This is a genomic window from Lichenibacterium ramalinae (assembly GCF_004137085.1).
GTDB lineage: Bacteria > Pseudomonadota > Alphaproteobacteria > Rhizobiales > Beijerinckiaceae > Lichenihabitans > Lichenihabitans ramalinae.
On record NZ_QYBC01000010.1, the window covers coordinates 1 to 57,671 of the forward strand.

Consider the following 57,671-nt stretch of genomic DNA (forward strand, 5'->3'; position numbering starts at 1 on the left):
CGGATCGCGTCCGCCACGTTCGACCCTTGTGACACCAGCACGTCGACCTGACGCAGCTTGGTGATGATCTCCTCGGGCTTATGTCGCTTCGCCATTTCGTCCGTCCTCCAGGGCTCGAAACCCATACCTCAGAGCGGACCACTTCAAAGGGGGAGGATCACTCCTCCTCAGTGAACCCAACATCGACTTCCCTTACGTGTTGACCGACTATCACATCGTCGTCCAGCCCGAGGGGATGCCCCCCGACTCCGGCATTGGGACCGGTGCCTACGCCCTCTCGGAGTCGGTTCTCGGCACGAGATACCTGACCAGGAAGTTCAAGGACTACTGGCGTCCCGACGTCGGCATCGTGGAATCGGTCGAGACCCTGGTGATCAACGACGGGACCGTGCGGGTCTCGGCATTGCTCACCGGCAAGGTCCACCTGATCAACAGGATCGAGCCGAAGGTGGCTGCGTTTCTGAAGGGCTCCGCGTCGGCTGCCATCGTCCCGACGCCGGGGCGCGGACACTTCAGCCTGGCGATGCGTTCCGATGCCACTCCGTTTGACAACGCCGATCTGCGGATGGCTCTGAAGCTGGCGATCGACCGGGAGGACCTGGTGAAGCGGAACATGCATGACTATGGATCGGTCGCGAACGATATGCCGATCAACGAAACGTACCCGCTCGCCACGGTCCTCGAGCAGAGGAAGTATGATCCCGCAGAGGTAGGCCGTCTCTACAAGAATTAGGGAGTTGTAGGGCCGATCGAGCTTTTCGTATCGGACGTGACATTTCTGGGTGCTGTGCATGCCGCGATTCTAGACCAGCAGCACGCGGCTATTTCAGGCATCAACACCAACGTGATACGTTCGCAAGGCGAGGTTATTGGAGTGACGTCTGGAACAAGAAGCCCTTCTGCGCCACCTACTGGGACGGCTGGCCTACCCAGGACTTGGCTATGGCGTTGGCCTACAAATCAGACGCACCATGGAACGACACCGCGTGGAAGCGTCCCGCCTTCGATCAGCTTCTCGCCGAAGCTCGCGAGATCGACGACGAGCCCACGCGCATCGCCAAGTACAAGCAGGCGAGCGAAATGATCCGAGGTGACGGCGTCCATCACCTCGAGCGGTTTCATCCCTCGAACGCCGAATGAGAGCACAGGACCAGATCCGATGTAGGATGCGGAGGCGCGTGGGGCGATTCGGCCCCCAGGCGTCATCCTCGTTCCCGGGAGCGCGCGAACCGCCGCTCGACACGGAGATGCACGCGTGAGCAAGCCGACCTTCATCTTCGCCCGCCCCCGTGACGAGGGAGCACCGGGAGAACCGATCGAACTGTCCGACCACGTCGACTTCCAAGCCGACCTCGGCGTGCCGTCCGGTCTGGACGATCCGAGGGAGGGGCCGGCGGATCGGATGACGCCGGACGGGTTCCTGTTCTGGCTTTGCGCACGCCATACGAACCTCGAACGCAACATCCTGGTCGAGACGGCCGTGCACGGCCTGCGCAATGCCGTGAACGGCAAGGTCAGCCTCTTCTTCAAGGGCACCGAACGACGGCCCTTGCGTCTGGACGTGAGGTTGGGTCGGATCGCGGCGAGGAAGTGCATGCTGCTGGAGCGCCACGCGAGGACGCGGAGGCTGGACGTCCAGTTGGTCGAACACTCGCAGCACGGCATTCGAGGAGCGGCGTGCTACACCGGTTCCGAGATGATGGGCGTCTTCGCGGCGTACGACGACCTCATCCTGGAACTCTGACGCAGTTCGTCTCGACCGAGCTACCGACCGAGGGCGTGACGATCACCGCCACGGGACTGTCGCCGCTCTGGCCTGAGCGAGTTCCCACATCACCCCTCCAGCCTTCTGCACGATCGTCGGTGGCCTCGCCTGAGGCTCGCGCGCTGCCCATGCGCGCCTCCGGTCGTGAGCATGGCCCCGTCGTGGCGGATGACGAAGGCCCCAGGCAGAGCCACCGCTTCTCAGAAGAAAGAAGTTCCAACGCCGACGCGGCGCGAGGGAGCCCCAACCACGCCCGTCTCCCCGGATCCAGCCCGGACCTCAGGCGGTCGTGGCACGCTGGCGAGGCGGCGAGAGGCAGCGTCGGGCCGACCATGCGCGTGGCGACGGCGCCGGATAGGTCGGAAGCCACGCCGAAGGCGGCTGGCCTCATCGCTCCACCCAGGGAACGGCTCGCAGCCGAGTACGATGCCCGAGCGGTCCCCGAATCGCGTGGGTCGAGTCGAGTCACGGTCCTGCCAGCCGAGGCGGGTCACGGATCTCAAGCGCGGACCCGCTCCGTCGCGCGACGCTGCTCAATCAGCGTGGCCCCCTCGGCGAGCGGCCCTTGCCGCATGCGGTCGGACCCTAGCGCGGCGGACCGCATCGCGACGAGGTTGTCGTGGTCTGGCGCGGCCTTCGAGAGCATGCGGCCAGCCACAGTTGGTCCGGTCCCGTGGTCTCGCCGCGAAGATCTCCAGCGGGAGGACGCGCTCCCACCGCCTCAGGCCGCCAGCGCTTCGGGATCCACCAGCGGCGGCGTCACGGCCGCGATGAACTGCAGACGGAACGCCTCCCGGGTATCCGTGGTCGCCCGAGCGCGCGGGCGATCGTGACCCGCGGACAATCCGTGAGCAGCTGGTTCGCCACCTGCGCCGTCGCCCGAGACCCCCTCGACCGCCGCTCTGACTACGAGGAATTCTCGGGTTCGATGCTGGAACGCCTCGAGCTGAGCCATTCACACCCACGCGGACCGGATCGACCCACCGGAGCACGTCCGTCCAGGCATCGAGGACTGCCGGGGGCCACGCTTCCGCTGCCAGCAGGACCGCGTGGCTCGCGACGGGTCCGCCGGTCGAGCGCAACGGCGGCATCAAGGAGGTCGTCAGGTCCGCGAGGTACTCCGCCAGTCGCATGACGATCGCATCAGGGGCCGGGGGCGGCGCGGCGCGCCCGTCTCACCACCCGACCTCTCGACCACCCGTCCATACTCCGCCACCCTCGCCGCGGCGGGCTACCGGACCCGAGCCGGACCGCTCAGGCTGGCTGGGCGTCAGGGTCGACCTCGGCCATGACGCCGACGACCGGCATGTGGACGAACGTCCCGAGGCACATGCCCCCCGTGACGGAGGCCACCGCCTGTGCGTAGAGCGCGAGTTGCGGGGCGTGGGACGCCGCCCTGGCCTCCCACAGGTCGCGCCGACCCGGAAAGCTCTTGTGGTCGAAGATGGCGAACCCCTCGCCGTCCTCGACCAGGAGGTCGACCCTCCCCACCACCTCCTGCCCGCCCACCAGGGCGTGCACCGGCACCTCGCGTCGCACGCGAGCTTCGGGGAACCGGCGCCGGAGGAAGGCCCAGAGCCGGTCCGACGCCGCCATCGCGTCGGCCGGCGCCAGGCTCTCGGACACGCCCCACCTCCCCAGGACGGCCCGGGCCCGGTCCCGCCTGGGGCCCTCGCCCAGCCTAGGGTCGTCGCAGGCCAGGAAGGCGTGGAGCGCCTCGCCCAGGAGGTCCATGTCCGGATCGCCGACGAGGGGGAGCCGACCGCCGAGCTCGGTGCGGACGACGAGGCTGCCGCCCGGGTCGGAGGCCGCGCTCGGGCGCAGGCGGAGCGGCCTGGCCATGGCGGCGCCGAGCGACGCGGGCAGGTGGGCGGGGGCGACGTCCGCGGCGCGCTCGCGTTCGACGCCGCGGACGGCGACGCTCCGGGCAGGGTGGGGCCGACCGCCGACGGTGACCGCCCCCTCGCCGGGGGCGGGGAGTCGGACGTGGGTGCCGCCCCCGACGTCGAGCACGTCCAGTGCCGAGGGCGGGCGACCGCCCGCCACCGTCAGCACGAGGTGGTCGCGAGGCCGCGTCATGCCGACGTACAGCAGGCGGACGGCCTCCTCCCGCGCGACGCGGGCCGCTTGGAGGCCGACGACGCTCGCCGCGGCCGACGCGTCCATGTGGACGTCCTTAGCCTGTCTGCCGTAGGGCCAGACCCAGAGGCGCAGCCAGCGGTTCGCCAGCGGGTCCCGCCAGGCCGGTTCGCCCTCGCACTCGACCGCCAACCCGAACGGCGAGGACCTCGACTCCCTCTCGAGCTGCCCGAGGACGACCACGGGCCACTCGAGCCCCTTCGCCCGATGGTAGGTCATGACCTGGACGGCGTCCGGGTCCTGGCTCCTCGGCCTCCCCGTCTCGCGCGCCGCGAGCCAGGCGACGAGACCCGCGAGGGTCGCGGGGGATCGCAGCCTCGCGCACTCCTGGCCGTGGGCGGCCGCGGCGCCCCTGACCGCCTCGAGGTGGTGCAGTCGCTCCGCGGCGTCGCCCCACCGGCAGGCGACGTCGACGACGCCCGTGACGAGGATGACCGCGTCGACGATCTCGCCCGGGGTGGAGCCGACCTGTCGCCCGCGGAGTCCGTCGAGGGCGTCAGCGAACGGGACCAGCGCGGCGAGCGCGGCGTCCGGCTCGGCCGAGGCCAGCGCGGCGAGCCAGGCGGACTGGTCCGACGGGTCGCCGACGAGGCGGGCCATCTCGACCAGGGCCAGCCGGTCGTCGCGGTCGGCGACCCACCTGAGGGCCGAGGCGACGAGTTGCGCCTCGGGCGCGTCGAAGAGGGTCCCCCGCGCGACCGCGACCGGGAGGCCGCACCGGGACAGGGCGCTTGCCACCTCCGCGACGTCGTCGTTCCCGCGGCACAGGACGGCGACGTCACCCGAGCGGAGCCCGCGCACGCCGGCGCCCTCCCGGACCGGCCAGGCGTCCGGGTCGGCCAGGGCCGCCACGACGCCCCCGGCGACGGCGGCCGCGAACTGCCCCCTGTTCCTCCCCTCGAGGTGCCAGACGGAGAGCGGCGGGCCCGCCAGCCCGGCATCGTCGCACGCGGCCCCGGAGAACGCCGTCCCGTCACGCGGTAGGCCCGTCGCCTCGAAGGCCGGAACGAAGGCGTCATTGACGAAGTCGCACAACCCCGGTCGGCTCCTCCAGGACGTCGACAGGAGCTCGGTCGAGCCGCCCGTGTCGGCCGCGGCCTCGCGCGCGGCCGAGAGCGTCAACCCCGCGTCCGTCCCGCGGAACCCGTAGATGGACTGCTTGGGGTCGCCGACCCAGACGCTGCGCGAGGCTATGCGGGCCATCTCGGCGAAGAGCGCGACCTGGAGGGGACTCGAGTCCTGGACCTCGTCGACGAACACGTGGCCGATCGTCTCGCGCAGACGCTCCCGGTTCGAGGGGTCGCGCAGGACCTCGAGCGCGAGCGCCTCCTGGTCGACGAAGTCGACGAGCCCTCGCTCGGCCTTGTGGGCCTGGTAGGCCGTCATGGCCGTCGCGGCGCATGCGAAGCTGAGCTCGACGAAGCGACGCAGGTCTCGACGCAGGCGTGGGTGCCCGGCATGGGCGGCGGCTGCGCGTGCGGTCGCCCGGAAGATCGCCTCGTCCGCCTTCGGCGTCCTCGGCTTGGAGAGCTTGGCCCACAGGGACCACGGGAGCTCGTCGCCTCGACGGAGGATGTCCTCGGCGGACCTGAGCGCCTCCGCGGCGCCCGCGCTGCCCGACCTGAGCGTGGTCCCCGCCGCCGCGGCGATCGCCAGCCCGACCTCGCGCCGGAGGTCCGCGTCGAGGTCCTCGGCCGAAGCCCGGGCCTCGTCGGGGAGTAGGGCGAGGAGGCCTCGCACGGACCTCTCGGCGCAGTCCGCGAAGCGCTCCGGCTCGATGCCGTTCGAGCGGGCGAGCTCGACGACGCGCAGGACCTGCGAGCGCCAGTCCAGGTCCCGCTCCGCCAGGCCGAGGACCTCGGAGAGCTGGTTCAGCGCCGCCGCGGATCCGGCGATGGCCTCGTCGGCGGCGGTCGCGAAGACGCCCGGGAGGCTCTCCTCCGGGATGACCTCGCTGGCCGGCGACCGGCCGAGTTCCATTGCGAACTCCGACACGAGGCGACCCGAGACGGAGTTGACTGTGCCCATGCGCGCCCCGAGGAGCTCGACGGCCTCGTCGACGCGCTCCTCCGCGACGAGGTGGGCGCGCACGCGCTCGACGAGCTCGCCGGCCGCCTTCACGGTGAACGTGGTCGCGACGATGCGGGACGGGTCCGCCCCGTCCGCGATCGCGCGCGCGATGGTCCGCACGAGCGTGTGCGTCTTGCCGGTGCCGGCGGAGGCGAGGGTCGCGTCGACCCGGTTCATCGGACGTCGCATCTCCTAACCCCCCGCCCTGACCCGGCAGACGTGCCCCATGTCGCAGAAGGCGCAGACCCTCTCCCCGGGCGGGAAGCCGAGGTCGGCGGGCAGGTGCTCGGCGACCCCGGGCACCCCGGTCGCCAAGCCGCGGCCCGAACGCGCCAGTCGCGTGAGCTTCCCCCAGTCCGTCTCCATCGCCTCCCAGGTCGCGTCCAGCGTCCGCGCGACTCTCAGGCCCTCGCGTGCCAGCGCGGATCCCGCCTCGGCGAGAAGCTCGCGCTGGCGCAGGAGGTAGTAGCCGGCCGGCGCGCCGCCGGCCGGGGCGACGAGGTGGCCGTAGGTGGCGAGCTGGATCGCACGTCCCTCCTCCAGCTCCGTCCGCCGCCACGTCCGCGAGCTCGTCCACTTCAGGTCGATGACCGCCTCGCCACCCTGTCGGTCGCGGACGAGGAGGTCGATGCGGCTCCGGATCGGGGGAGCGCCGGCCGCCGACGCTCGCTCGACCTCCATGCCGACGACGGCCATGCCGCGATCGGCGAGCAGTGCCGCGAGCGTCGCCAGCGAGTCCGGGATGCGTGCGCGGGCGAAGGCGAGCTCGCCCGACGACCCGGAGAGGCGGAGGGGGGCGGCGATCGCGTCGACGACAGCGTCGAGGCCGGCCACCGCCGCCCGTCGGACCTCGTCGGGATCGGGGACCCTCCCGACGGGGAGCACGGCCTCGGCGAGGGCATGGGCGACGTTGCCGATGAGCCTGTCCCGTGCGGGGATGGCGTGCGCGCGGCCTGCGCGCAACCGGGCGACGTGGCGGAGCACCCAGCGGAACTGGCACTCGAGCAGGTCCTGGATGGACGACGCGGTCTCGGCGCGCCCCTGCACCGCGTCGGCCAGCGACGCCGGCAGCGCCCACGTGGCCCTGGCCGCGGGCAGGTCGACCTTGGAGTGGGCGCGGCGGATCACCTCCCGCCCGGCCAGGCGCACCCTGGCGTCCGCCAGAAGAGCCTCCGCGTCCGCGCTGATCGCCGCGCGGCTGGGCCCCCTCAGCATCGGGGCCATCCTGTGGGCGAGCGGGTGACTCGTGACCTCTGCGCCTCGGTCCAGGGACGGCGTGACCAACACCAGCGCTCCCCGAGCTGCCAGGACAGGCTGCTCCCAGTGGGCCGCCGCCCTCCGACGCATGCGGGCCGCGGTCTCGACCTCGCAGCCTGCCCCGGCGAGGGCCGCGGTCTCCGCCTCGGTCCAGGGCTGCCGCGTCTGTCCCTCGGTGCCCGAGAAGCCCCACCACACGATGCGCGCGGCTTCGCCCCAGACGGCCCCCGGCCGCGTCACGACCCTCGCGCCGCCCTCCTCGGCGACGTGGGCCGGGTCGGGCAGGCCCTCCGCGACGGCGATGTCGATGAGACCCTCCACCTGCGTCGCGGTGACGGGCGAGCGGCCGAGCGCGCCGAACGCGCCGGACAGGGCGTCGGCCGCGCCGACGGCGCAGAGGAGCAGGGGATCGCGCGCGCCGCCGTCCGTCGCGAGCGCCCATCGGCGCACCCGGTCGCTGATCGCCGCCGCCGCCGCCGCCGGCATCCCGCTCGAGCGGCCATGGGCGCCGACCTCCATCCACGCGCGCCATTCCGCCAAGATGGCCTTGCCGGCCGCGCCCCCGTCCCGTTCGGCGACGCCGGCCTCGATCGCCGACCAGGCGTCCGCCCACGCCGGCCCGCCGACGCCGGGCTCGCGCGACAGCGCGCCCGCGAGGAGGCGGGCGGCCCAGCGGTCGATGGGCGGCGTGGGGAGCAGGAGCAACTCGAGGAGCTTCTGCGGGTCGAGCGGCGCCCACGCGACCGAGAAGGCGAGGGGGAGCAGCTGCAGCGCGCCGCGGTGGGTCGACCGCGGCGAGGCGCCCAGCGCCGGTAGGCCCCGGCGCGCGAAGGCCCCGTCGAGGAGGCCGGTGTCGCCGGACGGGACGACGAAGACCGTCCCGCGCCCGCGCCCGGGGTCGTGCGCCACCCAGTCGGCGACGGCCTCCGCGGCCATGATCGCCGTCCGACTCTCGAGCAGCGTCAGCGAGCCGTCCCCGACGAGCGAGCCGATCCCGCCCCCGCCCAGGAAGCGCTGGAGGCGGGCGAGGTCGCCGTCGCCGGCCGTCGGGGTCGTCGACGGCCGGCGCGAGACGGCGACCCCCGAGTCGGAGAGGGCCCGCGCCAGGGCCTGCCATGGCGGCGGCAGGAGGTCGAGGTCCTCGATCGTCTCGAACGTGGCGAGCTCCGACCGCGCGCCGCCCGCCAGGCGAGAGATGACCTCCCGCAGGAGGTCGGACCGGCACCTCGGGAGCGGGGGCGGGGTGAGCTCGGCGGCGGCAAGGTCCGCGAGCCGCGGCCCCGCCGTCCCGGTGTCGACCGGAACCCAGCCGGCCTCCGTCAGATCGTCGCGCCACGACAGGAGCAGGCGCGCCGTCGAGAGGGCGTCGGCCACCAGGGAGGCGGAGTAGAAGCGCGGTCCGACCGCCGCGGCGGCCTCGAGCTTCGCCTGCCAGGCGGCGATCCTCACGACGGGCGCCACCGGCGGGCCCGAAAGCCCGAGTTGCCCGGCCAGGAGGTCCAGCAGGCCCGCGGGGCCGACCACCGCTCCGCCGACCGCGCCCGATCCCGTGCCGGGATGGGCCGGGTGGGCGCCCCCGTCGGCCGCCATGCCGAAGACCACGTGCATCCTATCCTCCCCGAGGTCCGATCGAGCACCGCCCCGGACACCCGCGACGCGAGCGATCCGGTCGGCCCGGGTGACGGTCAAGTCGCGGTCGGGTCCCGCCCGTCGGTCGCGGCGCTGGCCGCACCGGCGGCGTCCGCCCCGCACGCATGCTCGCGCTCAGCCGGCGTGGCCGGGCTCGGCGAGGAGGCCCTGGCGCATGCAGTCGAACTCGAGCGCGGCCGACAGCATCGCGACGGTGTTGTCGTGGTCGGGCGCGCACCGCGAGAGCAGCGCCGCCAGCCGCAGTTCGTCCGGCCCCGAGGTCCCCGTGGCGAAGAGTTCGAGAAGGAGCGCGCGCTCCCGCCGCCTGAGGCCCCTCAGGGCCTCGGGATCCCCGAGCGGGGGCATCACGGCCGAGATGAACTGCAGGCGGAGCACCTCCCCGGCCATGTCGTCGAAGGACCGCCTCTCCCGACCCGCCCTGCGCAGCTCGCGAAGCTCCTCCGGCGTGAGCGGCTTGACCCTGATCGAGCGCGCGGCCGACAGGTCGGCGCCGGGGATAAGACCCCGGCCGGAGCCCCCCGCGCGGGTCAGGTCCCCCGCTTCGGCCCGATGGTCGGCGGCGTCCCCTGGTTTGTTGAGCATGTGTCCCCTCCAACGCACGTCCCCTCCCGAGCCTCCAGGGTCGGGAGTCACGCGTGACGGTACGTCTCGCGTGATGCAGTCTGAAGCAATAGATGCATAGCGCATCTCTACTAGTCAAGGGTTGCGATCACCGACGATGCTGCTCCGTTTGGGGGGCGGGCAGCGCCGACCTCGCGTCGCCCACAGGTGCGAGCCGAGCCTCATCGCCGATGCGTCGGACCGCGTGCGCTCGCCCCGCAGCCGATCGTCACCTCCCTCCTGGGCCAATCAGCCCTCCCATCGGGTCACCCTGGCGACCACTGGGGCGATCCACCGTCACGGCACGTCGGGCCGACGAGATGGCGGCGGCGTCGAGACGCCCGCACCGCGAGCTCCGGCAACGTGGGGCGACCATCCCCGACGGCCCGGGCGCGAACGCCAGCGTGCTTGACCACGTCCGGATTTGGACTATCTCTGATCCTGGACTAGTAGCTGCGAGGATGGCGATGTCTGGACGAGCCGCTCACGCCGACGTGGCCATCACGCCTGGCCCGACCTTCCTGGACGCCAGCCGGTTCGCCGCAACCAACCGCCGGAGGCTGAGCGCCCCCGGCCTCCGCACGTTCCTGGCGATCGCGGACCTATGGCGGTTGGACGAGACGCAGCGGCTGCTCGTGCTCGGCCTGCCGTCCCGTTCGACGTTCTACGCATGGGTCAAGGCGGTCCGGGAGCATCGCGACGTCACGCTGGACGTGGACGTCCTGCTCCGGATCTCCGCCGTGCTCGGCATCCACCAGGCGTTGGGTATCCTGCATGGCACCGAGGATGCGGGGGTCGCGTGGCTGCGGACGCCCCACGATACGCCCGTGTTCGGCGGCCGCCCGCCCCTCGACCTCGTGTGCAGCGGGACCCAGGACGGGCTGCTCGCCGTCCGGCGCTTCCTGGACGCCGCGCGAGGCGGCCTCCACATGCCTCCCAACGAGGTCGATCGCGACTTCCGTCCCTACACCGACGCCGACATAGTCCTGTCTTGAAGACCTCCGACGCCCCGCGACCGAGCTTTCGGCTGATACCCTCGCGCTTCCCTCCCATCGACGCGTTCGAGACCGTCGCGACCGCGGCCGACCTCGCGGCGGTCATGGACCTGGCCGGTTGGACCAACGATCATCTCGTCGAGGAGCGCCTCCGTCGGTTGCCGCGAGCGGAATGGGTCTTCGGACGCCCGAACGCCAGCGTCGTCATGGCGTCGTTCCTGCACGTGGCGCCGGGCGGGATGCGCTTCAACGGCGGCGATCTCGGCGCCTGGTACGCCGCGGCGTCCGTCACCACCGCCGTGGCCGAGGTCGCCCACCACCTCAGGCGCGAGGCCGTCGCCACGGGGTCGGACGAGCTCAGGCGGACGTATCGCACCTACGTCGCGAGCATCGACGGGACGTTCTGCGACCTGCGGGGACGGGCATCGGACCTGCCCCGACTCTACGATCCGACGAGCTACGCCGCCTCGCAGACCTTCGGCGAGGGCATCCGCTCATCGGGCGGTCACGGGGTCGTCTACGACAGCCTGCGCCACGCCGGCGGGGTGAACGTCGCCGCGTACCGCACGCACGACGTCCGGGACGTCGTCCAGGCGGATCACTACGAGATCACGGTCAGGGCGGCGGACCGCAGGATCGAGGCCCGCAGGATCACGGCCTGAGGAGGTCGAGGTCGGGATCCGTCTCCCGGCGGCCCGCGATTGACGTCGCCCTTTCCCCGGGACGTTTCGGCATGAAGCTGTCACGAACCCCGTCCACCATGTCGGCCCGGGCAGGGGAGGGTTCAGGCATGACCGACGCTCTGACGCACTCGCGCAACTTCCGCAGCTTGTCCTTGAGGGACCTCCTCGAGGCTCGCGACCTCTACCACTGCACCTTATCAACAAGGCCAACGTGGTGGGGACCGCGGTCGGGCTGTACCTGATCAGGGACTCGGAGGTCGGCACGCGGGAGGGGGATCGCGGCGGGGCGCCGGCGGAGCGCTCGTCGAGCGGCCCAAGGACGTTCGAGAACTCCGGGGTCACCTCCTACTCGTGGCCGTGCGTGCTCGTCCTCGTCAGGGACTGGGTGGACGCCACACGGTTCGGTCACGGCGGCGTCGATCCCGATCACATGGTCCCCCGGACCCTCTACCTCCCCGACGGCCGCGCTGCGCCGGTCTGCGTCGTCGCCGTCTCCCCCGCGGAGCCGCTCCCGGCGGGGCCCGCCGACGCGCGCTTGCCATCGTCCTACCTCGGCCCGGGCTTCCCGATCGTCGCCGACGTGCAGGGGGCCCGCCACCGGGCCAGCGTGGGATGCCTAGTGACCGACGGCCATCGGACCTACGCCCTGACCAGCCGCTACGTCGCCGGCGAACCTGGATCGGTCGTGCAGGCGCCCCTGCGCGGCAGCCTCAGGCCGATCGGCGAGACGGCGCCCCGCCAGCTCGCCCGGCTGCCCTTCTCAAAGGTGCTCCTGGAGTTCCCCGGTCGTCGCAGCTACGTCACCCTCGACGTCGCGGACCTGAACGAGCTCAACCTGGGCCTGCAGCTGATCGACCAGCCCGTCGAGGCGTTCGGCGCCGCCTCGGGGCGCATGAGGGTAACGATCAAGGCGCTGTTCTACCGACACGAGGCGCTCGCCGGCTACGACTGCGTGTCCGAGTTCCTCATCGCCCCCGAGGAGGGCGGCGTGCAGACGAGCCCCGGGGACTCCGGCACCGTGTGGCACCTGCGCACCTCGGTCGCGGACGCGGGCGGGGTCGGCAGGATCGTCCTGCGCCCGATGGCGGTCGAGTGGGGAGGGCAGGGGGTCGCCGGCACGACCGGCCGACGGTACGACTTCGCGCTCGCCACGGGTCTCGGCACCGCCTGCCAGCTGCTCGACGTCGATCTCGTCACCGGTCACAACGTCGGGGCCCAGCCCTTCTGGGGGCAGGAGGGGCACTACAGCATCGCGACGGTCGCGATCGACCAGGTCCGGGACGGGCGCCTCGAGGCCTTCCTGCGGGACAACGTCGAGCGCGTCAGCTTCCGGCCCGACGAACTCGACCCGGACACAATCCGGAGGCGGCTGTCGGAGGGCGACTTCGTCGAGTTGGCGGACGTGCCGGACCTCGTGTGGAAGAAGGTGGCGGCGGACGTCCCGGGCGGGCGGGACCACGCCCGCAACGCGGGCCCCGAGCACCCCGACCACTACGCCGACATCGACCTGCCGGGCCCGGACGGCCGGACGCTCCGCGACCTGACGCTGTCGGGGATCGCCAACATGGACCCGCAGGTCTGGCGGGACTGGTACCGCGCGAACGGCGCCACCGAGGCCCGCTCGCAGGGGCTGCTCCCGTTCCGGGTCTGGCAGATCTTCGACGAGATGGTGGCGAGCCTGAGGGCAGGGGACGCCGAACGGTTCCTCTGCGCGGCGGGCATCGTCTCGCACTACGTCGGCGACGCCTGCCAGCCGCTGCACGGCTCCTTCCTGTCGGACGGCCGCAAAGACCCGGCGGACCCGAAGGCCAGGACGTGGTCGGGCAAGGGCGTCCACGCGACCCTCGAGGACGAGATGGTGGACCGGCACGCCGTCGAGCTCCGGCCGATGATCGGCCCCGCCGCGAAGGCCTTCGGGGGTCCCATCCCCGCGATCGCCGACGGTCGGGACGCCGCATTCGCCACCGTTACCCTGATGGCGCAGTCGGCCGAGATCCTGCCTCCCGGCGCACTCGTCGACACCTACGTCAAGCTCGGTGGCGGCGCCTCGGCACGCGTCGTCGACGGCCTCTGGAGTGCCTTCGGCCGGCAGACCGCGGACGTGATGGGCGCCGGGGCGCGCTACCTCGCGGCGATCTGGGACGCGGCCTACGCGGTCGCGGCGACGCCGCTGCCCGATGGCGCGGGTGTCGTCTCGGAGACCGCACTGGCAGCCATCCACCAGGATGGTGGCTTCGTGCCCTCCCTGACGCTGGACGAGATCGGGTCGGTGCTGCGCCGGGCGGGTGGGGAGGCGACCCGCTGACTCCCCATCGGACGCCGCGGCTGCTGCCCTTCGGGGCGTCGTCGGTCGGAGGGCGCCGATCGGGACGGAGACCGGTGCGTTCCTGACGGGGCGCTTCCCGATCTCGACCATGCGCGGGCCTAGGAGACCCGACGGTTCCGGCCGGCCCGCCTAGCCCGGCCGACGTAACCCGACCCCGCCGAACACCGGCACGCCCTCGACCACGGCCCCGTCCGGCAGGAGGACGATGCCGTCGTCCTCCAAGGCCCTTTGCATCAGGAGCGTCTGTCCCTCGCCCACCCCGGTCCCGGACTCGTGCCGGTTCACGGACGCCCGGCTGACCTTGGCCGCCTTGGCGAGCTCGTCCTGCGTCCAGCCGAGCATGAGCCTCGCGGCCCTGAGCTGGACCGGCGTCATCGCGTGCGCACCCGCACGCCCAACATCTTGACAGCCGTGCAGATGTCACGCATCTATTGCTTCACCGTGCGTCAAAAGCGGCACGGTGAAGTGTCCGTGCCGGCGATCACGTCATCACACTAGCGTCGGCCGAAGTCCCCGTCACTCACCGGACCGCGATGGTCGAACATCTCCCCAGCCCGAACGTCGCCATGGCCCAACCTGATGGGACCGGCGAGGGTCGTCGTCGATCGTCGCGACGCCCTGCGCCGACGGCGGACCGGGGCCATCACGACGCGGCATCGGCTCGCGACGGAACCGGTCCGCGCGATCGGCGAGCGAGCACGCGAACCGTCGCGCGCGACGCGGAACGCGACGCACGGTCGCCGGGGTGCCTTCCGGCCCCGAACGCGCGGTGACGACCTCCCGCGCGGGCCCGCGTCGCGCCCACCCCCGACACGAACTCCGACTTGCTGAGGATCACCACCATGGACGACGTCACGCGGGTCTACGCCACGCTCGCGCCGGGACGGGCGCAGGCGAGCCTCTTCTCGGAGGTCGATCTCCGCTCGGCGCTGCACCGGATCAGGACGGAAGCTCACTCGCCCCGTGCCAAGGTCGCGCTCTGGATGGAGGCGCCCCCGCCAGGGCAGGGGCCTGACGTCGTCGTCTGCGTGCCCGTCGAACAGTTCGAGACCCGACGGGCACATGCCGAGGAGATCGTCGCTCGCTGGGACGCCACTTGGCTCGTCATCGAATCCATGCCTCGCCAGCACCGTGACGCAGCTCGTCAGCTGTTAGTCGACCTCATCTCGATGTCGCTCCTCAACGCCGCGATCGAGGGCATCGAACCGACCGACGACGACTTCTGACATTTGGGGACGCCGTCGGCCGTGCCCGGCGTGGCGTGGGCGGCGCCATGCCCGAACCCTTGACAGGCGCCGTACGTCACGCATCTATTGATTCATCATGCATCATTAGATGCATGATGAAGCGCACCGTCCGGCATGGCGTCACCACGCTAGCGTCGGCCAAAAACCTCGTCACCCGCCGGAGCCGCGATGACCGTCTATCTCCCCAGCCCGAACGTCGCCGTGGCCAGGCCCCGACCCGCGGGCGACGTGGTCCGGATCGCCGCCTTCTCGTGTCGCGGCCTGGAGGTCCTGTCGCGAAGGCTCGGCTTCCCGGTCGCGGTCGTGGCCGCCGTCCCGGACCCGGAGCGCCACCGCGAGCGCCTCCGCGACCTCTGGTACGCGTCAGGCGCGCCGATGGGCTACGGCGACTGGGTCTTGCCCTTCGACTTCGACAACTGGGACTACCGGGAATGGTCGAGGCAGGTCATCGACCCCAGGTGGTTCGGCGGAGGGAACCACCCCCTGTCCACCTGCGTGATGGACGGCGACCTGCTGCTGCGCCTCCCGCCGGGCATCCCCCCGCGCGCCTACTCCGACGCGTTCCGGGACCGCCTCGCGCCCCTCCGCTTCGAGGCCGTGGCCAGCAGGCCCTCCTACGTCGTCCGCATGCACCACGCCCGCCGCCCCGTGACCGTCGCGTCCCGGTACGCCCGCGCGTCTACCGAGGATCTGACGGCGGTCGAGGTCCGCGACCTCGTGCACTTCGAACCGCGGTGCCTGACGCGGATCGCTGACATGGCCCTCGCGGCCCTGCGCGACGCGACCGTCCGTACCGGCGTCGGGGCAGAGACCCCGGGACCGTCGGACGCGGTGGCGTCGTGAAGGCCGGCGAGGCCGCGTCGGCCTATGGCGCCTACATCCGGAGCTCGGCGTGGCGGGACTCGGTGGCCCGCCATGCGGAACTGCGGTTGGCGGGGTTCCGGTGCCGGATCTGCAACCGCGGACGATCGGAGGTGCGCCTCGAGGTGCACCACCGCTCCTACGAGAACTTCGGGCGCGAGAGCGTCGAGGACCTCACGACGCTCTGCTCCGAGTGCCACGCGATGGCGACCGAGGCGCTGCGGCGCCGACGCTACCGCGACGCCGAGCTCCCGCCGCTCGTCGACACCCCGCGGGTCCTCCGTGGGCGCGACGCCCCACCCTGCCGTTTACGAGGATGACATGCCGGAAACCATCAGGCTGAGGCTGACGGGCGTCGCGCCCCTCCTCATGCATTCGGGCCGCCTGGCCGACCCCTTGGATCCCTATGCCAAGCAGTTGGCTCGCCTCACCGCGAAAAGGGCCAAGACCGATGCCGACCTCGAGGAGATCGCGCGCGTCGAGTGGACCGGCGGCCTCTGGCTCGCTGACGGCGCGCCCTGCGTGCCCGCCGAGGCCCTGGAGGCGGCGATCGTCCAGGCGGGGAAGGCGAGGAGGGCGGGTTCGCTGATGCGCGCCGCGATGACCGTCAGGGACAGCATGCCGATCGAGCACGACGGGCCGGCTGAGCCGGCGCTGCTCTGGGCCGACGCGGCCTACCGCCACCGCTGCGGCGTCCGGATCGGGGCGCGGACGACGATAAGGACGCGTCCGCGCTTCGATCGTTGGGCGGTGACGGCCACTCTGCGATTCGAGCCATCGATCGTCGACTCGACCATGGTGACCGATTTGGCCAGACACGCGGGCGATCTCGTGGGTTTGGGTGACTGGCGGCCGCGGTTCGGCCGCTTCCGCGTCGATGTCGCGACATAGCGCGACGGCGATGACCGTTTTCTTGGCAAGGTTGGGTAAGGCAGGGCATGGTGGGCTCGGCTAGGCTCGGCACGGGGGGTGGTCGGAGACGGCCACCCCAGTCCCGCATTGGCGACCAGAGTTCGTTGAAAAATCGCGTGCCGCAATCCTGCCTGTGCTCGTCTCTCGCTGCCTCCGATATTTTACGGTGCTGTCATTTCTGCTTCGGGCCTGCTGGCGCGAACGATCGCCATCACCGACCTCTGCCGCGGTTCCTGCGACTGAGCACGGCTCGACGCTTTCGCTTGCGCTTCTCGATCTCCTCCTCACGCTCGCGACGGCGACGTTCGTCGTCCGCCCGTTCTTCTGGCTTGTCGAAAGGCTGACGGTCTGTGGCGGTCAACGCACCTACGGGCACCACCGTCCCAATCAATCGCGGAGCGACCGACCCGGCCGCCGTGGCACGCACCCGCGGCCTTGCGTCCCCGATGCTGGCCGCCCTTGCTGCGATCTCCTCGGGCGCGACCGTCGTGGGGTTTGCTGAAGTAGCGACTCCCCCGGCCGTTCCGTCGGTCGCGCCACCCGCCTTGGCAGGGCGCTCCGCAGCGCCGCCTTGGGTCTGCGTCTCCAAGCCGGTTGCGGGTCCAGCTGCGTCGCTGATGTTTCGCGAAGGCCTTATGCTCTCGACCAGCGCATCAAGCATGGCGATCCGCCGATCGACGTCGTCCGGCGCCGCATTCCTGATCGCCTTGATCCATCCTGAGACCGCCGAGGACGCGGCCTGCGCCTCCGCAAGCGTCGGTGCCCGTCGGCCGGCCCGCGCCAGGGGGCTGGTCGTGGAGCCGGCGGAGACCGCGCCTCGACCGGCCGACGCAGCGCGGGCCAGGGCGTCGTTTCCCCGGCGCGCGCCGGCGCCCCTCGCCATCGACGGCACCTCGACGGCGACCTCCCGACTTGACTGGCGCTGCACCTCGTCGTGAGCGCCGCCCTCGCGCGCGGGCCCGACGGCCGCGTCGGCCCGCGCGAGGGCGATCCTCATCGCCAGCGTCACCGTCGGGGGCGGTGCCCCGACGAGGGCCTTCCACTCGTTGACGGCCTTGCCGACCTGGTACCGCAGCGCCCGCCTGGCTTTCTCCGTCGAGGCCCTCGTCTCCCGGATCTCCTCCAGCGCTGCCGCTTGGAGGAGGCGCGCCGCCTCGGCCGCGGGGGCCTCCCCCTTGAGGACGGGGTCCTTCCTCCCGGCGGCGGCCTCGACGGCCTTGGGCGACGTCGCCGCGACGATCCGCTCGAGGGACGCCAGGGTCGCCCTCTCCATTACGTCGACGTGGAGAGCGGCGTGCCGCGCCTTCAGGATCCCCCTCCCGGCCTTCTGCAGGGAGGCTCTCCCGACCTGCGCGAGTGGCGAGGCCGCGACCTCGATGCCGCCAAGCCGCAGTGCGGCGGCGGCGATGGCCTGCGCCGACCGGTCGCCGCCGGATCCCGCAAGCGCCTCGGCGTGGCGGGCGCGCGCCCGCAGGCGGACCTCCGTCAGGGGATCCATGGCTCAGCCCTCCGCGGCCGGCGAGGGCCTCCGGACGCGGGCGGCGGCGGAGGTGCCCGGGCCGGCGCCGGTCCCGCCGGCGTTGGTGCCCCGCGCTGCGCCTGCTGCCCCCTCGGTCTCCACGCCTTCCACTGCGGGGGCTGGACCTGCGGTTCCGGCTGCGTCCTCGACGGCGGCGGACACCGGGCCGCGGGGCGCGACGGGGTCGACCTCGCCGGAGGACGCGCATGTGAAGCCCGGCCTCCGGACTTGGTCGCGGCCTACGGGCGGAGCCTCCACGAAGGCCAGGCTCTCCCCCTGCGGCGAGTTTCCGGGTCCGCCCGCCGCCGATGCCACCATCGGTCCAGCTCCGTCGTCCGCCTTGGTCCACGTCGTTCCGCCCATCGGTCCGCCCTCCGTTCACCGGGTGGTCGGAGCCACCCATGATGGACGGCGAGGCGGGCGCCGCTTTGTCGGACATCTCGCTAGGGCTGGCATGCCGGCGTCTTCGGCCGCGGCACCGGACGATGGGACCGACGCTGTCTCCCTCGGCGTCGGTCCTGGTCGCCTGCGAGTTGGCGCGATCGCTCACGGCCTGGCGATCGCCCGCCGTCGACCCGCAAGTGCCAGGGCCGACAGGACAGCCGTCGTCGCCTATGCTCGGCGGGCGCATGGCCCGAGCGAGGTGATCGTGGAGGTGATGTGTTTGGCGCCGGGCACGCCGGCCACCGCGTCCTCGACGCGCCACGTGACCTGGCCTTGCAGTTCGGCCGGCGCGGCGCCGCTTTCGGTCACGGTGACGGACACCACCGGCACGTCGACGTTGGGCAGGCGCGTCACCGCGAAGGAGCGAAAGGAGGCGAGGCCGAGCACGAGCAGAACCATGAACAGGACCAGCGGCGCGAGTGGCCGGCGGATGGCCCAGGCGGAGACGTTCAGGCGCATGGACAAGCGACCGATCCGGAGCAAGAGGGGAGGACGGGAGTGAAACGCAAGGTGCGCGAGGCTCAGGGAGCCGTGGCCGGGTCGACCGAGGCTGGGACCGCACGCACGCTGTCGCCGTCGCGCAGGAACGAGCCGGCGCCCGCTGATCACTCGACGCCTGCGGGTCGCTGGTTCCGCCTCCTCCTGCGTCGGCGGCGCGGGCGTTCCCCGCCCGGCACATCACTTCCGAACAAGCCAGGGTAGCGTGCCGAGACCTCCCGTACGACGTGCTCGGCGATACCGGCGGAATGGACGTGCACGCCCACCTCGGCTTGCGGGGTGCGGTCGTCCGCGGTCGCCGACCCCCAGTTCAGGCTGGTCACGACGGCGTCGTTCTCGTCCCAGGCGAGGAACTTGCCATGCAGCGAGGGCACGGCGCGCATGAGCCTCACGCCCACTGTCCTTGCATCGTTCTCGGCGGCTCGCGCGTCCCTGTTCCTGACCGGTCCCGACGCCCTCGTGTAGATCAGCGTAGCCTCCACTCCGACGCGTCGGGCAGCAATCTCGGCCGGAAGCACCATCCCGGGTCGCGCGGTCGAGCCCAGACGGTGGGTGCCGACCAGGAATCGCCTTTGCGCCTGGCCGCTGGCCTCCCGCATGAGCGCTGCGTGTCTGTTGCCGAGCACCAAGCTGACGCGGGCCGACCCTGCCTGCGTCCGGGGGCGGCGGCGGAGATCGGCCGCGAGGAGTGCCATCTCGCTCGCCACGGGGTCCGACAGACCCCGCTCCCCGGCCATGTCCTGCAGCACCTCGGCGACGTCGGCCACGATCCCCGGGGCGCGGAGGACGGCGGTCGCCTCGTTGGACTGGAACGGCGAGGAGAACCAGTTGCAGGACCCGACGGCGGCGATCCACGCACCCTGGTCGTCGTCCGCCAGGAGGATCTTGGCGTGCGACCCGGTCGACTTGGCGTGCACCTTGAAGCGCCCGCGCATGTCGGGATCCTCCCGGACGGCCTTCGCGATCGAGACGGCAGCGGCCAGGTTGTGGTCGTCCGGCTCGTCCCCGACGTCGGCGCCCCAGAGCAGGTCGAAGCGCACGCCGCGGGTGCAGGCCGCCCTGACGTGCCCCGCGAGCGCGTCGAACCTGTCGCGGGACAGGAACGTGGAGTGGACGATCACGCGCGTCTGCGCCGCTGCGATGATGGCGACGAGGCGCTCCCGCTGTGCCGGACCGCCGATGACGAGGTCGCGGTGGTCGAAGTCGCAGGCGTGGCCGCCGTCGAGCCGTTTCGGGCTGGCCTCGACGCCCCGGTACGCGACGGCGACTTTTGCCGCGCCGCACCCCGGACGCGCGGCGACCTCCGCCACGACGTCGCGGAAGGCGGCGCCCGCCGTCTCGGGGACGTTGCGGGGCACGCCGTCGACGACGCGGATGGGGACGTACACCTCCCGCACGTCGGCCGTGAGCGCGTCGACGTAGGCGAGGCGCTCCTCGAACCCCCGTGCCGTGATCGAGGCCAGCCTGGCGAAGTTCGCCTCATGCGTCATGGACGGCGCCCCGTTCTCGACGAGCACCTCCCTGAGATCGGGGTCGGCGTCGTTCCGCAGGCGCTCCAGCGGCGAGGCCCTCACGCGCGCGCCGTGGAAGATCTCGCCCGTCGCCCTGTCGACGACGAAGCCGACCCATCGCCTCTCGCTCCTCGGGAAGAACGGCAGGAGCAGCCCCCCTTCCACGATCTCGCGGCCGTACGGGCTGGCCCGGAACCGGGGTCCGCCGTCGCCGAGTTCGAGTTCGACGAGGCGGAAGCGCATCAGGCGGGCGATCGCCGCGACCACGACCTGGCGCGGCAGGCGAGCCTCCTCCGCGAACCCACCGATGGTGTTCGGACGTCTCGCGCTCGCCCAGAGCGTGATCTCCTCGATGACGCTCCACGCCCTCCCCGTGTCGATTCGGACCGCGCAGGAGACCTGGTAGGCTGGGATGGCGATCAGCACGTGGGGCCTCTCTCCTGCAGCGTCTCGGGTCCGACGATCGTGGCCTTGGGCGTTCCGTCGGACCGTCGTCGCTTCATCAAGTCTTTGATGGTCGCGTCGACCCTGGTCAGGAAGGTCAGGTCGCCTGCGGCACCGTCGGGCGCGACGCCCCTCACGGCCTCGCGCAGGAACCCGAGGCTGCCGACGACGACGAGCTTCCACTTCGCCCGGCTCAGGGCGACGTTCATCCTGCGCTCGTCGCGCAGGAAGCCGAGCGCCGACGCGCCCGTGCCGGGGTTGTTCCTGACGAGCGAGAGGATGACGAGGTCGGCCTCGCTCCCTTGGAAGCCGTCGACGGTGCTGACCCAACCACCGCTCGCCTTTCGCTCGAACCCCGCGAGTCCGGGGAGGCGCCCGTTCGCGACCTCGGCGTCGATCCGCTCGCTCAGCTTGTCGACCTGGGCGTTGTAGAAGGATAGGACGACGAGCGTCGGGGGCTTCTCGGACCCCGGCCGGGCGCGGATCCGGCGCAGGACGTCGATCACGGAGTCGACTTCGCCCGGGTTGTGGAAGCGGGGTCTGTCGCGCTCGGCCGGTTTCGGGGATCCCGTCCGGCTCAGGTGCTCGAACTCCACCACGACGATGGGCGACTTCGGGAGTGGTGCCAGCACCTCGAACGGCGGCGATTCGGCCTCGCTCGCCTCGATGCGCTTCGGTTCCGTCTCCAGCTTGCCGTCGTAGAACGCCTTCGAAACGACCTCGCCGATGGCGGGGTCCATGCGACGCAGGGTCAGCTCGGACGAGATCCGCCGGTGCGCTGGGTTGCCTTGCGCCCGGCGCTCGTCCTCGACGACGAATGTGCGGAACGGCTCGAGGAGGCGCAGCGCCATGTTCCCGACCTGTCGCAGCTTCACCGGATCCTGCGCCAGCGACTGCATCTCCTCTACCTCGCCGTCCCTGACGAGTTGTCCGAGGTGCTGTCCGGCGAGGCCGACGGCCTGGGTGAGCACGTCGTGGTCGAGGAGGATCGCGCGCAAACGCTCCGCGTCGAACGGCGGGAGCTGATGGTGGTCGCCGATCATCAACCGGCGTCCCGACAACATCAGCGGGGCCACGAGCTCCGGTCCGGTCGCCTTGGCGGCCTCCTCCACGATGACCCAGTCAAACTGTTCTCGCGCTTCCACGAGACGCGCGAGGTCGGGCGAGTTGGCCGTCGAGATCACGACGTTCGCGGCGTCCAGCACGAGGCTGGACAGCGCGTTCAAGGCGGCTCCGTCCTCCTTGGCGAGGTCGGCACCCGCCGGCCCACGCCCGGCCGCTAGCCCCGACAGCCCGGCGACCCGGTCCTGCAGGGGGCCGGGAGCGTCGGCCATCAACGGGCTGGTCGCCAAGGCCTCGAGGAGTTCAGAACCCGTCCGCCGCACGTCCTCGGCGCTTTCGGGCCTGTCCAGGGCCGTCGACCGCACCACGATGAGGTTGGGGAACCCCTCGCCCTTGAGCGCGTCCAGCAGCTCGCGCTGCAGGTGGTCAAGGGCGTCGTGACCCTGGGCGGTCACCAGCAGGCGGCTAGAACGCTCGGCCTCGAACCGCCGGCGCACGACCTCGGTCACCAGGAAGGTCTTGCCGACGCCGGGTGGCCCGACGACCGAGTAGGACGGGAGGGTCGCCGACAGCCCGGTCAGCGCCGCCTGCTTCGACTGGTCCAGCTCCCCGTAGCGCTCGTCGCCCTCGCCGCCCGGGGGCGCGTCCCTGCTCGAGCGTCGCGCGCGCCATGGGTCGTCCAGCATGCCGGCGAGGTCGACGCGGGCGTCCAGGTCCCTTATCACCTTGAGACGCCGTCGGATCTGCCCCTCGGTGCCCGCATCCCTCTCGAGCCTCAGGAACCACCTGCCGCCAGCGTCGACGGGGTCGTCGACCTCGAACCAGTAGGCGCGCCGGCCCTCGTGCCGGTCGACCTTGTGGAGGGACACGGGGATGTCGTCCTTGCGCCTGGCGCCGAGGGCGTTGGATCTCGACAGACACCAACGACCCACGAGGTCGCGCTGATCGTCCTCGAACAGGCGCCGGAGGGTTCTCGCGGTGTCGGCCAGGCCGATCCGCCTGGCGAAACCGTCCCGGTCGTTGTCCGGCAGGGCGCGGAGGACCAGGAACCGTCGACCGCCGGCGACCTCGATGTCCAGGATCTCGACAGGATAGGTCTCGAAGGCCCGGACTAGGGCCTCGACTATTTGCACAAGCGCCAGCGAACGCCGGACGAGCGTCGTCCTGTCATCGCTCGCGGGCGCGCTTTCGGTGTGGGCAAAGCCGCTCCAGTCGAGGGCGTCGGGCCCAAGCCGGGCGCGCGCGTCGGCTGCCGCCTTGGCCGACGGCGCGACCTCCACGGGATGGCCCAGGACCCGCTCCTCGCCGCTGACGTTGGAATCGTCACCCCGCCTCCTCGCGGTGCGGCAGATGGCGACGTCCCACTCGGGGGCGCCGTCGCCGAGGAGTAGCGGGGCCAGAGTGTAGGACATCTCCGTCGTGACGAGGCGCAGCCGGCCGCTCGACGGCTCGAACCCGCGCGGGACGACGAGGCGGGCTCCGCCGTCGAGGTCTGCCCGAACCCATTCCAACTGGTCCCGGTACTCGTCGACCGCGATCCGGCCCTCGGTGGCATCGAACACCGCCTCGTCCAAGCCGGAGTTGTTCGAGAAGCAGAGCAGGAACGTTCCGGCGCGCGCTTCCGAGCCCTTTCCGACACCGAGGATGATCTCGTCCACGGAACGGGTCAGCGACGCCGCGTCGAGGTCGTCGCTCCGCCTCGGGCGAGCCAGTGTCCTCACGAAGGTCGCCTCCGCGACGCTCAGGTGGCAGGCCGTGTCCTGACCGGCCTTGGGCCTTGTCTGCCCGGTGGGCGACACCTCGTGGCCGAGACACTCGGCCACGAGGCTCGCGAGGGCACGCCAGTCGCCTTCGAAGGAATACCGGTCGTCCCTCGCCGGCCCGCCGGGGCCGACGTCGTCACCGAGGCGGAGGCTCCACTCGAACGCGGCCAGCTTGAAGTCGGGCTCATCGGAACCCTCCGTCATCACCGAGTCCGCAGACACGCGGCCGTGGACCAGGCCTTGGGCGTGCACGATGCCCAGCGCCTGGACCAGACGTCTCACGTTCCTCCAAAGGATGCCCCTCGGCCGCACCGCGTGGAGGTTCCTCAGCCAGTGCTGGGGGTTGACGCGCAGCCTCCGCTCGGAGAGCGCCTGTCCGGCGTGTTCGACAAGGACGCCGAACTCCTCGTCGTCCTCGACAGCCTCCAAGACTTCTGCAATGACCTCGCCGGCGCCGCCGCACGCGGCCACGCGTTGGACCTGCCGGACCTCGCGAACCCAGAGCTGCCGCAACTCCTCGTCCACCGGGGTGCCGGTCTTGCGCCACAGCTTGAGGCTTCGCTCGCGACCGCAGGTTCTGTCCACGACCTCGTGCCGCACGGCGTGCATAGGCTCGCCTCTGACCGGGGCCGATCCGAGGAACTCGAACCTTTCCTCCAGGGACGGGAGGGACTTCTTCCCGGTTTGACCCTTCGCCATGGCCCGTCCGAACGGTTGGTCTCGACGCTGCCCTGAACGGCATCGGGTGCCGTCGCGCGTCATCCCGTCCTTCTACCGGTCGGCAACCGGAATGTCGTCGTCCCAGTTGCCCGGCGTCGGAACCGGGGATGTCATCCGGCTCGACGCTGACGAGCGTCTAGCCAGCCAAGCATACACCCTTCGCCACGAGCGCGGCCGCGTCCTGGCGTCACGCCAGGACGCGAGGGTCAGCGCGGAGGACGACGGCTTGTCGGCATACCGCCGCCTCCGCGCTCACCCCGACCAACCTGCCGGAAGTGCCAGGCTGCATCCATCAGGTTTCACGAAGCCAAAAGGCCTTGGCTTCGTCGAGGATGTCGCGCGACGCGATAGCCTCCGCGTGGGTCTTCACCCCACGGAACGGCTTGACCCCGGCGCCCGACATGCCCCCACTGGGGAACCTGTGACTTCCCTCAGCGGCGCCGCGGACTCGCTCTCGCGGAACTCGGAAGGTCGTCGCGAGCGCTTCCCCCATCGCTGGCCCGAGCGGGGCGCAACCGTTCCCTCAAGCAGCCAAGACATGACTTTGTCCGGCACGTTCCCGTCCGGCGCGACCTGGACGACCGTCCTGCCGTCGACCCGGAGGAGGTCGGACAAGGTCGTCTCGGCGTGCCGTGAGCGGGTGCCGACGGCCTTATCGACCCGGTCCGACACGAGCGCGTCGCGGCGAGGGGCTGGGAGAGCCTCGCCCTCGAACTCCTCGACCAGGTAGCCCAGGGACGCCAAACCGCGAGCACGTCGCCGTAGAGCCGCTCCATTGCGCAGGGACTAGAGAACGAGCATGGGACAGGCGACGCGTCGCCCCGAGGCCCGGTCTTGTCGTCGAGACGCTGCTCGATGACGAGGCCGGCCCAACCCTCGGCGGGCATGCGGCGGCGTCCGAGGTGAGTTCACCGGGTCTCGACGTTTCGGACGCGTATGGCGGGTGGCCGCCAGCCTGCGCCCTTCATCCAGTCGCCGCGGCGGATCGCTCGGCAAGGGGCGGGGAGGATCGAGCCGCTACCTGCCGGGCGCGTGGGCGTCGAACGCCGCGGCCGCCTGCCTGACCTCGGGCAGCGGGTCGACCCTCCCTGCCTCAAGCCAGTTTGCCGCCGTGACGTCGTCAGGCGCCCGTCGCAGGAGAGACCCCGCCAGCGTCACCGCGCCCGCCCGGACCAGCCCGAGCATCGATCTCCCGGTCTCGTCCGCCGGACCCGCCTCATAGGTCGCCTCCCGCGCCAGGCAGGCGAGGCCGACATCGAGGCGACGGGCCCGTCCCGGCGTGACGCGCCCCTCGTCCACCATGCGCGCGGCGATTCGGAGCGCCGCCGGCATGGCATTTCCTACGCGCAGAGCGACCAGCGAGACGACCTCGTCGACGAGCTCGGACGGCACGGCCGAGGCCTCGCCGAGGTCGAGCCAGGCCTCGATCGCGAGCAGGGCCTTGTTCGACCGGGACCGCTCGCCGTCCAGCGCAGCCCTCTGGATCGTCTCGCCGGCGGCCTCCGCGGGCACGACCCCCAGTCGGACAAGGTGAGGGAGGATCGTGAGGTGGCTCTCGCTCGGCGGTTCGGCGACCAACTCGCGCCACCGCCGGACGAGTGCCTCGTCAAGGTCCCCCGGCTCGAGGGCAGGCAGGAGGGTGCGGACCAGGACCGTCGTGGCGCCCTCGAAGCGGTCCCGCGCTAGGCGCTCCGACAGGCCGAACAGGTCGGGCACGTCGCGATCCCGCGCCGGACCGCGCCAGGCGAGGAGCCGGTCGACGGCCGCCATAACCTCTTCGGTCGACAACACTCGCGCGACCCTCCCGCCGTCAGGCGCGCCGAGGCGGCTGAGCAGACGGAGCGCCACGGGTGACGGTCCCGCCTCGTCGACAAGACGCTCGTTGACCTGCGTCCTAACGAACGCGACCCCCTCGGCCGTGTCGGGCGAGGCGACCTCGCACAGGGCCTCGACGCCCGCCATCCCCCAGGCAGCCAGGCCTCCCGAGCCGCGCCTCTCCCAGACGAGGGCGTGGAAGGTGGCCCGCTCTTCCGAGGTCAGGAGCGACCAGGCGTTCAGGCGGGACAGTCTGCGCACCGCGGAGGGGGCGTCGACGGGATCGTTGGAGGAAGCGACGGCGAGCATGCGTTCCACGGCCCGCGACAGGTCCGGTCCCTGTGCGCCCGCCGCGAAGTCCACCTCCAAGAGCGGGGCAGGCCATTTGAGCGGGAACGCTTCCACGCCCCTTTCGGACGGCAGTGGGAAAGCGACGACATCGGCGAGAAAGCTCGTCCGCTCCTCGGCCGGGAGGGCGTCGAGGGCCCGTCGGATCAGGTTTCCCAGGGGGGCGGCGGCGTCGCGGACGCGCGAGGCGTCCTGCCTTGAGAGGGCCAACGCGCGTTCGACGATCGACGCCACCCTTGGCCCAGGGAGACGGACGACGACCCTGGAGAGCAGTTCGACAAGGGTCGCCAAGGGCGTGGCCGCGGCTGCCGCGGGCCGCTCCCATGCGTCGGCCTGAGGAACGCGCCTGGCCAGGGCGACCACGGCCGCCTCGACCCTCGCAGCCAGCTCCGCGACGGTGGCGTCGTCCATGCGGGCGATCCCGACGCGGTCGAAACCGATGTCGTCCAACGCTCGGGAGCCCCGGCTCGCCGCCAGTAGGCTCCGCATCGCTTCGAGGTGCCCGGAGCCGTTCGAGGCCAGGACGGCGCGGGCGATGCGGCCGGCGGTCATGCCCACGGACCCGCTCGCCGGCGGAATACCGACGTGATCGACGGTGCGCACGACTAGGCGCTCGACCGTCGCCCGGTGGGCGACGCGCAGGATCAGCCCCGGGCCGCGGGTGACGCCGGCGTCGAAGCCCGACGTGACCGATGCGCGATCCCGCTGGAGCCTTCCCTCGGCTGCGGCGACGGCGTCGTCCAGCCCCGTCACCACGTCCCAGGGTTCGCAGGAGGGGTCGAGGCCCCTGGACGGGTCCGCTCCGTCGAGTCCGGCCACCACGAACTCCTCGACCCTCTCGTCAGGCCCGACCGACCTCGTCACCGCGTTCGCGACCCAGGCTGCCCACGCAAGGCGGGAGCGCAACCATACGGAGCGCCTCGCGCGCGGGACCGTGGCCGCGACGGACAGCCAGGCCTCCCGCACCGCGGCGACCATCTCCCGGCCCTCGCCGAGTTCGCCCCAGAGTGCGGACCGTCTCAGGTGCCAGAGCGGGTCGTCGCCCCGGACCTCGGGGATCAAGGTCCGGAGCCTTTCGTAGGACAGCCGGTCTCGCCACCACAGCGACTCCTCGTAGGCGAGCGCGGCAGTCGTCTCGCGGTCGCCGTCCGCGCCGGCCGCGAGCCAGGCGCGCCAGCGGTCGAAGCCCTCCCTGTCCTCCCTCTCGCGGTGCTCCCGAAGGAGGACGCGGCCGAACAGCAGCCGGTCGTCGCGGTCCGACGCGTCGCCGGGCGCCGCGATCATTCCCGCGAGCCACGCGAGCTCCCCGTCATCCAGCGACGCGTGGGCGAGGTCGACCCGCCAGATGACATCGGCGAGCACGCGGCGGCGCGCAGGCAGTGGGATCCGCCCCAGGCCGAGCCTCAGGGAGCGCAGGTGGTCGGCCAACCCCGTCCGGATCCCGTCGGCGACGCGCGGCGGCGGCTCGACCCAGCCCGGGTAGGTTTCCCGCTCCGTCCGCCAGCGCGGCGCGCAGCGCTCCACGTAGGTTCCCGCGAAGTCTGCGTCGTCAAGGTCGAGGAATGCGTCGGGCGGCCTCGCCGGGCCATCCGCCGGAGCCATAGGTGGCGGCCAGTCGAAACGGCTTGGCCAGTCACCGGGGGACGGCGGTCTGGCTCTTTGGAGCGCGTCGACGAGTAGTTCGAGGGCGCGTGCGTTCCTCCCATCCTGATCACCGTCCCGATCCGGCACGAGCGGGCCCAGGTCGACGGGTACGATGCTTCGCTCTCGCAGCCGGTTTCGCCCGGCGTCATCGAGGTCGAGCGTGCCCGCGAGGAAGAGCGTGCGGGCGTGGCGGTCCATCTCGGCGCGCACCCATCCCGTCCAGTTCACGAAGTTAGGGTCGTCCCCGGAGAAGCCGACCATGAGCACGTCGTTCTCGAGCAGGATCTGCCGCGCGAGGTTGACGAACGGGGCGAAGCGGGTGGGATAGGCCGCGTAGTCCGACGCCGTGATGACGAATGGCGTGTGCGAGGGCAGGCTGCCGTGCAGCTTGACGACGCGCGGCGAGCGCGTGCGCGCGACGTCCTCGGGCGTGAGTACGGGCTCGTAGCGGATCCCGGTGATGCGTCCGGCCGCCCGCTCGAGCAGCGTGTCGTAGTTCGTGGTGAGCACGTCGGTCCAGGGCAAGCCGAGCAGTCGCTCGTGGAGCCGGCCGGGTTCCCAGGCGTCGTCGGTCACCACGCCCCGGATCAGCCCCTCGAGCCTCCCGCGGCCGAACGTCTCCTCGTACCGCTCCGCCAGGTCCAGGGGTGCGAGCCCGGCCTCGCCCTGCGCGCCCAACTCGGCGAGCATGGGGCGCAGGAGGCCGCTCCAGAGCGGGGGACGGGGGCTGGTCGGGTCCAGGCGGACGGCGTTTCTGCTCATCCCGGCCCCGACCATGACGGCCGCGCCCCGGAGCTCTGTCTCGCCCCACAGAGAACGTGCAAGTGAGCGCAGGTGAGGGTCCGCGAGAAGGCGTCGGACCGCGTCGGGGTCGCTGGGCATGGCTTCGGATGTCGGGCTGCGTCATCTCGGTCGCGTCCGGGCCCGCCGCCGCGGACCGGCGGCACCGGGGCTGCGCTCCCGCGCGGCTCGGACGCAACCGTCGTGAGCTCCGCGTCTACCAGTTCTCGGCTAAGGTCAAGGGCCTTCCTCCAGGGCAGCCGCGTCAGAGGAGCGGTCGCCGTCGGTGACGAGATCCGACAATGCCTCGGGCCGAGGCTCCGGGACGTTGCCGACAGTGTCCTCCTCCCGACCGTCGGTCTCCCGGACGGCCCCGCGTAGCGCGCGGTAGCTGGCGACGGCCGGCGGGGGCCGCCGCCTGATCTTCTCCAGCCGCTTGACGACCTTCTCGGTCTCGAGCTCGGGATCGTCGATCTCGTAGTCCTCCGTGACACCCGGGAGCGCCTCGGGATCCCGGCCCTGCTCGGTCCCGCTGACGATCGAGCGCACCAGCGCGTTCTCGACCGGGCCGCCCCACCGCTCGGGATCGAGGTCGGCGAACATGGCGAAGCGTCCGAAGTTGAAGTGCCCGAGCACCAGCCACCGGCGCACCCGCCACCGCTTCAGGCCTTCGACGGCCGCCGAAACCTCGTCGAGGTAGGCGTAGACCGAAGGTGCGGCGTCCTCTCCGCCTGCGTCGAGCTCGGGGATCTGGCGCCCGAAGTTCTGCTCGACGTACTTCCGCAGGCTGAGGTTCGGCTCCACGCCGCCCTCGCTCGCGGCGAGGTGATAGATCGCCCGACCCTTCTGCTTCTGCTTGATGACCCGGACGGGCAGCAGGAGGAGCGGCGCGTAGGCCTTCTTGTCGGAATCGTCGCTCTGGTACTACTCGAGAAAGCCGTGCGCGACGAAGAGCGTTGAGACGCCCATCTCCTGCTCCGCGAGTTTCGCCTCCGCGGCGACCTTCTCCGTCAATTGGCACGCGAGAGTTGCTCCGCGCTGCTCTCGGCCCCAAGCCTGCGCGCCAACGCTTCCATCAGCACTCTGTGGCTCTCACCGTCTTGACCACCAGCTCGCCGCTTACGGGTGCGGCGCCCGCGGGTGGCGCCACGATCTGATGCACCATCGCTCGTTCCTCCCTGGTCAAGTCTTCCCGTCTAGCTCCTCGATCAGCTTCCGAGCCTCCAGGGTGTGGGCATGCTGCTCACCGAACGCCTTCGTTAGGATCGGCAGGGCGCGCGAACATTCGGCGTACGCCTCCGCCGTCCGGCCCTGGGAACGGTGCACACCGCCCAGGTTGGTCAACGTGATGGCGACCTCTGGATGGTCCAACCCGAAGAGACGTTCCTTCATCGCTAGCGCACGGGTCTGGCTTGCCTCCGCGCCGGCCAGATCGCCGCGGATCTCCTGAACGTTGCCGAGACCGCCGAGCGCGTAAGCGATAATGGAATGATCGCCAAGGTGGATTTTTCGGAGGATCGCCAGGGCGCGCTTCTGATTCGCCTGCGCGCTTGGCAGCTTGCCGCGCTCAAGCTGCACGTTGCCCAGGTTCAAGAAAGCGCGGGCGACGTCGGGGTGCTTTCGCCCGTAGGAATTCCTCAAGATGACCAGAACGCGGGTCTGGCTCGCCTCCGCCTCGACGAGCTTTCCGCGCTGCCGCTGCACGATGGCGAGATTTCCCAAGGAGCGGGCTATTGAGGGACTGTTTGGAGCGAGTACGAAAAGCTTTTCCTTGATCTCGAGCGCGCGGGTGTGACTCGCCTCGGCACTTTCAAGGTCGCCGCGCTCGCGCTGTACGTTACCCAGGTTACCGAGGGTGACAGCGATTTGGGATTGGTCGGGGTCTTCGGCCCCCTCGAAGATGTCGAGCGCGCGGGTGTGGCTCGCCTCTGCGGCGGCCAGGTCGGTGACACTGCTCTGCACCTTGCCCAGAGTGCCGAGGATGACGGCGACCATGTGATGGTTACGGCCAAAGTTGGCTTCCAAGCGGGGCAGCGTGTCCTGGATCAGGCTTTGGCCCAGCTTTGGATCTCCCTCGAGCAGGCTGTAGTAGCTGGCTTCGTTGACGAGGCGAGCCGCAGTCAGCGTCCCGTCTCGCCGAGCCTCCACCGCGGCCGCGATGAGATGCACCGACCAGGTCCGCAACGGCGACGGGTCGTTATGCAACAGCCAATGGCGAGCCTCGGCTGCAAGGGTCTCCTGAACGGCCGACCGCACGGTGGAGCCCTGGTCCAGGCGCGCCCGGCCGAAAGCGGCGAGGAGGCGATGCAGCACGATTGCACCCTCCCGCGCGGGCTCGACCAGCGCCAGTTCTGCGAGTCGCGTCAGCGCATCGGCGAAGGGCAAACCTGCCGCGGCGTCCTCGGGCTCGATGCCGGCGCAGCGCTTGAGCAGGAAGCGTGGGATCGGCGCGCCGGGCGATAGGCAAGCCGCGCGGCCGAACAGGTCGCGAGCCAGCGCATCGTCCGGACGCTCGACCCGCAGCCGGTTTAGGCTCACCAGGAAGGTGCGAGCGAGGTTAGCCTCATGGGGAGTCAGCGGCCGGGTCTGCCCCGGCGCCTCAGGGTCCTCCACTGCTAGCGAGGCATGGGTGAGCAGGTCCGCCCGCAGAGCGTCGAGGTAGGCGTGGGGCACCCCGGCCGACTCGTCACGGTAACGGGCCAAGTACCGCCCCGCAAGTTCCAGAGCTAGCGGTAGGTCGCCGAGTTCCTCGGCTATGGCGTCGAGGTCGGGGTCGTTTATCCGCAGGTCCGGGCGATGGTGGCGGAGGAGAGCGAGGCCCTCGCACCGTTCCAGTATGCCGAGCGGCACCGCGACGATGCCGCGCGCTGCCGACCAGGACTGGCGCCGCGCTGTGATGAGAACCCGACAACCACCGGCTTTGGGCGCCCAGGCGTCAACCAGCGCCTCGTCCTCGCAGTTGTCGAAGATGAGGAGGCGAGGAAGGTTGCCCGCCCAGGCGTCCCTGACCAGGGCGACGCGCTCGGGCAACGGCCGGGCGCTGAAGCCAGGCTGGTTGGGGTAGAGGACGAGGCCACAGGCCGCGACGGCCTCCGCCACAGCGGATGGCACGGCGCAATCCACCCAGAAGACGCCGCCGGCGAACCAGTGCCCGTAGCGGTAAGCGAACTCCACGGCGAGCTGAGACTTGCCTAGACCGCCCATCCCGGTGAGGACTGGACTCTGACCGACGGCCGCCGCGCGATTCGCGTGCAGCTGTCTCGCCAAGCTCAGCAGATCGCACTTGCGCCCGACGAAGGAAAGGTTGCGCGGCCATGGCAATAGGTGGAGCGACGGCAGGCCGCCATCGGGCAAGGCGTCGAGCGGCATGGTCGCCAGGTGCGCCTCGGCCTTTGCGACGGGGTCAGGAACATCGGGGCGCACGGCGGGGAAGAAGAAACGATAAGCCTCCTCATGCCGCGCGATCATTTCCTCGAGGTTGCCCCATCCGAGGATGACGACCCTCAGGTCGTGACCGTCGGCCCTCAACTCATTCTCGACGGTGCGGGCGGTTAAGGTGGCTTTCACGTCGTTGGGCGCCGTGGTGGCGAAGATGAGCTCTTTAAGATCAAGGCCAAGCCCGATGGCGGCCCTGCAATCGGAGAGGATCTTTTCGGGACTATCGTGCTTTGTCGTGCGGCGACACTGAACGCCGACGGAGTGCCCAGGGCGGTTCTCCCGGCGTCCGACCAGGTCGATGCCTCTTTGGTTTTGTCCACCACGGCCGAAGCTCTGCATCGTCGGATCGCGCAGCTCCGCTCTGAAGAGGATGAGGCACCCCCGCTCGAAGGACTGCCAGTCCTTTGGCTTCGGGATCTCGTGCGACAGGCGGACGGCCGCCGGGACTTCGTCAGGTCTCATGTCTGGTCGGTTCCGGGACGGATCTTGGACACGCCGAGCTTAGCCTACACGTGAATCTGCCCCAGCCAAGCATCGCCAGAGTCTCGGTCTCCAGCCGTCGATGGGCCGTCCCGATCCGCGGGAGGTGACCAGCGCCCGCCCTGGTCACAGGTCGCGGGCGTGGCAACACAGGCCGTGGTCCGAGTTGGTGGCCATGGATGAGGCCGGCGTCGCTCGGCTCCCCCTCGGTCGGATCGCGGAGTCGAGGGCCGTCCGAAGCGGCGCCATGGCGTCGCCGTCGGTGCGGGCGACGATGCGAGCACGGAGGAACCGACGCATGATCGAGACAGACGAAGTGGAGGCGGATCGCATCGACGCCGCCGCGACCGCAGTCCCAATGCAGGCGAGAGACCAGGCAGCGGACGAGGGTGTCGTCGTCGTGGTTTCGCCAGCAGCGCCTTGGTCCTCGCCTTCAGAGGCATCGCGCGCAGTCGACGCAACAGCGGCCCGGGATCGGCCCCGCCGGCCGCGACACGTCCCCAGTACGCCAGCCCCGGCTCGCCCTCGACCCGGTCGCCCTGGCTAGCCTCGAGACCGATCGGCGAGGTCGTCATGTAGCGGAGGTGGACGGCCCGCTCCGGGTTGCGGTCGGTCAGGTCCACGAGCGAATCGATGGCCTGGATCACGCCCGTGGTGTTGAGCGTAACGCTCCCGGACCCTCGGGTGTCCTTGGCCTGGGTCGCGTGCAGCGCGGTCGCGTAGTCCTCGACGAGTTCGAGGTGGAGCACCTCCTCCTCGGCGAGGCAGGTCCACGCCAGCACGCTCCCGTAGATCTGGAACCCATAGCCCCGCAGCGCATCCACCGCCGACCTGCCTTCGTCTCCCCTTGGAGGTGCCGCCGGGGTGGCCGACCTTTGCGGGTCTCGGGGTGCATCCATCGTCTGTGGAGGTCCTGGCGGGAGTCGAGGAGAGCTGGTCGCGAAGCGTCACCTAGTCGTCGTTGGCGTGATCCGCAGCTTTCGTCGTGACGGACGGGCGTGGCCCGATCGGCACTTGGTCGAGCACCTGCTCGACCAGCTGGGCGCATAGCCCCAGCTGGTCGAGAATGGCCGGCAAGGCCCCGGGATCGCGATCTCGCAGAAGCCTGACAGCCGAGGGGAGAAGCTCGGGCCGCTCCGGATCGAGCTCGTCGTCGTACCTCTCGACCTTTGACTGCCCGGTCTTCACGAGGTGGACGTTCGCCGTCCTGTACTGCGCGGCGTCGATGAGGCCGAGATCGTAGGCCCGCCGCGTGATGGCCCTGGCCGACACGCGCCACCGGAGCTTCATCCCGAAGATGCCGTACCAGTCGAGAGCCCGCCTCGAGCGGGGGAACTCCTTGGCGAACGCGCCGCGTGGGATCAGGAAGGCACTGGCGAACCTGTGTGCCTGATCCTCCGTAGCGGCGTCCCCCGTTACGACGCCCTGGTGCATGACGAGGTGAGCACACTCGTGAGCGATGTCGAACCGCAGGCGAACCGCCGCCTTCTTCGCGGTGGCGCGGACGATGATCGGCCGACGCCGGGCGATCGACAGCGCGTCGATCCGCTCGGAGATCCCGGGCAGGTGGACGACGACGACTCCCGCGTTCTCGACGACGCGCGTCATGTTGGTTATGGGTCCCTCGTCGCCCAGTCGCCAATGCACCCGAGCGCGCTCAGCCGCGCGCTCGACACCTTCCGCGTCGTCGGGCCTGCCTAGGTCGGGCACGTCGACGACGGGAAGGCGCACCCTCTCCTCGATGGCTTCTACCAGCATCTCCACCAGCGTGCCGCGCGCCGCGGCCTGCGACGTGAGAGAGCGCGGCGCAGTGGACAGACGCCTGAAGTGGCAATGGTCCTCACGGACCGGGCTCGTCAGCGCGAAACTGAAGAATGACGGGAGCACGCCGAGGGCGGCGGCGAGCGCGACGCGCATGTCCTGGGACGGTGACTTCGCCTCCGTCTCAAGCTGGTGGAGATACTGCCGGCTCGCGGCGACACGTTCGCCAAGTTCGTCCAGCGAGAGGCTTGACAGGAGGCGGGCGAGGCGCAGCCTGTCGCCATGAAAGCGCGTGTTCGACGACATGCTTCTCGCGCCTGGGTCAGGCCTGACGCTCGTGCGGTGCCTCGACGGCATCCTCGTGCAGGCCCACCGACGGAGGCGGCAGCTCCCGTCCCTCGGAACGCTCGTGGTCGACGGCGACCAGGGGGAGCGCGACACGGTCGAGCGGGATGGGCCAGACGGTCTCGGGCTCCCGGTTGAGGAGGGCGACGAAGCAGGCCTGCACGAAGACTCCCTCGTCGTCCTCGATCACCCCTATGCGGAACAGCACGTCCGCGCGGTCGTCGCCAGCGCCGAAGTCGAGCCGCAGTTGCTCCATCGGCGTCGGGCAGCTCACGCGCGGGCCGGGATGGTGGGGGTTCCCACGCCAGAAGCGCATCGGTCGGGCTCCGATCTTGAAGACGAAGCGCGCCCCGGAGTCGACGACGGACAGCCACTCGAAGCCTGCCGTTCCGGCCGCCTCAGCGATGCGGTGGCGAGCGAACGAGTACGCGCAGACGCCCAACGTCCAGCGGTTGTCGCCGATGGACGGATCGTGCCGCTCGACGGCGTCCCGCCGGCCGACGGCCAACAGCGAGGCGATCTTGGTGAGGCGATCGGCGGTGAGTTCCGCGTCGTAGTCCCAAGGCAACATCCCATGCTCTCCGAATGGGCAATATCGGTAAGATGTCAACTTCGATCGGAAACGTCAACTGAGCTGACGGGACGACGCCGCATTCCGGCGACGCCTTCGGCGGTGCGGGTGGCTTCCGGAGCGATGCACGACGAGATGGACGCTTCGCGGCGTCCGCCAACGAGACCGGCTCGAGGACCGCCGCCATGGTCGGTCGGACCACGCGCACTCCGATCGAGGTGCGCGCGAGACACCGTCGCGCCGATCCGTGCGGAGGCCCGGGCCGACAAAAAGCCATAGAGCGCATAGTTGGACGAGAAGGCCCTGATCCCGTCGCACCTGCAGCGGTCCCGGATCTTGAACCACGGGTCGCCCATGGCGATGCCGAGCGCCTTGGCCTCTGCCGTGCGCGCGATCGCGCAGCCGTCGTTGTTCGACAACACGATGACGGGCACTCGCTTGAGCCTGGGGTCGAAGACCCGCTCGCACGAGCAGTAGAAACTGTTGCCGTCGATGAGGGCGAGCACTTGGCTCACCGCCGCGCCGCCCGGCGCTGCGGGCTGATGCTGCTGGCGACGACGCCCCAGACCTCGACGAGTGCGTCGGCCGAGAGGCCGAAGGCGGGATACGCAGGGTTGGCGAATGCGAGGCTGACGCGGCCGCCGCGCCGGCCCCAGATCTTGAAGGAGCGATCACCGTCGACATCGACCACCACGACGTCGCCGTCCCGCGGCTCGAGCGATTGGTCCACCACGGCGAGGTCGCCGTCGAACAGGCACGCGCCGACCATCCTGTCGCCGGAGACGCGCACCAGGAACGTGGCCGGCCGGTTCGTGATGAGTAGTCGCTGGATGTCGATCTCCTCCTCGATGAAGTCGTCGGCCGGACTCGGGTAGCCGGCGCGCACGGGCTTGGCCAGCAAGGGGAGCGGCATTGGCAGCCCCACGATGATGTCGATCGCCTGCACGTTGGCCCTCCTGTTCGGATAAGAACAAATAGGGAACAAACGGGACGCCGCGTCAAGATGGGCCGGCGTCGAGCCGGCCTTGAGGTCGCCCGTCGGGATACAGGTGGCGGGGTACTGACGATCCGCATGGACTGGTCGCCGTCCGACGCGCATCTGAGCCGTCCTACGAAAGGCCCATGCGACGGGTGCGGGACTTTACCTCCCGGGGAACTCGGACCACATTACGTGGGCTACGCTATCGCGCACGTCGCCGCTGAGCGGCGAGCGCGGTGTGGTGCCGCCGGGGGTCGTGCTCCGGCCTTCTCGGAACACGGGTCGTTGTCATGGCGCGAGCCAAGGATCACGCAATCGCGACGGGTCGCTCGGGCGTGACGCCGGGCGGTCGGCGGGTCATGCGCATCAAGTCGTTGTCCGGCGAGGCGGACGCCTACGGGCCGATCGAAACCAAGGTCGCTCGTTTCGGGTCCGTGAGCCTGGAGCATGATCCCATCAACACGGCTGAGGCGGCCCAGAACGTCGAACGGGGGCGTTCGGCGCTGAATCGCATGGGGGCGGCGCTGTCAGCGCCAGGCGTCAAGCTGGACGTTGCGAGGGGGGTGCCCCTCTACCACGCCGACCCGCACCATCCCGATCGCCTCGTCCGCGTGCTCGACGGCGCTCGCCAGAGCGGGGTCTTGGTCGACGGCGAGTTCAAGGCTCTCTGAGGTTTGCCGACGACGCTCGGGGAGGCGGTGGATCAGGTCCTTGCCGCGTAGGCCGGATCCGGCAAACCGCTCGCCATCGTCCTCGCCGGGCACAACGGATCGGGCAAGTCGACGCTCTTGTACGAGCGATTGGCACCTTAGATCCGCGTCCCGCTGGTCAACGCCGATCGCATGATGATGTCGATCCTGCCCGAGCCAGACGTACAGCGACGCCTCCCTGGTTGGGCGTCGGAGCTCCGGGACAGGGACGAGAGCTGGATGAGGATCGCCCAGAAGGGCGTCGAGGCGTTCGTGGTCCAGGCCATGGTTCATCAGGTCCCCTTCGCCATGGAGACCGTCTTCTCGCATTGGAAACCTCGCGGGGACGGGACCTTCGAGTCGAAGGCGGACCGGATCCGGGAGATGCAGCGCGAGGGCTACTTCGTCGTCCTCGTCTTCGTGGGCCTGTCGAGCCCTCAGCTCTCCGTCGCCCGTGTGTCCACACGGGTGGCCGGAGGGGGCACGCCGTCGACGCCGCCAAGCTGCTCGAGCGGTTCCCTCGCACCCAGGCGGCCAACGCCGACGCTCTGGCCGTCGCCGATGCCGCGCTGCTCGTCGACAACAGCCGGACCTCCGACGAGGCTTTCACGCTCTGCAGGATCCAGCTCGGGACGCGACTCCTCTACGACCTCCGCGACGATGGGGAGGCCGTGCCACCCGAGATCCGGGTCTGGTTGGAGCGGGTCGCTCCCGCACTCCGTCCGAGCGGTGCGTGATGGGGGCCGGGGAGGTCGAGGGGTGCTCGAGACGGATGATGGTCATGGGCCCCGTCCGCCGATGCGGACGGGTGCTTTGCGGCCGTGCCTCAGCAAGAAGTAGCAGCGTCCCGATGGCACACCGGACCCATGTGGGCCGTCGCTTGCAGAGCAGTGCCAGCTAAGTCGGACCGCTCTCCTCGCCCTTCTCCCCGCCTTGCCGGGTTTTAGGCTGTTGGACGGACCCGAGACGGCTCAGCAGGCGACCCTACGGGCCAGGAGCCTGGCCGCGGTCGCCGGGACGCTCTCGACGCGGAGGCGCTTCACCTCGACGACCTTGCGCAAGAGCACTTCGGGGATGCCATGTGCGATCTGGGCCAGTCGGCTCGCATCATCGTGGGGTGATGGTCGTCAAGCCGGCGTGTTGTCCGTCCTGGTTGATGCTCAGCACGTATTGGACCCACTCCCTGCGGTCGATCTCCTGGCGATGCTTCCCACACATCGGTTCGATGAGGATGACCTGGCAGCATTTGCTGCAGTCGTCGATCACGTCGGCCACCCATCTGAACGTCGTCGAGTCAAGACCCCAGGAGCCGGCGTCGATGACGAGCACGGTAGGTACGTCGACGCTCTTGTGTCTCGCCAGCTCTGCTGCGAACGCGAGGAGCACCTCTGCTTGCACGCCGCCACCGAAGGTCGTCAGCCTGCGACGCTCCTGCCGGTGGTAGGTTTCGACCACGAGCCTCTGCCGCGGCGCAACGTCCCGTGGTGCTTGCCCCTCGGCAGGCCGATCTCCGTCGTCGTATTCGTCGTCCGTCTCATCCTCGATCACCATGTCGCGGAATCGTTTGCTGCTCCCGGTGCTGACGGCGCCCGAGATGCCCTCGATGGTGGCCCTGTCGACGCCAAACGCCTCGGCCAACCCCGTGACGTCGTCGTGGGACCTGGAGTCGATGGACCGCTGGTGCAGGTAGACTACGTCGAACGCGAACGGCGAGCTGACCTGCCGCACGCCGTCCCTCCGCCAGTGTTCGGGTCCACCGCGCTCGATGGACAACGCGACCGCGCACCCTCCCTTGCCTCCGACCTTCATGGTCATGTCGAGCCCGTCGCGAGAGTTGCGCCTCGTCCAACGATCGAGGAGCCGGGGCTGGCGAAGCGCGCTCACCCATTCGCAGACGGCCGACTTGCCTACCCCGTTCTGACCGGAGAGTACGGTGACCTTGCCCAGCTTGACCCTAAGATCCGGGACGAACAACGGACTTCTGTGAAAGTGGATCTCCTCGATCCATGTCGTCTTCCAGAGACCGGAAACCAGATTGCGGATCTTCTCTTCGTGGAGCTCCTTCCAATATTTCAGCAAGCCAACGGGGTACTCCTTACCCTTGTTGTTGTCGATGATGTCACCGTGATCTGCACAGGCCCAGAAGCCGTTCTCGAGATCAGAGAGCTGCTCCTCGGTCAAGCCGCCACGGCCTCGGGGTCCATGTACGCCCGCGCTGTAGATGTGGCAGGCGCGTCCTATGCTCGACGTCTCGTCCGCGTCCGCACCGGGGCCGATCGTACGCTTGCCGCAGCCGGGCACGCTGCATTCGAAGCCCGCCCTCTCGGCCAGGGTGTTCCTGGTCTTGAGCGTGAACTCCGTGTCTTTGCTCCTGGTCCCGGACATGGGCCGTCTCCATCCGCTAGGCCAAGCAGATGGTTCTCCGGCCGGCAAAGTTCATCCCCGCCCGGCATCGAGCGGCGACGGGTCCGATCGGACCTCGGAACACGAACCGCTCGGGCTTGTCAACGATAATGAAGTTTATCGTTGACTAGCACCGTCGGGGGCGGCAGGGTGGCGCGATGATCTCCCCGCTCGTGCCGAACCGAAGCCTGACCGTCCCCGAGGCCGCCGGGCAGCCGGCCGATCCCGCGACGATCGCCGCGCGGCTCGAGGATCACGCGCGTGCGGCCGCGGGCGCCTTCGCGCCGAACACCGAGCGCGCGCTGCGCGCGGACTCGCGCGTGTTCTCGGCGTGGTGCGCGGGGCAGGGCAGGGAGACGCTGCCGGCGATGCCCGAGACGGTGGCCGACTTCGTCGACGCGATGGCCGAACTCCGGGCTCCGGCGACCGTGCGGCGGTACTGTGCCTCGATCGCTGCGATGCACCGTGCCGCCGGTCTTGCTCCGCCGACGTCGGCGCAGCCCGTTCGCCTCGCGCTCCGGCGCATGGCGCGGTCCAAGGGTGGCCGGCAGCGACAGGCGGAGCCGCTGAACCGCCCGGCGCTCGACCGCATGCTTGCGGCCGCCGGGCAGGGGGCCGATCCCAAGGCGATCGACCTGCGGGACGCGGCGCTCGTCGCGGTCGCCTATGACACGCTACTCCGCCGCTCGGAACTCGTGTCTTTATATATAGAGGACCTCGCGCCGACGCCGGACGAGGGAGGTACGATCCTGGTGCGAAAGTCGAAGACCGACCAGGGCGGTGAGGGGATGATCAAGTTCCTCGCCCCGGACACGCTTCGCTCCCTTCGCGCCTACCTCGCCGCGATCGGCGCTCCCCAGCGGGGGGCGTTGTTCCGGCCGGTGTCGCGGTGGAGCAGGGCGGGCGATACGGCACTGGAGGCACAGGAGGTGCCGCGCATCTTCAGACGGCTGGCCACGGCGGCGGAGCTCAAGACGGGGCGACCGCACTCCGGTCACTCGACGCGGGTCGGCGCCGCCCAGGACATGCTGGCGGCCGGCCTCGAGCTCGGTGAGGTGATGCAGGCCGGGAGCTGGAAGTCGGTCGCTATGGTGGCGCGCTACGGCGAGCGCCTGCTCGCGCGACGCGGCGCGGCGCGCAAGCTCGCCGTCATCCAGAACAGGGCCTGAGCGAGCCTGTTGTCCCGTTATATGTATGATTTGCACGCCATGTCGTAAGTGGGTGGTGTGCAGACGGTCCGCTTCGGGTCTGGAAAAGTGTGGAGCAGACGCTTCTCGCTGCCCGGCAGCCTAGTGGCTTTGCACAGTGGATTTGACGGTTTGCTCGTTGGCACTCCTGAGGGTGGGCAGGATCCCAGGGTCGACGAGGAGCCGGATGGACCGGGCCGTTCCAGGCGTGCGGGTGATGAAACCGGCTCGTTCGAGGGCGAGGATCATCTGATGGACGGAAGGCGGCGTCACGCAAAAGTGACGTTGCAGGTCGGCTTCGGCGGGCGGTCGGCCGAGCACGATCGTGTAGGCGTGGATAAAGGCGAGATACTGCCCCTGCTTGTCTGAGACTATGGGGTTTGCGGCGGTTTTATTCTGATTCATCCCTGCTGCCATCCAGATCGGGGGCAGCGATGAACGTAAAGTACCGGGTGGAGCTGGACCAGGACGAACGTGAGCGACTGACGGCCCTGTCGAGCGGTGGCAGGATCGCCGTCCGCCGGCTCAAGCGGATCCAGATCCTGCTGGCCGCCGATGCCGGGATGGACGACGCCGGCATCGGCGAAGAGCCTCGGCCTCAGCGGATCGACGATCTATCGGACCAAGCGCCGCTTTGTCGAGGAGGGCCTAAAAGCTGCCCTGTCCGAGCAGCCTCGGCTGGGCGGCGCCCGCAAGCTGTCGAACCGCGACGAGGCCCTTCTTGTCGCGACGGCCTGCTCGGCGGCGCCTGCTGGCCGCAAGCGTTGGACGTTGACCTTGCTGGCCGACGCCATGGTGAACCTGACGGAGCATGACGCGCTATCGCGCGAGACCGTGCGTCGGCGCTTGGCCGAGAACGCCCTCAAGCCCTGGCGCCGCGACATGTGGTGCATCCCGCAGATCGACGGAACCTACGTGGCCCGCATGGAGGATGTCCTCGATCTTTATGCCGAGAAGCCCGATCCGAAACGGCCCGTCGTCTGCTTCGACGAGAGCCCGATGCAGTTGATCGGTGAGGCGCGCCAGCCTGTCCCGGCCAAGCCGGGCCGGCTGGAGCGTTACGACTACGAGTACAGGCGCAATGGGACCGCCAACCTGTTCGTCTTCGTCGATGCCCATCGCTCCTGGCGCAAGGTGAAGATCACTGATCGACGGACCGCAATCGACTTCGCCCACTGCATGCGCGATCTCGTCGACCTTCACTATCCGGATGCAGATCGGGTCAGGGTCGTGCTGGACAATCTGTCCAGCCACTCGCCAGGCGCGCTTTAAGACGCCTTCCCGGCGCAGGAGGCCCATCGCATCCTGCGCCGCCTGGATTTCCATCACACGCCGAAGCACGCAAGCTGGCTCAATATGGTCGAGATCGAGATCGGCGTTCTGCGCACCCAAAGCATCGACCGGAGCATCCCCGATCGTGCCACCTTGCAACGCGAGGTCTCAGCCTGGGAGCAACAGCGCAATCAGAGCGGGGAGAGGATCAACTGGATGTTCACCACCGACCACGCCAGAGCCAAACTCGCCCAGGCCTATCCCCAACCCGCCAAAGAGTCATAATCCCAGTGCAGAGCCACTAGCGTGTGTCGGGCTGTTGCCGACACACGCCAGCTCTAAAATGTGAGTCTGTCCAATGGCTTCGATTGGAGCTTCGCTCCAATTGCAGCCTGACAGACCCCAGGGGCGGCGCCCCGTCCCGGCCCTCACGCGTCCGGAAAGAAGCGGTTGGCGGGCCGGGGCAGGCCGAGGTTGTCGCGCAGGGTCGGGCCCTCGTACGCGGTGCGGAACAGCCCCCGGCGCTGCAGCTCCGGGATCACCCGGTCCACCACGGCGTCGAGCCCGGCCGGGAGGTCGGACACCATGATGTTGAAGCCGTCGCAGGCCTCTCCGTCGAGCCATTCCTCCATGCCGTCCGCGATCGTCCCGGGCGTCCCCACGAAGGCGAGGCCCGCGTAGCTGCCCGCCTTCTGGGCGAGCTCACGGATCGTCAGGTTCTCGCGGCGGGCCATCTCGACCATGCGGGCCCGGCCGCTCTTGCTGGCGTTGGTGTCGGGAATCTCCGGCAGGGGCCCGTCCGGGTCGTGGCCCGACACGTCCGTGCCGAGGATGCCGTTCAGCGAGCCGATGCCGCTGTCGTAGTGCACGAGGGCGTCGAGCCTGGCCCGCCTGGCCCGCGCCTCCTCGACGGTGTCGCCCACGACCAGGAAGGCGGCGGGCAGGATCTTGAGGTGCTCGGGGTCGCGGCCGAGGGTTCGCATGCGCCCCTTCACGTCGGCGTAGAAGGCCTTGGCGGCCATGAGCGAGGGCTCGGCCGAGAAGACCACCTCGGCGGTCTCGGCGGCGAGCTGCCGGCCCGGCTCGGAGGAGCCGGCCTGCACCACCACGGGCCAGCCCTGCACGGGCCGGGCGATGTTGAGCGGCCCCCGCACCGACAGGCTCGGGCCCCGGTGGTCGAGGACGTGCATGCGGGCCGGGTCGAAGTAGGTCCCGGCCTCGACGTCCCGCACGAAGGCGTCGTCGGCGAAGCTGTCCCACAGGCCCGTGACCACGTCGTAGAACTCGCGGGCCCGCTGGTAGCGGGCGCCGTGGTCCATCTGCTCGTCTTGGCCGAAGTTCAGCGCCGCGTCGGGGTTGGCGGTGGTGACGATGTTCCAGCCCGCGCGCCCGCCGCTGATGTGGTCGAGCGAGGCGAAGCGGCGCGCCACGTGGAAGGGCGCGTCGAAGGTGGTGGAGGCTGTGGCGACGAGGCCGATCCGCTCCGTCACGGCGGCGAGAGCCGAGAGCAGCGTGAAGGGCTCGAAGGACGTGACCGTGTGGCTGCGCTTCAGCGCGTCCACCGGCATGTTGAGCACGGCGAGGTGGTCCGCCATGAAGAAGGCGTCGAACTTGGCGGCCTCGAGCCGCTGCGCGAAACGCTTGATGTGGGCGAAGTTGAAGTTCGCGTCCGGATAGGCGCCCGGATAGCGCCACGCGCCGGTGTGGATGCTGACGGGCCGCATGAAGGCGCCGAGGCGAAGGCGACGGGTTCGGCTCATGGAGCCCTCCGGAGCGGGCGGGCGCGGGCTATCGCACCGCCGAGAAGGATGTCGGGGCGAGGAAGGAGCTCGACACGCGGGCGTTGATCGGGCCGTCCTTCTCGCTCTCGTCGCGCGCCGCGATCCAGGCGGGATCGGCCAGGAAGGCGCTCCACTTGGCCTCGCGCTCGCCGAGGGATTCCCAGGCCAGCAGGTAGGTCAGGTCGTTGCTGTCCGGCCCCACCAGGGTGGTCCAGAACCCCGCCTGCCGGATGCCGTGCCGGGCCCAGATCGCGAGCGTGTGCTTCTCGAAGCGGGCCAGCAGGTTGGGCAGGCGGCCCGGCAGGGTAGTGTAGACGCGGAGTTCGTGGATCATGGGCTTGCGGTCGCTCGGTTCGGCGGGCGCGCGGCTGCGCCGGGAGGCCATGGTGCCCCGCCGCGCCCCGTTCGGCAACGGCGCCAGGCGCGGCGGCGGGATCGCCGCTCAGCCACCGCCCGCGATGCCCTCGAGGAAGCTGTCGAGGTTGCCGCCGAGCGCGGGGCTGAGGTAGCCGCCCTCCTGGACGAGCAGCGTCGGGCGGCCGAGCTCCGCTAGGCGGCGCCCCGCCTCCGAGAAGCCCGAATCGGTGATCTTGAAGGCGTTCGAGGGGTCGTGTTCGCCCGCGTCGAAGCCGAGCGACACCACGAGCGCCTCGGCGGCGAAGTCGCGCACCCGCGCCAGGGCGGCGTCGATGGCTGCCAGCCAGGGCCCGTCGGGCGTGGCGAGCCCCAGCGGCTGGTTGAAGTTGAGGTTCAGGCCCGCGCCGGCGCCGACCTCGTCGGCATGGCCGGCGTAATAGGGGGCGGACAGGTTCGGGTCGATGTGGATCGAACAGACGAGCACGTCCGACCGCTCCCAGAAGATGAACTGCGTGCCGTTGCCGTGATGCACGTCGATGTCGACGATGGCGACCTTGCCGAAGCGCTTGGTCAGCTGGTGCGCCGCGATCGCGGCGTTGTTGAGGAAGCACACGCCGGTCATCAGGTCGGGATAGGCGTGGTGGCCGGGCGGGCGGCACAGCGCGTAGACGGGGCCGCTCGACCGCGACAGGCGGTCGGCGCCGTGGACGGCAACCTGCGCGCTGGCGAAGACGGTGGGCCAGGTCCCCTCGACGATGGGGCACGAGGTCGAGTTCGAGTACCAGCCGAACTCGCCGAGCAGTTCGGTCGGCTTGCGATGCATGCGGTGGGTCGGGTGCACGTTGGGGATCGCCACCGGCCCGTAGTCGGGGTGCTGCCGCCAGCGCGCGTAGACGCCGCGCAGGAACTCGACATAGGCGGGGTCGTGGATTTCGGTGATGGCCGAGCCCCGGTCGAGCGGGGCCTCGACGATCTCGTGCCGGCCGCGCCGGACGACGTCCAGAAAGATGCGGTAGCGCTCGGCCCGGTCGGGCTGGGCGATGAAGCGGCCGGTGCGGAACACTTCGGCGGGGTCGTGCAGCGCCTGGTCGGGGTGGTGGATGACGAGCATGGTCTCGGGTCTCCTGGACGTCCGGGGGCTCTCAATCGAGCGGCCGGCCCCGCGTCTCGGGGGTGAGGACGAGATGGGTGAGGAGCGTGACGAGGCAGACCGCCATGACGTAGAGGGCGATGTAGAGGGGGCCGCCCGCCTGCTGCAGCCAGGTCGCCACCGCCGGCGCCGTGCCGCCGAAGATCGCCGCGCAGACCGCGTAGGGGATGCCGATGCCGGAGGTGCGCACGCGCGTCGGGAACAGTTCGGCGAAGACGGTGCCGAGCACCGCATTGTTCAGCGACACGAAGACCGACCCCACCACGGCGACGAACGCGAAGGTGCCGAAGCCGAGGTTCGGCACCGCCAGCATGGACAGCAGGGGATAGGTGAAGACGAGGAAGCAGACCGCGGCCCCGATGAGGAAGGGCTTGCGGCCGATCCGGTCCGAGATCGCGGCGAACACCGGCACGCCGATGCAATATGCGATGCTCGCCAGGATGGAGCCGGCGAAGCCCGAGGCGCGGTCGAGATGGCCCACGATGTTGGCGTAGGTGGGCAGGAAGATCAGCCACAGGTAATATTGCAGCCCGTTCATCTGGATGACGAAGACGATGAACACCTCCTTGGGAAACTGCCGGATGGAGGCCAGGATCGAACCCAGCTTCACGTCGGCGCCGACCCGCGCCTTCTCGAAGGCCGGGGTTTCCGGCATGCCAGACCGCAGGTACAGGCCGAAGAGCGACAGGACCGCGCCGAGCAGGAACGGCACGCGCCAGCCCCAGGCGGCCAGCGCGTCCGGGGGCAGGGCGCCGGTCGCGAGGCTGGAGACCGCGGTCGCGGCCAGCACCGACAGCCCGATCGACAGTTGCTGGGGCGAGGCCGCGAGCGCCCGGTGCCGGCGCGACGCATGCTCGTTCAGGAACGTGATGGCGATCTGATATTCGCCGCCGGCCGAGAACCCCTGCAGCAGGCGCGCCAGGATGATGACGAGGGGCGCCGCCGCCCCGATCTGGGCGTAGGTCGGGCAGAGCGCGATGACGAGGCTGCCGAGGCCCGCCATGACGATCGTGGCGGAGAGCATCGTGCGCCGCCCGTATTTGTCGGCCAGCGGCGAGAGCACGAAGGCGCCGACCGGCCGCCCGATGAAGCCGATCGCGAAGGCCGAGAAACTGGCGATCAACGAGGCCGCGGCGCTGTCGGCGGGGAACATCTGGACGGCGAAGACGCCGGCCAGGAAGCCGTAGATGGCCCAATCGTACCATTCGATGAAGTGGCCGATGGCGCCGCCGAGCAGGATCCGGCCGCGACCGACGTCGGTCCCGGGGGCGAGGCCGGCGCGGTCGTGCTCCGGTGCAGGGATCATGGCTCGGTCCTTTCGCAGTCGTGCCGGGCGGCGCCCGCCCGCCCGCCCGGGGCGGCGAGCGCGGCGAGCCTTGGGCCGACCAGGTCGGCCAGGAGGCCGAGGTGGGTTTCGAAATAGGCGGGGTCGCGGTGCAGGAAGCGCTCGAGCCCGAGGCCACGGATGGCGATCAGCATGAACTCGAAGAGGGTCATCGCCTCCGGCCTCGCCGCGGCCGAACCGATGCAGCGGTCGATCCAGGGGTGGACGACCGATTGGATCGTGGCGCGCCGATGCTCCACCACGCTCCGGTGGACGTCGCCGCTGGCGCGCGTCCCGATGATGATCTCCCACACGGCCCAGTAGGCCGGGTCGCCGTAGGCCTGCCACAGGTGAGCGACGAGCCGGCGCGCGTCGACGTCGCCCGGGGCCGGGGCTGGGGCCTCGTAGCGGTCGAGCAGGGACCGGATGCGGGCCGTCGCGGCATCGAGCACGCCCATCATGAGCTCGTCCTTGCCCGCATAGTGGTGGTGAAGCGCCCCCGTGGTCACGCCGGCCTCGCGCGCGATCAGCGCCGTCGTGGTGCCGGCATAGCCCGCCGACTGCAGCAGCGAGACCGTGGCGCGCACCAGCAGGGCGCGTGTCTCGTTGCTCCTGTCCTTCTGGTGCCGCCGCTCCGTCATGCCCGACGCCGTCCTCCGAGTTACATACCAATCGATAGGTATGTCGATGGCCTGTCAAGGGGGCGGCCCCTACGCCTTCCGGGCGGACGGGGCCGCCGTTCTGCCGATGCGGCCCGCCCGCCCGAACCGTCGACGCGGGCGCGAAACCCGCGACGATCGGGGGCGGCCTGCACGTCGGGGTCGCGTCCCCCGTTCCGGACCGGTTAGCCCATGGGCCACGCCAACCTCGTCGTCACCCGGGCGGGACCCCGCAGCCTCCATGCGGCCTGGCGCCCGCCGCCGGGGCCGCGCAGCTTCGACCTCCTGGTCGCGTCCTACTGCGAGGAGGCCGAGCACCCCATGGCCGACGGCGTCATGCAGACCCTCGTGCCGGGCCGGAAGGTGGAGGGCTGGGACGTCGTGCTGGAGCGCTGTGCCGAGGTTGTAGTGCGCTACGACAGGGTCGCCCTCATCGACGACGACATCCTCGCGGGCGCCGACGCGATCGGCCGCTACTTCGCCGCCGGGGCGGAGCAACGCCTGTCGATCTGGCAGCCGAGCCTGTCCTGGGACAGCTACTTGACCTATGCGGGCACGCTTCACAACCCCATTTTCGCGCTGCGCTACGTCAACGTGGTCGAGATGATGTGCCCGTTCTCTTCGGCCGAGGCGCTCCAGCGCGTGAAGCCGCTGTTCGGCTATGGGTGGGAAAGCGGGATCGACCTCGTCTGGTGCAGCCTCCTGCCGCGGCGGCCGCGCCAGTTCGCGATCCTCGACGACGTGGTGGTCCGCCACACCCGGCCAGTCGGGGCCCTGAAGCAGGCCAACGGCTTCGTGGGACGCGACTACGAGGGCGACATCCACGCCCGCCTGCGCCACTTCCCGCGAACCCGATTGGGCGCCCGTTCGCCGAAGAATGACCCCCGGTTCGTGTCATGACCGGCTGGTGAGTGTCGTCTGCGAGCTCGTCACCCGGCACGACACCATGCTGATCGTCTCGCAAGAGATCGAGTGCGTGCGCGGCTCGCCCGATCGCGTTGCCTTCATGGCGGCCGGACGCATGCAGGAAATCAGCTTCCCGGCCGAGAGCTTCGGCTGGCCGGAGGGCATGGGCACGCAGGATATTCCGGCAGGGTCGTGTACCGATCTCGCTGGGGCTCCTCGGGCTCGCGAAGACTGGTCACGACAGATGGTCGCGAGCGGCAAACGCGAGCCGCCCTTTAGAGCCTGTCAGGCTGTTGTTGAAGCAAAGCTTCAACTTAAGACTGTGAAAAGGCTCGCACTTTCGAGCTGGCATGCGTCAGCAACAGCCTGACACACGCTAGACGTCCGCTTCGGAGAGGTACCTAATCCGCTCTTCAACGGCGAGGTTGGGTCGAAGCCGGTCGGTCCGACGAAGTGGCCTGGAGCGTGCCAATAATTTCTTGCTAAAGTTCCACCGAACATGGAGATGCATTTCATCCGCTGATCTTTATCGGTTCGGAATGCCTGAGGCATTTCTGTCTTTACCGGTTCACGAGGCGCGCAGGTATGAGGAAAATCATGCCACTTGCTACGCACATCGTGCCAGCGAGGAACAGAATGGCGGCCCCTGTACCACCCGTGGCCGTCGACACCCATCCCACGATGGCCGGCCCGAAGAAGCCGGACAGGTTCGCGAACGAGTTGATGACGGCCAGCCCGGCCGCGGCCGACACGCCGCCGAGGATGGCGGTTGGCAGGTTCCAGAACAGCGGCGGGATCGAGGTGAGGCCCATGGTGGCGAGGCAGAGCGCCACGAGCGTCAGGACAGGGCTGCTGCTCCACAAGACCGACAGGGTCAATCCGACGGCCCCCACGAGGAAGAGCGCCGCCAAGTGCCAGCGCCGCTCGCCGCGTAGATCGGAACTCCGGCTGACCAGCACCATGGTGGCAATCCCGCAGATGCTGGGCGCCGACGACATGATGCCGATCATCAGCGGATCTTTCACGCCCGAATGCACGATCAGCGTCGGCAGCCAGAAGCCCAAGCCGTAGAGGCACAGGTTGCCGATGAAGAAGATGCCGGTCATCAGCAGGACGTTCCGGTCGAGGAGCAGGCGGACGAGCGGCACCACCGGTTTCCTGGCCTGGTCCCGCGCGAGGTCCCCCTGAATCACGGCCTTCTCGTCGGACCCGAGCCAGGCGGCGTCCTCGACCCGGTCTTCGAGGAACAGGTAGAGGGCGATGCCGACCGCGATGCTCGGGACCGCCTCCAGCAAGAACAGCCATTTCCACCCGGCGAGCCCGGCGACCCCCGACATGCTGTGCAGGATGAGGCCCGAGAGCGGCCCCCCGACGAAACCGGCGAGGCCGAGCCCGATAAAGTAGAGGCCGACGACCCGGCCGCGGCGATGGGACGGAAACCAGCCGCTGAGGTAGTAGATCACGCCGGGCATGAAACCCGCCTCGGCCAGGCCCAGCGCGAAGCGCGCGACGTAGAACTGCATCGGCGACTGGACCAGCATCGTCAGCGCCGAGATGATCCCCCAAGTGACCATGATCCGCGCCAACCAGATGCGGGCGCCGACGCGGTGCAGCATCAGGTTGCTCGGGACCTCGAAGATGAAGTAGCCGAAGAAGAAAATGCCGGCCCCGACCCCGTAGACGGCGTCGCTGAGGCCGAGGTCCGCGGCCATCTGCAGCTTGGCGAAGCCGACATTGACCCGATCGAGGTAGGCGGCCAGGAAGGCCGCGATGATCAGCGGCACGATCCGCCAGGCGACCTTGCTATAGGCCTGGTCGTCCAGGGCCGCGTCGCCTATGGCCGGCGCCGTCAGTGTCAGGTTGCTCGCCATGCACGTTCTCCGGTCTGTTCGAACCATCGGTGGCCTGCCGTCAGATGCGGTAGAACCGCCGGGCATTGTCGGCGAAGACTGCGCGCAAGGTCGCGGGCTCGTGATCCGGCAGGCCGGCGAGCACCGCGTCCACGATCGCGGGGATCGGGGCCGACAGGCTGCTGACCGGAAGGTTGCTGCCGTAGAGCACCCGATCCACCCCGAAGATCGCCACGGCGTCACGCACGACCGCGGCATTGCCGGGCCCGTCCCAGACACCGCCCCTGAGGCCGAGTTCCGACAGCTTCAGCACGACCCTGGGGGAGGCCGCTAAGGCGGCGAGCCCGCGGCGCCACACCGCGAGCGCCTCGGGTGAGCGGTCGATCGGCAAGCCGCAATGGTTGACGGCGATCGGCTGGTCGGGAAGCGACGCCGCCACCTCCGCGGCCTCGGCCAGATGCCAGAACGGCACGCGGAGGTCCCAGGACAGGCCGAACGCCCGGAGCCGCGACAGCCCGCGGAGCCAGGCCGGATCCTGAAGGGTGCACGACCGTCCTTCGACCGTCGCGCCGGCCCTGTCCGCCGTGACCGGCTTCGAGCGGATGCCGCGCATGAGCGGGGAAGCCGCCTGAGCGGCCAGGAGCGCGTCGAGGTCGGCCTGCAGGAACGAGGCATGGCCGACCAGCACGGTCGGCAGGCCAGAGGCAGCGTGGATGGTTTCGAGCCACCGCGTCTCGCCGAGCTGGTCGGCCCGGTCCCGCTCCGCCTCGATGTGGACGGTGGCGGCGAGGCGGAGCGGGAGGGTGTCGTTGCGGAGGTCGCCGGGCGCATAATCGCGCCGCAGCGCCGCATAGGGGCCGAGGAAGAAGCCTTCCCCGTCATAGGCATCCTGCAGCCACGGGTAGCGCCCCTGGTCGAGGTCCCAGAGGTGGTGATGGGCGTCGACGATGCCCTCGGGCAGGGCACGCCGCAGGGCCGTGAGACCATCCTCCCGAGGCTCGGCCGTCATGGCGCGTCGCCGGGCCGGGCCAGCCGGCCGGCCACGACCGACGCGCAGCGCGCCAGGGAGGCCGCGCCCGCGTCCGGATGGCCGAGGCTCCTCTCCGCATGCGAGCGGGCGCGGCCGAGCCGCGGCCGGAGCGCGGCCGTCGCGGCCGCGGCCCGTTCGGCCGCCGCGGCCGCCAGGGTCCAGGCCTCGGCGAGCGGCCGGCCCGCCGAGACCGCTTCGGACAGCGTCGCCACGAAGGGCGCCAGCGCGTCGACCAGCGTCTTGTCGCCGACCTCGGCCCCGCCGACCCGCGCGATCGCCGCCAGGGCCGCCCGGGCGCCGGCCGCCGCGGCTTCGGCCGTCACGGCGGCGGCGTCGTCGAGGGCGGCGCTCCAGCTCCGGAGCGCCAAGCCCCAGAGCGCACCGGAGGTGCCGCCGGCACGGTCGGCCCAGGCATCGCCGGCCTTCGCCAGCAGCGTGGCGGGGCCGGCGCCCTGACCGACCGCAGCCCGCCCGGCGGCCGCGGCGGCGGCCGATCCGCGCGCCATGCCCTGGCCGTGGTCGCCGTCGCCGGCCAGCGCGTCGAGACGCCCGAACTCGTCTTCCGCGTCGCGCATGGCGGCCGCCACGGCGTCGAGCAGGGTGGCGACGCAGAGGCCCGCGGCGCGTCCCGCCTCCGACGTCGCCGCGACCGCCTCGTCGGGCTCGACCGCCTCGACGACCGCGCCGGCGGGTTCGGCCGCCACGAGGCCGCGTTCGAGCACGAAGCTGCGCACGGGGGCCCGCCAGAGCGGCTCCAGCTCCGCGTCGAGCCACGTCAGGGTGAGGGAACATCCCGCCATGTCGAGGCTCGTGACGAGCTCGCCGACCGCGGGATCGACGATCTCGACCCCGGCTCGTGCCAGAATCTCGGCCACCCGCCCCCACAGGACGAACAATTCTTCGTGCTTGGTGCGGCCGAGCCCGTTCAGCGCCACGGCGGCCCGGGGCGCGCCCTCGGGGCGCTCGGCCAGCAGCCGGTCGACCAGCAGCGCCGCGAGCGCGGCCGCGGTCGGCCGGTCGACCTCGTCGATGCCCGGCTCGCCGTGGATGCCGAGGCCCACCGCCATCCGGCCCTCCGGCACGGTGAACAGCGGCCCCGCGGCGCCCGGCAGGGTGCAGCCCGAGAACGCCACCCCGAAGCTCGTCGTTCGGTCATTCGCGCGGTTCGCGAGCCGTTCGACCTCGTCGAGCGGAATGCCGGCCTCGGCGGCGGCGCCGGCGACCTTCAGCACCATGAGGTCGCCAGCGACGCCGCGGCGCAGGTCCCGGCGCTCGGCCGGGGCGCTGGCGACGTCGTCGGTCACGGCGAGCACGCGCGCGTCGATCCCCTCGGCTCGCAGGCGCTCGGCGGCGGTGCTGAAGTTCAGGACGTCGCCGGCATAATTGCCGAAGCAGAGCAGCACGCCCCCGCCGTGGTCGGCCGTGCGCGCCACGTGGGCCACGGCCTGGGCGGAGGGCGAGGCGAAGACGTCGCCCGCCACCGCCGCGTCGGCGAGCCCGACGCCGACATATCCCGCGAAGGCCGGAAAGTGCCCCGAGCCCCCGCCCGTCACCACCGCCACCTTGCCGGGCGGGGCCGCGGCGGCACGGACGGCGCCGCCGCGGACCGGCCGCACGAGGTCGGGGCGGAGGCTGCAGAACCCCGCCAGGGCCGCGGTGGCGAAGTCCTCGGGACGATCGACGATGCTCGTCATGGCTTGGCTTCCGGGGCGCGCGGCAGGAGGGTGCGGAGGTAGTTTCGGTTGGTGGCGCTGACGCTGATGCCATCCCCGCCATAGTGTTCGCACAAGAACGGCGAGTTGAAGCCGTAGCTCAGCGCCAGCCTGATGGCGGTGCGATAGTTGATCAGCCCGAGTTCGAGCGAGGTCGGGGCGGTCACCACTAGCCCGGTCGCCTCGTCTTCGGTACGCATGTAGTTCTTGACGTGCCAGTAGCGGGCGAAGGGCATGGTCTTCTCCACCATGCGCAACCAATGTTCGACAGGACGGTGCAGGCGGATGAGGTTGCCGAGGTCCGCGTTGATCCCGACATTGGGCAGCCCGACATCCGTGACGAAGCGCACCGTGCCGTCGGCGGTGCCGATATAGGTGTCCTCATACATCTCGAGCGCGATCTCGATGCCGACATCCTCGGCGTGCCGGCCGAGTTCCCGCACCCGGGCGACCGCGAGGGCGTAGCTGTCGGGGTCGTCGGGATTGCTTTCGCCCTGCACGGTCCAGAACCAGAGCGCCTTCTTCTGCGCCTCGGTGAGGCCCCCGAAGAGGCCGAGCGAGACCGACCGGGCGCCGATACCCGCTGCCGTGTCGATCACGCGGTGGGCATAGGCCACCATCTCGGAGCCCCGCTCCGGGTCGATCAGGTTCTTGCGAGCCGTGGAGATGGCGGGAATCGTCAGGCCCAGTCCCTTCACCACGCCCATGAAGGCGTCGAGCCGGGCCGGGGCGAGGTCCGCGATGCGGAGCCAGGCGTCGGTCGGATCGAGTTCGGTGAAGCCCGCGTCCACGATGTCGGCCAGCGTCGCGGCCCAGTCTTCCGGGGCTTGATCCTGCACCGAGCGGCCGTCGGGCAGGATGTTGGGATATTGAATCATGGCGGCCGCGATCGGCCAGGTGTCGCGGGTGTAGCGCGGTGCATGGATCGGGTCGGGCATGGCACGTGTCCTGCTGGCAGGGATCGCCGGGGACGGGTCGCCGCCCGGGCGGAAATGGATCATTCCTTCGGCATGTCGGCAGGCAGCTCCGCCTCGTGCCACTGCTTGAACGAAGTGCGCAGCTTGCCGTCGGCGAGGTCCTTCTCGATCCAGGCATCGACGGCCTGCTTGAGGGCGGCATCGCCCTTGCGCAGTCCCACCGCGTAGCCGTTGGTGCGCAACAGGAACTTCTGTTCCAGCTGGCGCGATGCGCGCTTGTTGGTATCGCGCATCTGGGCTGGGGCCGATATCATGATGTCTTGCTGGCCCGAGGACAGGGCCGTGATGAGGGTGGCGTCGTCGTCGAAGCGCACGAGGCTGATCTTGTCGTCGGCCTTGGCGAGCTTGGTGGCGTCGGCGTCGGCGCCGGTGCCGCGCGTCACCGCCACGGTCTTGCCCTCGAGGTCCTTGGCGTCCTTGATAGCGATCTCGGCCGGGGCTGCGCAGATGATCGAGATGACGCCGTAGGGGATCGAGAAGTCGACCACCTTCTTGCGCGCCTCGGTGACCGAGAAGGAGGCCATCACGGCGTCGATCTTGTGGGTCTGCAGGAAGGGGATGCGGTTGGCGCCGGTGGTTGGCACGATCTCGAGTTCCACCCCGAGATCGGCGGCGAGCAGGCGCGCCGCCTCGACGTCCGAGCCCGTCGGCTGCATGGCGGCGTCGACCGTGCCGTAGGGGGGCAGCCCGAGGTCGATGCCGACGAGGAGCTTGTGGCGCGCCTTGATGTCGGACAGCGTGTCGGCCCGCGCGGGAAGCGCCGCAGCGAGCGCCGCCAGGCAGGCCAGGCCCAGGATCCTGTTGGTCTTCATAAGGTCCTCCCGTGGTGTCTTCTTCAGGTCAGAGCCCGGTGCCGACGAACTGCCGGAGTTCCGGTGTTTCGGGCCGGGACAGCATGTCGCGCGGGCCGGCCTCGTGGACGCGGCCCTGGTGCATGAAGATGATCTTGTCGGCGACGCGGCTGGCGAAGGCCATCTCGTGGGTCACCAGCACCATGGTCATCCCGCCCCGGGCCAGGTCCTCCATCACCTTCAGCACCTCGCCGGTCAGTTCGGGGTCGAGCGCCGAGGTCACCTCGTCGAAGAGCATCACCTCGGGCTGCATGGCGAGCGCCCGCGCGATGGCGACGCGCTGCTGCTGGCCGCCCGAGAGCTGCTCGGGATAGCTGTCCCGCTTGTCCGAGAGCCCGACCTTGGCCAGGACGTCGGCCGCGATGGCGCGGGCCTCGGCCGGCGCGGTCTTCTTCACCCGCCGCGGCGCCAACGTGATGTTCTGCTCGACGGTGAGGTGGGGGAACAGGTTGTAGCTCTGGAACACGATGCCGACCCGCTTGCGGACGGCGTGGAGGTCGGCCCTGCCGTCGGGCGACACGACGTGGCCGCAGACGTCGATCGACCCCGTGGTGATGCGCTCGAGCCCGTTGATGCAGCGCAGCGCCGTGCTCTTGCCCGAGCCGCTGCGGCCGATGAGGCAGACGACCTCGCCGCGGCCGACCGCGAAGGAGATGCCCTTCAACACTTCGAGGGTGCCGAAGCTCTTGTGCACGGCATTGAAGCGCACCGCCGGGGCGGCGGCGGCGGGCTCGACGGCCGGAGCCGGGGCGGTGGCATGCAGCGTCATGGTCAGGCTCCCCGGGCCCGCAGCCGCGCTTCGAGGCGGCGGCTGGCGTTCGACAATGGTGAACACAGCGCGAAGTAGACGAGGCCCACGATGGTGAAGATCAGAAAGGGCTCGTACAGGGCGTTGTTGATGATCTTGCCCGATTGCGTCAGCTCGATGAAGCCGATCACCACCGCATAGGACGTGTTCTTGATGATCTGCACCGAGAAGCCTATCGTCGCGGGAATGGCGAGACGGATGGCCTGGGGCAGCACCACGTCGACCATGCGCTGGAACCCGTTGAGCGCGAGGCTGTCGGCCGCCTCCCATTGCGTCTTGGCGACGGCCTGGATGCAACCGCGCCAGATGTCGCCCAGGAAGGCCGAGGAATTGACCGCGATCGACAGGGCCGCGGCGGCCAGCGCCGGCACGTCGAAGCCCGTGACGCCGAGCCCGAAGTAGGACAGAAAGATCAGGACCGGCAGCGGGATGCCCTGGATCACCTGGATCCAGGTTCCGGCCGCGAAGCGCAGCGCGCCGAAGCGCGACACGCGCATCAAGGCCACGGCGAGCCCGAGGACGCCGCCCCCGACGAAACTCAGCAGGGCGAGCGCGACGGTCCAGAGCGTGCCCTGGAGCAGGTAGACGAGGTTGGCGAGCGAGAACGTCATGGGCGTCACACCGGCGTGCCGAGGCGCCGGCGGCGCGGAAAGGCGGCCCAGGCCAGGAGCGCGAAGGCGAAGCGGAGCGCCACCGTCAGGGCGAGGTAGACCACCGCCACCACGATGTAGATCTCGAAACCCCGAAAGGTTTCGGACTGGATGCGGCTCGCCGCTGCCATCAGTTCCTCGGTCGAGATCTGCGCCATGATGGACGTGGCGAGCATCATGAGCACGAACTGGCCGGACAGGGAGGGCAGCACGCGTTCGATGGCCGGGGGCAGCACGACGTCGAACAGGAGCTGCATGCGGGACAGGCCGAGGCTCTCAGCGGCCTCGATCTGGCCCTTGCGCACGGATTCGATGCCGGAGCGGATGATCTCGCTCGTGTAGGCGGCGATGTTGACCGTCAGGGCGATCACGGCGGCCGTGAAAGCCGAGAATTTGAAGCCGATGCTGGCCAGGCCGAAGAACAGCCAGAAGGTCTGGACCAGCAGCGGCGTGTTGCGGATGACCTCGACGTAGACTGCGATGGCGCGGCGCAGGGCGGGCATGCGGCTCGTGCTGCCGATGGCGCAGGCGGCCCCGAGCGTGAAGCCGAGCACGATGGCGAGCAGAGTCAGCTCGACCGTGAGCCAAGTGCCGTGCAGGATGTCCCGCCAATAGCTGTTGTCGGGATCCCACAGGAAGCTGAAGTCGAACTGGTAGTTCACCGCCGTCCTCCCTCGGCTGCCCCTCGCGGGGACGGAGATCCGGACGCCGCCGTTCGGCTGGTCTGCCCGGGGCTCGGGGTCGCTCAGTGGGCCGGGGTGGCCTCGCGGGCCCGGCGGCCCATCTCGGCGGCCAGCAGCAGGGCTTGGCGCGTCGCCCCAACATTGGCGACGCCCTGGCCGGCGATCTCGTAGGCCGTGCCGTGGGCCGGGGTGGCGATCGGCACCGGATAGCCGCCGAGCAGCGTCACGCCGGTGTCGAAGCCGATGAGCTTCATGGCGATCTGTCCCTGGTCGTGGTACATCGTCAGCACGGCGTCAAAGGCGCCGGCCCTGGCGCGCAGGAACACGGTGTCGGACGGGAACGGCCCCTCGACGCTGTAGCCCTCGGCCTTGGCGGCCTCGACCGCCGGCCCGATCACCTCGATCTCCTCGCGGCCGAAATTGCCGCCGTCCCCCGCATGCGGGTTCAGCGCCGCGACAGCGATCCGCGGCTCGGTGAAGCCGGCCGTGATCATGTTGGTGCGGGTGCGAGCGATGGCGCGGTCGATGTTGGCCCGCGTGATCAGTTCGGCCACGCCCTTCAGCGGGACATGCGAGGTGACGCGGGCGTTCCAGATCCCGTTCATGATGTTGTACTCGCTGGCCGTGCCCTCGGTGCCGAGGACTTCGTCAAGGAAGACGATCTCGTCCGTGTAGGTCGGGTGGGCGAGGCGCATGGCGCCCTTGTTGAAGGGCGTGAAGCAGAGCGCATCGATGTGGCCCGCGCCCGCGAGGTC

The 57,671-nt window shown here is 70.4% G+C and carries 42 protein-coding genes and 5 pseudogenes (1 of these 47 running past the window's edge); 16 read left to right on the forward strand and 31 right to left on the reverse strand.

All coding sequences use genetic code 11. The features are described 5' to 3' along the window. Positions 1 to 178: 178 nt before the first annotated feature. The 3 genes and pseudogenes from D3272_RS12725 to D3272_RS12735 all read left to right on the forward strand — a co-directional run. Positions 179 to 733, forward strand: a pseudogene (locus D3272_RS12725) (ABC transporter substrate-binding protein); the annotation flags it as partial. A gap of 209 nt (positions 734 to 942) precedes the next feature. After that, entirely contained in the window at positions 943 to 1,140 is a 198-nt protein-coding gene (locus D3272_RS12730; RefSeq protein ID WP_129219568.1) for a hypothetical protein, read from the forward strand. A gap of 115 nt (positions 1,141 to 1,255) precedes the next feature. Next, positions 1,256 to 1,744 (forward strand): hypothetical protein, encoded by a 489-nt coding sequence (locus D3272_RS12735; RefSeq protein WP_129219569.1) that lies wholly within the window; start codon positions 1,256 to 1,258, stop codon positions 1,742 to 1,744. A gap of 1,275 nt (positions 1,745 to 3,019) precedes the next feature. Here D3272_RS12735 and D3272_RS12740 read toward each other — a convergent pair. From D3272_RS12740 to D3272_RS12750, 3 genes are all read right to left on the reverse strand, one after another. Continuing rightward, entirely contained in the window at positions 3,020 to 6,151 is a 3,132-nt protein-coding gene (locus D3272_RS12740) for a UvrD-helicase domain-containing protein (protein WP_165361332.1), read from the reverse strand. Between the two features lie 15 nt (positions 6,152 to 6,166). After that, positions 6,167 to 8,839, reverse strand: coding sequence for a PD-(D/E)XK nuclease family protein (locus D3272_RS12745; RefSeq protein WP_129219573.1), 2,673 nt, complete (start codon positions 8,837 to 8,839; stop codon positions 6,167 to 6,169). 156 nt (positions 8,840 to 8,995) lie between these two features. Then, positions 8,996 to 9,463 (reverse strand): hypothetical protein, encoded by a 468-nt coding sequence (locus tag D3272_RS12750; protein WP_129219574.1) that lies wholly within the window; start codon positions 9,461 to 9,463, stop codon positions 8,996 to 8,998. 485 nt (positions 9,464 to 9,948) lie between these two features. Between D3272_RS12750 and D3272_RS12755 the strand changes: the two genes are divergently transcribed. The 3 genes from D3272_RS12755 (at position 9,949) to D3272_RS12765 (ending at position 13,464) form a co-directional block, all read left to right on the forward strand. Beyond that, on the forward strand, positions 9,949 to 10,476 hold the full coding sequence (locus D3272_RS12755) for an MbcA/ParS/Xre antitoxin family protein (RefSeq protein WP_129219575.1): 528 nt from the start codon (positions 9,949 to 9,951) through the stop codon (positions 10,474 to 10,476). Beyond that, positions 10,473 to 11,138 (forward strand): RES family NAD+ phosphorylase, encoded by a 666-nt coding sequence (locus D3272_RS12760; RefSeq protein ID WP_129219577.1) that lies wholly within the window; start codon positions 10,473 to 10,475, stop codon positions 11,136 to 11,138. The genes D3272_RS12755 and D3272_RS12760 overlap by 4 nt, the downstream gene beginning before the upstream one ends. A 232-nt stretch (positions 11,139 to 11,370) precedes the next feature. After that, positions 11,371 to 13,464 carry a phospholipase C/P1 nuclease family protein gene (locus tag D3272_RS12765; protein ID WP_207210204.1) on the forward strand — a complete coding sequence of 698 codons (2,094 nt, stop codon included), beginning with the start codon at positions 11,371 to 11,373 and terminating at the stop codon, positions 13,462 to 13,464. Between the two features lie 150 nt (positions 13,465 to 13,614). On the opposite strand, the gene D3272_RS12770 is transcribed toward D3272_RS12765, so the two are convergent. Further along, positions 13,615 to 13,860 (reverse strand): helix-turn-helix transcriptional regulator, encoded by a 246-nt coding sequence (locus tag D3272_RS12770; protein WP_129219578.1) that lies wholly within the window; start codon positions 13,858 to 13,860, stop codon positions 13,615 to 13,617. A gap of 467 nt (positions 13,861 to 14,327) precedes the next feature. On the opposite strand from D3272_RS12770, the gene D3272_RS12775 reads away from it, so the two are divergent. The 4 genes from D3272_RS12775 to D3272_RS12790 all read left to right on the forward strand — a co-directional run bounded on the left by D3272_RS12775 (position 14,328) and on the right by D3272_RS12790 (position 16,484). Beyond that, positions 14,328 to 14,711 (forward strand): hypothetical protein, encoded by a 384-nt coding sequence (locus tag D3272_RS12775; protein ID WP_129219580.1) that lies wholly within the window; start codon positions 14,328 to 14,330, stop codon positions 14,709 to 14,711. Positions 14,712 to 14,900: 189 nt separating this feature from the next. After that, complete coding sequence (locus D3272_RS12780; protein WP_129219581.1) at positions 14,901 to 15,575, forward strand: hypothetical protein; 675 nt, start codon at positions 14,901 to 14,903, stop codon at positions 15,573 to 15,575. Then, on the forward strand, positions 15,572 to 15,913 hold the full coding sequence (locus D3272_RS12785) for an HNH endonuclease signature motif containing protein (protein ID WP_129219583.1): 342 nt from the start codon (positions 15,572 to 15,574) through the stop codon (positions 15,911 to 15,913). Before D3272_RS12780 ends, D3272_RS12785 begins: the two co-directional genes overlap by 4 nt. A gap of 1 nt (position 15,914) precedes the next feature. Continuing rightward, positions 15,915 to 16,484, forward strand: coding sequence for a hypothetical protein (locus tag D3272_RS12790; protein WP_129219584.1), 570 nt, complete (start codon positions 15,915 to 15,917; stop codon positions 16,482 to 16,484). Positions 16,485 to 16,716: 232 nt separating this feature from the next. Here the strand turns inward: D3272_RS12790 and D3272_RS12795 are convergent, their stop codons facing one another. The 4 genes and pseudogenes from D3272_RS12795 to D3272_RS12810 form a co-directional block, all read right to left on the reverse strand. Then, positions 16,717 to 18,003 carry a hypothetical protein gene (locus D3272_RS12795; protein WP_129219585.1) on the reverse strand — a complete coding sequence of 429 codons (1,287 nt, stop codon included), beginning with the start codon at positions 18,001 to 18,003 and terminating at the stop codon, positions 16,717 to 16,719. A gap of 663 nt (positions 18,004 to 18,666) precedes the next feature. Then, positions 18,667 to 18,927 (reverse strand): annotated as a pseudogene (locus D3272_RS12800) (efflux RND transporter permease subunit); the annotation flags it as partial. Positions 18,928 to 19,073: 146 nt separating this feature from the next. Then, positions 19,074 to 20,903, reverse strand: a complete 1,830-nt coding sequence (locus D3272_RS12805) for a phospholipase D-like domain-containing protein (protein WP_129219587.1) — start codon at positions 20,901 to 20,903, stop codon at positions 19,074 to 19,076. After that, positions 20,897 to 24,028 carry an AAA domain-containing protein gene (locus tag D3272_RS12810; protein WP_245496535.1) on the reverse strand — a complete coding sequence of 1,044 codons (3,132 nt, stop codon included), beginning with the start codon at positions 24,026 to 24,028 and terminating at the stop codon, positions 20,897 to 20,899. Before D3272_RS12810 ends, D3272_RS12805 begins: the two co-directional genes overlap by 7 nt. 99 nt (positions 24,029 to 24,127) lie before the next feature. Between D3272_RS12810 and D3272_RS27940 the strand changes: the two genes are divergently transcribed. Next, positions 24,128 to 24,481 carry a hypothetical protein gene (locus D3272_RS27940; protein WP_245496536.1) on the forward strand — a complete coding sequence of 118 codons (354 nt, stop codon included), beginning with the start codon at positions 24,128 to 24,130 and terminating at the stop codon, positions 24,479 to 24,481. Between the two features lie 1,002 nt (positions 24,482 to 25,483). On the opposite strand, the gene D3272_RS12820 is transcribed toward D3272_RS27940, so the two are convergent. The 7 genes and pseudogenes from D3272_RS12820 to D3272_RS12850 all read right to left on the reverse strand — a co-directional run bounded on the left by D3272_RS12820 (position 25,484) and on the right by D3272_RS12850 (position 36,561). Beyond that, the gene (locus D3272_RS12820; RefSeq protein WP_165361333.1) at positions 25,484 to 29,035 is read right to left on the reverse strand and encodes an SIR2 family NAD-dependent protein deacylase; all 3,552 of its coding nucleotides are present in this window, start codon (positions 29,033 to 29,035) and stop codon (positions 25,484 to 25,486) included. Between the two features lie 255 nt (positions 29,036 to 29,290). After that, a pseudogene (locus D3272_RS12825) lies at positions 29,291 to 29,965 on the reverse strand (DUF4011 domain-containing protein); the annotation flags it as partial. 270 nt (positions 29,966 to 30,235) lie between these two features. Next, positions 30,236 to 32,953 carry a tetratricopeptide repeat protein gene (locus D3272_RS12830; RefSeq protein ID WP_129219593.1) on the reverse strand — a complete coding sequence of 906 codons (2,718 nt, stop codon included), beginning with the start codon at positions 32,951 to 32,953 and terminating at the stop codon, positions 30,236 to 30,238. Between the two features lie 969 nt (positions 32,954 to 33,922). After that, the gene (locus tag D3272_RS12835; protein WP_207210205.1) at positions 33,923 to 35,038 is read right to left on the reverse strand and encodes an XRE family transcriptional regulator; all 1,116 of its coding nucleotides are present in this window, start codon (positions 35,036 to 35,038) and stop codon (positions 33,923 to 33,925) included. A 16-nt stretch (positions 35,039 to 35,054) separates the two neighbouring features. Then, positions 35,055 to 35,648: a hypothetical protein gene (locus D3272_RS12840; protein WP_129219594.1), complete on the reverse strand. Its 594-nt coding sequence runs from the start codon at positions 35,646 to 35,648 to the stop codon at positions 35,055 to 35,057. A gap of 248 nt (positions 35,649 to 35,896) precedes the next feature. Next, positions 35,897 to 36,163: pseudogene (locus D3272_RS12845) on the reverse strand (Y-family DNA polymerase); the annotation flags it as partial. Further along, positions 36,160 to 36,561 (reverse strand): LexA family protein, encoded by a 402-nt coding sequence (locus D3272_RS12850; protein WP_129219744.1) that lies wholly within the window; start codon positions 36,559 to 36,561, stop codon positions 36,160 to 36,162. The gene D3272_RS12850 and the pseudogene D3272_RS12845, both read right to left, overlap by 4 nt. Positions 36,562 to 36,917: 356 nt before the next feature. Here D3272_RS12850 and D3272_RS12855 point away from each other — a divergent pair, with 356 nt between their 5' ends. After that, entirely contained in the window at positions 36,918 to 37,298 is a 381-nt protein-coding gene (locus D3272_RS12855) for a hypothetical protein (protein ID WP_129219596.1), read from the forward strand. Positions 37,299 to 38,423: 1,125 nt separating this feature from the next. Here the strand turns inward: D3272_RS12855 and D3272_RS12865 are convergent. Beyond that, positions 38,424 to 39,701 (reverse strand): AAA family ATPase, encoded by a 1,278-nt coding sequence (locus tag D3272_RS12865; RefSeq protein WP_129219598.1) that lies wholly within the window; start codon positions 39,699 to 39,701, stop codon positions 38,424 to 38,426. 176 nt (positions 39,702 to 39,877) lie between these two features. On the opposite strand from D3272_RS12865, the gene D3272_RS12870 reads away from it, so the two are divergent. Further along, a complete protein-coding gene (locus D3272_RS12870) occupies positions 39,878 to 40,888 on the forward strand; it encodes a tyrosine-type recombinase/integrase (protein WP_129219599.1) in 1,011 nt (336 codons plus the stop codon). A 120-nt stretch (positions 40,889 to 41,008) separates the two neighbouring features. On the opposite strand, the gene D3272_RS12875 is transcribed toward D3272_RS12870, so the two are convergent. After that, the gene (locus D3272_RS12875) at positions 41,009 to 41,311 is read right to left on the reverse strand and encodes a LexA family protein (protein WP_129219600.1); all 303 of its coding nucleotides are present in this window, start codon (positions 41,309 to 41,311) and stop codon (positions 41,009 to 41,011) included. Between the two features lie 29 nt (positions 41,312 to 41,340). Between D3272_RS12875 and D3272_RS12880 the strand changes: the two are divergent. Next, positions 41,341 to 42,463: pseudogene (locus D3272_RS12880) on the forward strand (IS630 family transposase). A gap of 143 nt (positions 42,464 to 42,606) precedes the next feature. Here D3272_RS12880 and D3272_RS12885 read toward each other — a convergent pair. The 5 genes from D3272_RS12885 to D3272_RS12905 all read right to left on the reverse strand — a co-directional run bounded on the left by D3272_RS12885 (position 42,607) and on the right by D3272_RS12905 (position 47,431). Continuing rightward, positions 42,607 to 43,938 carry an LLM class flavin-dependent oxidoreductase gene (locus D3272_RS12885; RefSeq protein ID WP_129219602.1) on the reverse strand — a complete coding sequence of 444 codons (1,332 nt, stop codon included), beginning with the start codon at positions 43,936 to 43,938 and terminating at the stop codon, positions 42,607 to 42,609. A gap of 28 nt (positions 43,939 to 43,966) precedes the next feature. After that, positions 43,967 to 44,293 (reverse strand): NIPSNAP family protein, encoded by a 327-nt coding sequence (locus tag D3272_RS12890; protein WP_129219604.1) that lies wholly within the window; start codon positions 44,291 to 44,293, stop codon positions 43,967 to 43,969. A 108-nt stretch (positions 44,294 to 44,401) separates the two neighbouring features. Beyond that, positions 44,402 to 45,427 carry a histone deacetylase family protein gene (locus tag D3272_RS12895; protein WP_129219605.1) on the reverse strand — a complete coding sequence of 342 codons (1,026 nt, stop codon included), beginning with the start codon at positions 45,425 to 45,427 and terminating at the stop codon, positions 44,402 to 44,404. Positions 45,428 to 45,458: 31 nt separating this feature from the next. Next, positions 45,459 to 46,772 carry an MFS transporter gene (locus D3272_RS12900; RefSeq protein WP_129219606.1) on the reverse strand — a complete coding sequence of 438 codons (1,314 nt, stop codon included), beginning with the start codon at positions 46,770 to 46,772 and terminating at the stop codon, positions 45,459 to 45,461. Beyond that, positions 46,769 to 47,431 carry a TetR/AcrR family transcriptional regulator gene (locus tag D3272_RS12905; protein ID WP_129219607.1) on the reverse strand — a complete coding sequence of 221 codons (663 nt, stop codon included), beginning with the start codon at positions 47,429 to 47,431 and terminating at the stop codon, positions 46,769 to 46,771. Before D3272_RS12905 ends, D3272_RS12900 begins: the two co-directional genes overlap by 4 nt. Positions 47,432 to 47,641: 210 nt before the next feature. Between D3272_RS12905 and D3272_RS12910 the strand changes: the two genes are divergently transcribed. Both D3272_RS12910 and D3272_RS12915 read left to right on the forward strand, forming a co-directional pair. Then, the gene (locus D3272_RS12910) at positions 47,642 to 48,349 is read left to right on the forward strand and encodes a hypothetical protein (RefSeq protein ID WP_129219608.1); all 708 of its coding nucleotides are present in this window, start codon (positions 47,642 to 47,644) and stop codon (positions 48,347 to 48,349) included. Positions 48,350 to 48,356: 7 nt separating this feature from the next. Next, positions 48,357 to 48,725, forward strand: coding sequence for an ATP-binding cassette domain-containing protein (locus tag D3272_RS12915; protein WP_129219610.1), 369 nt, complete (start codon positions 48,357 to 48,359; stop codon positions 48,723 to 48,725). 190 nt (positions 48,726 to 48,915) lie between these two features. Here the strand turns inward: D3272_RS12915 and D3272_RS12920 are convergent, their stop codons facing one another. From D3272_RS12920 to D3272_RS12960, 9 genes are all read right to left on the reverse strand, one after another. Continuing rightward, a complete protein-coding gene (locus D3272_RS12920) occupies positions 48,916 to 50,226 on the reverse strand; it encodes an MFS transporter (protein WP_129219611.1) in 1,311 nt (436 codons plus the stop codon). A 40-nt stretch (positions 50,227 to 50,266) separates the two neighbouring features. Next, positions 50,267 to 51,214, reverse strand: coding sequence for an amidohydrolase family protein (locus D3272_RS12925; RefSeq protein WP_129219613.1), 948 nt, complete (start codon positions 51,212 to 51,214; stop codon positions 50,267 to 50,269). Beyond that, a complete protein-coding gene (locus D3272_RS12930) occupies positions 51,211 to 52,929 on the reverse strand; it encodes a dihydroxyacetone kinase family protein (protein WP_129219615.1) in 1,719 nt (572 codons plus the stop codon). The genes D3272_RS12925 and D3272_RS12930 overlap by 4 nt, the downstream gene beginning before the upstream one ends. Continuing rightward, a complete protein-coding gene (locus tag D3272_RS12935; protein WP_129219617.1) occupies positions 52,926 to 53,885 on the reverse strand; it encodes a sugar phosphate isomerase/epimerase family protein in 960 nt (319 codons plus the stop codon). The genes D3272_RS12930 and D3272_RS12935 overlap by 4 nt, the downstream gene beginning before the upstream one ends. A 59-nt stretch (positions 53,886 to 53,944) precedes the next feature. Next, the gene (locus tag D3272_RS12940) at positions 53,945 to 54,736 is read right to left on the reverse strand and encodes a transporter substrate-binding domain-containing protein (RefSeq protein WP_129219619.1); all 792 of its coding nucleotides are present in this window, start codon (positions 54,734 to 54,736) and stop codon (positions 53,945 to 53,947) included. 28 nt (positions 54,737 to 54,764) lie between these two features. Beyond that, positions 54,765 to 55,544 (reverse strand): amino acid ABC transporter ATP-binding protein, encoded by a 780-nt coding sequence (locus D3272_RS12945; protein ID WP_129219621.1) that lies wholly within the window; start codon positions 55,542 to 55,544, stop codon positions 54,765 to 54,767. Positions 55,545 to 55,546: 2 nt separating this feature from the next. Continuing rightward, positions 55,547 to 56,194, reverse strand: coding sequence for an amino acid ABC transporter permease (locus tag D3272_RS12950; protein WP_129219623.1), 648 nt, complete (start codon positions 56,192 to 56,194; stop codon positions 55,547 to 55,549). Between the two features lie 5 nt (positions 56,195 to 56,199). Next, complete coding sequence (locus tag D3272_RS12955) at positions 56,200 to 56,895, reverse strand: amino acid ABC transporter permease (RefSeq protein WP_129219624.1); 696 nt, start codon at positions 56,893 to 56,895, stop codon at positions 56,200 to 56,202. An 83-nt stretch (positions 56,896 to 56,978) separates the two neighbouring features. Then, positions 56,979 to 57,671 carry the 3' portion of a 4-hydroxythreonine-4-phosphate dehydrogenase PdxA gene (locus D3272_RS12960; protein WP_129219626.1) on the reverse strand. It continues 330 nt past the right edge of the window, so 693 of the gene's 1,023 nt are visible here — the last part of the coding sequence; its start codon lies beyond the right edge, outside the window — the gene reads right to left on this strand; it ends in the stop codon at positions 56,979 to 56,981.

Bases quoted from the DNA above. Each gene is read 5' to 3' on its own strand.
- D3272_RS12730 (WP_129219568.1), top strand. From the start codon at position 943: ATGGCGTTGGCCTACAAATCAGACGCACCATGGAACGACACCGCGTGG.
- D3272_RS12740 (WP_165361332.1), bottom strand. From the start codon at position 6,151: ATGAACCGGGTCGACGCGACCCTCGCCTCCGCCGGCACCGGCAAGACG.
- D3272_RS12745 (WP_129219573.1), bottom strand. From the start codon at position 8,839: ATGCACGTGGTCTTCGGCATGGCGGCCGACGGGGGCGCCCACCCGGCC.
- D3272_RS12750 (WP_129219574.1), bottom strand. From the start codon at position 9,463: ATGCTCAACAAACCAGGGGACGCCGCCGACCATCGGGCCGAAGCGGGG.
- D3272_RS12755 (WP_129219575.1), top strand. From the start codon at position 9,949: ATGTCTGGACGAGCCGCTCACGCCGACGTGGCCATCACGCCTGGCCCG.
- D3272_RS12770 (WP_129219578.1), bottom strand. From the start codon at position 13,860: ATGACGCCGGTCCAGCTCAGGGCCGCGAGGCTCATGCTCGGCTGGACG.
- D3272_RS12775 (WP_129219580.1), top strand. From the start codon at position 14,328: ATGGACGACGTCACGCGGGTCTACGCCACGCTCGCGCCGGGACGGGCG.
- D3272_RS12780 (WP_129219581.1), top strand. From the start codon at position 14,901: ATGACCGTCTATCTCCCCAGCCCGAACGTCGCCGTGGCCAGGCCCCGA.
- D3272_RS12790 (WP_129219584.1), top strand. From the start codon at position 15,915: ATGCCGGAAACCATCAGGCTGAGGCTGACGGGCGTCGCGCCCCTCCTC.
- D3272_RS12795 (WP_129219585.1), bottom strand. From the start codon at position 18,003: ATGGATCCCCTGACGGAGGTCCGCCTGCGGGCGCGCGCCCGCCACGCC.
- D3272_RS12820 (WP_165361333.1), bottom strand. From the start codon at position 29,035: ATGAGCAGAAACGCCGTCCGCCTGGACCCGACCAGCCCCCGTCCCCCG.
- D3272_RS12830 (WP_129219593.1), bottom strand. From the start codon at position 32,953: ATGAGACCTGACGAAGTCCCGGCGGCCGTCCGCCTGTCGCACGAGATC.
- D3272_RS12835 (WP_207210205.1), bottom strand. From the start codon at position 35,038: ATGTCGTCGAACACGCGCTTTCATGGCGACAGGCTGCGCCTCGCCCGC.
- D3272_RS12840 (WP_129219594.1), bottom strand. From the start codon at position 35,648: ATGTTGCCTTGGGACTACGACGCGGAACTCACCGCCGATCGCCTCACC.
- D3272_RS12850 (WP_129219744.1), bottom strand. From the start codon at position 36,561: ATGCCGCTCCCCTTGCTGGCCAAGCCCGTGCGCGCCGGCTACCCGAGT.
- D3272_RS12855 (WP_129219596.1), top strand. From the start codon at position 36,918: ATGGCGCGAGCCAAGGATCACGCAATCGCGACGGGTCGCTCGGGCGTG.
- D3272_RS12865 (WP_129219598.1), bottom strand. From the start codon at position 39,701: ATGTCCGGGACCAGGAGCAAAGACACGGAGTTCACGCTCAAGACCAGG.
- D3272_RS12870 (WP_129219599.1), top strand. From the start codon at position 39,878: ATGATCTCCCCGCTCGTGCCGAACCGAAGCCTGACCGTCCCCGAGGCC.
- D3272_RS12875 (WP_129219600.1), bottom strand. From the start codon at position 41,311: ATGAATCAGAATAAAACCGCCGCAAACCCCATAGTCTCAGACAAGCAG.
- D3272_RS12885 (WP_129219602.1), bottom strand. From the start codon at position 43,938: ATGAGCCGAACCCGTCGCCTTCGCCTCGGCGCCTTCATGCGGCCCGTC.
- D3272_RS12890 (WP_129219604.1), bottom strand. From the start codon at position 44,293: ATGATCCACGAACTCCGCGTCTACACTACCCTGCCGGGCCGCCTGCCC.
- D3272_RS12895 (WP_129219605.1), bottom strand. From the start codon at position 45,427: ATGCTCGTCATCCACCACCCCGACCAGGCGCTGCACGACCCCGCCGAA.
- D3272_RS12900 (WP_129219606.1), bottom strand. From the start codon at position 46,772: ATGATCCCTGCACCGGAGCACGACCGCGCCGGCCTCGCCCCCGGGACC.
- D3272_RS12905 (WP_129219607.1), bottom strand. From the start codon at position 47,431: ATGACGGAGCGGCGGCACCAGAAGGACAGGAGCAACGAGACACGCGCC.
- D3272_RS12910 (WP_129219608.1), top strand. From the start codon at position 47,642: ATGGGCCACGCCAACCTCGTCGTCACCCGGGCGGGACCCCGCAGCCTC.
- D3272_RS12920 (WP_129219611.1), bottom strand. From the start codon at position 50,226: ATGGCGAGCAACCTGACACTGACGGCGCCGGCCATAGGCGACGCGGCC.
- D3272_RS12925 (WP_129219613.1), bottom strand. From the start codon at position 51,214: ATGACGGCCGAGCCTCGGGAGGATGGTCTCACGGCCCTGCGGCGTGCC.
- D3272_RS12930 (WP_129219615.1), bottom strand. From the start codon at position 52,929: ATGACGAGCATCGTCGATCGTCCCGAGGACTTCGCCACCGCGGCCCTG.
- D3272_RS12935 (WP_129219617.1), bottom strand. From the start codon at position 53,885: ATGCCCGACCCGATCCATGCACCGCGCTACACCCGCGACACCTGGCCG.
- D3272_RS12940 (WP_129219619.1), bottom strand. From the start codon at position 54,736: ATGAAGACCAACAGGATCCTGGGCCTGGCCTGCCTGGCGGCGCTCGCT.
- D3272_RS12945 (WP_129219621.1), bottom strand. From the start codon at position 55,544: ATGACGCTGCATGCCACCGCCCCGGCTCCGGCCGTCGAGCCCGCCGCC.
- D3272_RS12950 (WP_129219623.1), bottom strand. From the start codon at position 56,194: ATGACGTTCTCGCTCGCCAACCTCGTCTACCTGCTCCAGGGCACGCTC.